This is a genomic window from Nocardioides guangzhouensis, assembly GCF_004519545.1.
Taxonomy (GTDB): domain Bacteria; phylum Actinomycetota; class Actinomycetes; order Propionibacteriales; family Nocardioidaceae; genus Nocardioides; species Nocardioides guangzhouensis.
Window position 1 is genome coordinate 1 of the sequence record NZ_SDKM01000022.1, and the last position, 55,983, is coordinate 55,983.

A 55,983-nucleotide genomic window follows, 5' to 3' on the forward strand; every position below is an offset into this window, starting at 1 on the left:
CGCCGAGCGGCTCGTCGAGCAGCAGCACCTGGGGCCGGTTGATGAGGGCCCGGGCCAGCGCGACCCGCTGCTGCTGGCCACCCGAGAGCTGGGCCGGCTTGCGCCCGGCGTACTGGGTGAGCTCGACCAGCTCGAGCATCTCGTCGACCTTCGACTTCACGTCCTTGGCGCCGGTGCGCTTGAGGCCGAACGCGACGTTGTCGCGGATCGTCATGTGCGGGAAGAGCGCGTAGGACTGGAAGACCGTGTTGACCGGACGGCGGTACGGCTTGAGGCCGGTGATCTCCTGCTCACCGAGTCGGATCGCGCCGACGGTCGGCGTCTCGAGGCCAGCGATCATCCGCAGCGTCGTGGTCTTCCCGCATCCGGACGGACCGAGCAGGGCGAAGAACGAACCGGCCGGCACCGTCAGGTGGAGGTCGTCGACGGCCACGAAGGACCCGAACTTCTTGGTGATCCCGGTGAGGACGAGGTCCTGCGCGGTCGAGGGTGCGGTGGTCGGCTCCACGCCGGTCTCCGTTGCGGCCACGGGTCACGCTCCGATGACTTGGTTGAATTCCTTGTCGTACCTCTCCCGAGTCTTCGTGTCGACGTTCATGAACATCCAGGTGCCCTCGAGGTCCGTGGCGCTCGGGAAGATCAGCGGGTTGTCGACCAGGCTCTTGTCGACCTTCGCCATGGCCTCCTGCGCGCCCTGGACGGGGCAGATGTAGTTGACCCACGCCGCGAGTCGGGCCGCCACCTCCGGGTCGTAGTACCAGTTCATGAGCTCTTCGGCGTTGGTCTTGTGGTCGGCCTTGTTCGGCACCAGCATGTTGTCGCTCCAGAGGCTGAGGCCCTCGGTCGGCGCGACGAACTTGATGTCCGGGTTGTCGTACTGCATCGCGATGACGTCCCCCGACCAGGCCTCGCAGGCGAAGATGTCGCCGTTGTTGAGGGGCCGGGTGTAGTCGTTGCCCGTGAACTGGCGGACCTGGCCGGAGGCCACGATCTCCTCCATCTTGTCCAGCGCGGACTTCCACTCGTCGTCGGAGAAGTCGTCCGGGTCCGCACCGACCAGCCGGAGCACGAACCCCATCGTGTCGCCCATCTCGCTGAGCAGCGAGATCTTGCCCTTGAGGTCGGCGCGGGTGACCAGCTCCTCGAAGCTGCTCACCTCGCCGGTGTACTTGGCGTTGTAGGCGATGCCGGTGAGGCCGCTCTGCCACGGGACGGAGTACTTGCGGCCCTTGTCCCACTCGGGGTCGCGGAGGTTGTCGACGAGGTTCGCCTCGACGTTCGGCATCTTGCTGGCGTCGAGCTCCTGGATCCAGCCGAGGCCGACCATCCGGGCCGCCATCCAGTCGGTGAGCACGAAGATGTCGCGGCCGACCGGCTCGCAGGCACCGAGCTGGTTGCGCACCTTGGCGAAGAACTCGTTGTTGCCGTTGACGTCGGTGTTGTAGGTGACCTTGATGCCGCTCTGCTTCTGGAAGTCCTCGAGCGTGGGGTACTTCTTGCCGTCCTCGTCCATGTAGAGGGGCCAGTTGGAGAACACCAGCTCCTTCTGGTCCGCGCTCAGGTCCGTGCTCTTGCAGGTGCTGGCACTCTGCTTGGTCCCCTCCGTGCCGCAGGCGGCCAGCAGCGAGGTCGACGACAGCGCCAGGGCACCCACCCCGGTCGCTCGGAGGAAGCCGCGGCGGGAGAACCCTGCGCCCCGTCCTCCCCGGTTCAGCTCCGCGGCGAGCTGGCGGGCGAGCTTGTCCGCGGCGGAGTCTCCGCCGCCGTTCCACGGGCGCTGGGCCATCGGGGTACCTCCTTGGGTGCAGGTGCTGTGCGCTACGGATCGTGTCATGCAGATCGGCCCCTTACAAGGGATTCCGCATCTTCTTAACATCGATGCAACGAATTCCCTTGTTGGGCGTTTCACTTGTGAGTGGCCCACTCCCCTGTCACGATGCCGGGGTGACCCATACGCCGCGTGACCGGGAACGCCCTCACCTCGACGACGTGTCGAAGGCGATCATCGAGCAGCTCCAGCAGGACGGACGCCGCTCGTACGCCGCCATCGGCAAGGTCGTCGGCCTGTCGGAGGCCGCCGTGCGCCAACGCGTGCAGCGGCTGCTCGACGCCGGCGTCATGCAGGTCGTCGCGGTCACCGACCCCCTCGAGCTCGGCTTCGCCCGGCAGGCGATGATCGGCATCCGCGTGCAGGGGCCGCTCGAGCCCGTCGCCGACAAGCTCGCCGACCTCCCGGAGGTCGACTACGTCGTGGTCACCGCCGGCGCCTACGACCTCCTCGTCGAGGCGGTCTGCGAGAGCGACGACCACCTGCTCGAGCTGATCTCCGAGAAGATCCGCAGCATCGACTCCGTCGCGTCGACCGAGACCTTCATGTACCTCAAGCTGCACAAGCAGACCTACTCCTGGGGCGTGCGCTGAGCACCTCGCCCGCCCTCACGCCGTACGCCGGGATCTCGCTGTGGCACGAGACCGCCGGCGACGCCTGGTCGCCGCGCCCGCCGCTCCCCGGTGACACCCAGGTCGACGTCGCGGTCGTCGGCGGCGGCTACACCGGGCTCTGGACCGCCTACTACCTGGCCGCGGCCGACCCGACGCTGCGGGTGGCGGTGCTCGAGGCGGACGTGACCGGGTTCGGCGCCTCCGGGCGCAACGGCGGCTGGTGCTCCGCGCTCTTCCCCGCCTCCCTCGGCACGCTCGCGAGGCTGCCCGGGTCCAGCCGGTCGGCCGCCCTCGCCCAGCACGCCGCGATGCGCGGCACCGTCGACGAGGTGCTGCGGGTCGCGGACGCCGAGGGCATCGACGCCCAGGCGGCGAAGGGCGGCACCGTCGTTCCCGCCCGCACCGGCCCCCAGTGGCGGCGCGCCCGCGCCGACGTCGAGGGCGCCCGGGCCTGGGGCCGCGGCGAGGACGACGTCCGGCTCCTCTCGGCCTCGGAGGCCACCGAGGTGCTCGCGGCCACCCGCATCCTCGGCGCGACGTACACCCCCGACTGTGCGGCCATCCACCCCGCCCGCCTGGTCCGCGGCCTCGCCGACGCGGTCGAGCGGCACGGCGTCGCCGTGCACGAGCGGACCCGGGTCACCGCGATCGAGCCCGGCCGAGCGGTGACCGAGCACGGCACCGTGCGTGCCGACGTGGTGGTGCGGGCGACCGAGGGATACACCGCGTCGCTCACCGGGCACCGGCGCACGATGGCGCCGGTCCACTCGCTGATCATCGCCACCGAGCCGCTCCCGGCCGCCACCTGGGAGCAGATCGGGCTGCGCCGGCGCGAGACCTTCAGCGACCACCGCCACCTGGTCATCTACGGACAGCGCACCGCCGACGACCGGTTGGTCTTCGGCGGCCGCGGCGCGCCGTACTCCTTCGCCTCGCGGACGCACTCGACCTTCGACCCGTCGTATAGCGTGTTCCGGTCGCTGCACGCCACCCTGGTCGATCTGTTCCCGGTCCTCGCGGACGCCCGGATCACCCACACGTGGGGCGGTGCGCTCGGCGTCCCCCGCGACTGGATCGCCTCCGTCGGCATCGACCGCGGCACCGGGCTCGCGTGGGGCGGCGGGTACGTCGGGGACGGCGTCGGCACCACCAACCTCGCCGGCCGCACCCTCGCCGACCTGGTGCTCGGCCGCGACACCGACCTGGTCCACCTGCCCTGGGTGGGCCACCGCTCCCGCCGCTGGGAGCCCGAGCCGCTGCGCTGGCTGGGCATCAACGTCGGCCTCCGCGCGATGACCCTCGCCGACCACGAGGAGCGGCTCACCCGCCGCCCCAGCCTGATCGCCCGCGCCGTCGCCCCCCTCATCGGCGGCCACTGACCGTTGGTTTCGAGACGCTCGCTGGCGCTCGCTCCTCAACCACCGGAGGTTGCTGCTCGACCACCGGTGGTTGAGGAGGGCCGAGGAACCGAGGCCCGTCTCGAAACCACGCCGCGGGCCCGGAGGCTAGGTTGAGCGCGTGCGGAACAGGCGGGGGCGGGTGGTCGAGGTCGACTCGACCGAGGAGCTCGAGCAGCGGCTGGCCGCCGGCGCGACCACGCTGACCGGGTGGCACCTCCAGGCGCTGGACCTGACCCACCACAGCGCCGACCTGCGCCGGGTGCACGTGGCCGGGGCGCTGTTCCTCGGCTGCACGTTCGCCGACGGCGACGAGAAGTCGGTGCGTGACCGCGGCGGGATCGTCTTCCCGGCCGTCCCGGACGTGCCGGTCGAGACGTACCGGACCGCGCTCTACTCCCCCGCCGAGCTGTACGGCGACCTGCACGGCAACGGCCGGTACGGCGCCTCGCTCGACGCCCGGGTCTACGCCTGGTCGCGCCAGCCCGCCGACGCGCAGCACACCCTGGCCCGGGCGCTGCACGACCACGCGATCGACGAGGCGCTCGCGGACTGGATCCACGGCCGGCGGCTGGTGGGCGTGATGGGCGCGCACGCCGTCGAGCGCGACCACCCGGCGTACGCCGACGCCGCACGGCTGGGCCAGCTGCTCGCGGAGCGGCACACGGTCGCCACCGGCGGGGGTCCCGGCGCGATGGAGGCCGCCAACCTCGGCGCCTGGCTGGCCGACCGCCCGGTCGAGGCGGTGGCCGAGGCGGTCGCGCTGCTCGCTGCCGTGCCGTCGTACCGGCCGTCCGTCGGCGCCTGGGCGGCGCGCGCCTTCGAGGTCCGGGAGCGCTGGCCCGACGGCGGCGACAGCCTCGGCATCCCGACCTGGCACTACGGCCACGAGCCCCCGAACGCGTTCGCCTCCGCGGTCGCGAAGTACTTCCAGAACGCCACTCGCGAGGCGATCCTGCTCCAGGTCTGCGACGCGGGCATCGTGTTCCTGCCCGGCGCCGGCGGCACCGTGCAGGAGATCTTCCAGGACGGCTGCGAGAACTACTACGCCGACGCGTCCGCGGTGGCGCCGATGGTCCTGGTCGGGCGGCGGCACTGGACCGAGGAGGTGCCGGCATGGCCGCTGCTCGAGCGGCTGGCCCGGGGCCGGGTGATGGAGGGCCAGGTGCACCTCGTCGACACCGCCGAGGAGGCCGCGGAGATCGTCGGCGGATGAGGCTACGCCAGGGGCCACTTCACGAAGCAGAACCGGTTGCCGAACGGGTCCTGCATGACGGCCCACTCCAGGTACGCCGCGTCGTCGGACGGGTAGAGCGCGGGTGGCTTGACGGTCACGCCGCCGATCGCCTCGGTCCGCCGGACGGCCAGGGCGACGTCGTCCACGCGGAGGTCCAGGTGGGTGCCGCCGATCCAGGTGGACTGGTCGCCGGGCACGAGCTGGAGCAGGAGCCACGGCGCGTCCCCGTCGGCATCCGGATCGTCGAGGACGGCGTAGACCTCGCCGCTGTCGTCGCCGTGCCTCGAGGTCGGCGTCAGGCCGGTCAGGGCGGACCAGAAGCGTTCCCCCTCCGCGAGGTCGCAGACGTTGACGACGGGCTTCCAGAGCGTGGCGATTCCGTTCGTCATGGGGATGCTCGCTCTCTGCTCGCAGCCGGGGTCGGCCTGTCCTCGTAGCCAAGCGCCACAGCCACGCGGCGTCCAGTGCTCGGCTGACGAGCTCGGCGCACGCTCAGACCGCCAGCGGCCGCTCCAGCGGTACGCCTACCAGGGTGCCGAGGGTGCGCACGTCCCAGCCCGCGGCCAGCCACGGCGCCGGGTCGAGCGTGTTGCGGGCGTCCACCAGCACCCGGCCGCGGGCCGCCTCGAGCAGCCGGGCGGGGTCGAGGTCGGCGAACTCGGGCCACTCGGTGAGGTGCAGGACCACGTCGGCCTTGCGGCACGCGGCGACCGCGTTGGCGGCGTACCGCAGCTCCGGCGCGACCGTCCGCGCGGTCACCGACGCCTGCGGGTCGAAGACCGTCACCCACGCGCCCTCCCGGGACAGGCGCCGGGCGACGTCGAGCGCGGGCGAGTCCCGTACGTCGTCGGAGTGCGGCTTGAAGGCGGCACCGAGGACACCGACCCGGCCGTGCAGCCACGGGCCGGTACGACGCAGCGCACCGAGCGCCTCGTCGACCACCCGCTGCCGGCGCCGGGCGTTGACCGCCTCGACGCCGTGCAGGAAGTCGACCGACTCCGGGGTGCCGAGCTCGGTGGCGCGGGCGATCAGGGCACGGACGTCCTTGGGCAGGCAGCCCCCGCCGTACCCGAGCCCGGCGCCGAGGAACTTCCGCCCGATCCGGTCGTCGTGGCCGAGCGCGTCGGCCAGCGCGGCGACGTCCCCGCCGGTCACCTCGCACAGCTCGGCCATCGCGTTGACGAACGAGATCTTGGTGGCCAGGAAGGCGTTCGCGGAGACCTTGACCAGCTCGGCGGTCGGCAGGTTGGTCACCACGACCGGCGTGCCGTCGGCGAGCGGCCGCGCGTAGACCTGCCGCAGCGCCCACTCCGCGGCCGGGCTGGGGACGCCGAGGACCAGCCGGTTCGGGCGCAGCGTGTCCTCGACGGCGTGCCCCTCGCGCAGGAACTCCGGGTTCCAGGCGAGGTCGACCTCGACCGACGGCCGCAGCCGCGCGATCCGCTCGACCAGGGCCTCGGCGGTGCCGACGGGGACCGTGGACTTGCCGACCACCAGGGCGGTACGCCGCAGCGCCGGCACCAGGTCGTCGACGACGCGGTGCAGCGCGGTCAGGTCGGCGGCGCCACCGGGTCCCTGCGGGGTGCCGACGCAGACGAAGTGCACGTCGGCGAAGGCGGCCGCCTCGGCCAGGTCGGTGGTGAACCGCAGCCGTCCCGACTCCACGTGCCGCCGCAGCAGCTCGGGCAGGCCGGGCTCGTAGAACGGGACCCGTCCCTCGGCCAGGGCCCGGATGCGCGACGCGTCGGTGTCGACGCCGACCACCTCGTGGCCGAGCTCGGCCATGCCGGCGGCGTGCGTGGCGCCGAGGTAGCCGGTGCCGATGACGCTGATCCGGGGCGCCACGTCACCCACCTCAGCCCGCCGCCGCGAGCATCCGCCGGGTCCGGTCGTCGCGTCGTCGCCGGCGCTGCTTCCCGATCACCTCGCGGTAGTGCCCGACCAGCAGCGCGTTGACCTCGTCCCAGGAGCGACCCGCGACCCCGGCCCGGGCGGCGCGCCCGAGGCGCTCCCGCAGGGCGGCGTCGTCGACCAGCCGCGCGACGTACGACGCCAGCTGGTCGCCGTTGCCGGGCTGGTAGAGGAAGCCGGTCCGCTCGTCGACCAGGTCGAGCAGCCCGCCGGCCCGCGGTGCCACGACCGGGACGCCGGAGGCAAGCGCCTCCTGCGCGGACTGGCAGTAGGTCTCGTGCCGGCCGGTGTGCACGAACACGTCCAGCGAGGCGTACGCCGCCGCCAGGTCCTCGCCGTGCAGCACCCCGGTGAACGCGGCGTTCGGCAGCAGCCGCTCCAGCCGCTCGCGCTCGGGGCCGCCGCCGACGACCGCCAGGCGCAGCCCCGGGAGGCCGTCGAGGTGGGCCAGCAGCTCGAGCTCCTTCTCGGGAGCCAGCCGGCCGACGTACCCGACCAGCACCTCGCCGCCGGGCGCCAGCCGGCGCCGGAGCCGGTCGTCGCGGCGAGCCGGGTCGAACAGCCCGAGGTCCACGCCGCGCGGCCACCAGCCCACGTCCGGCACGCCGAGCGCCTCGAGCTGGACGATGCTGGCCGAGGACGGCGCGAGGGTGCGGTCGACGGCGGTGTGGATGCGCCGGGTCAGTGACTCCATGGCGCGCGCGCCGCCGGGAACGTCGTACCGCGTCGCGAAGCCGACCAGGTCGGTCTGGTAGACCGCGACCGTCGGGATGCCGAGCTCACCGGCGACCCGGGCCGCCTGGTAGCCGAGCGTCGCCGGCGAGGCGATGTGCACGACGTCGGGCCGGACCCGCAGCAGGATCGCGCGCAGCCGGCGCCGGGTCTCCAGCCCGATCCGGAACTCCTTGTAGAAGGGCAGCCGGGTGCCGCGGGCGTGGGTCACCCGGAACCCGGCGTACGTCGGCGGGCCGCTCGGGGCGACCAGCTCGGCGTCGTGCCCCTCGGCCGCGAGGTGCTCGAGCACGCGGCGCACGGAGTTGGTGACGCCGTTGACCTGCGGGAGGAACGACTCGGAGACGACCAGGACCCGGAGCCGGTCCACCCGGGAGGTCGCCGTGATCGTGGTCGGGATCGGGAGGCGGTGCCGGGTCCTGCGCAGGATCCCCATCGTGGGCCCTTTCGGTCAGCGGTGCTCCATCCACCGGGGACCGTAGGGACCGCTGCGCAACGGACACCGAGGTGTGCGTGGACGACACGTGAACCCCGGCTGACCGATCAGGGCCGGGCGCTCCCGGGACTCAGGAGTCGCTGGCGGCGAGCTGCCCGCAGGCGCCGTCGATCTCGCGGCCGCGGGTGTCGCGGACCGTGGTCGGGATGCCCTTCGCCTCCAGCCTGCGCACGAACTCGCGCTCGTCCGCCGGGTCGGAGGCGGTCCACTTCGAGCCGGGCGTCGGGTTGAGCGGGATCAGGTTGACGTGCACCCAGCCCCAGTCGCCGTACTCGTTGAGCAGGTCGCCGAGCAGGTCGGCCCGCCAGGCCTGGTCGTTGATGCCGCGCATCATGGCGTACTCGATGGAGACCCGGCGCTTGGTCGTCGCCGCGTAGTTCCAGGCCGACTCGACCGCCTCGCGCACCGAGAACCGGGTGTTGATCGGCACCAGCTCGTTGCGGAGCTCGTCGTCGGGGGCGTGCAGGGACAGCGCCAGCGTGACCGGGATGCCCTCCTCGGCGAGCTGGTTGATCCGCGGGACCAGCCCGACGGTGGAGACCGTGATGCCGCGGGCGGACATGCCGAGTCCGGCCGGCGACGGGTCGGTCATCCGGCGGACCGCACCGATCACGGCCTTGTAGTTGGCCATCGGCTCGCCCATGCCCATGAACACGACGTTGGAGACCCGCCCCGGACCGCCGGGCACGTCGCCGCGGGCCAGCGCCCGGGCACCGGCCACCACCTGCTCGACGATCTCGGCGGTCGACATGTTGCGCTGCAGGCCGCCCTGGCCGGTGGCGCAGAACGGACAGGCCATGCCGCAGCCGGCCTGCGACGAGACGCACATGGTGGCCCGGTCGGGGTAGCGCATGAGCACGGACTCGACGAGCGCACCGTCGAAGAGCCGCCACAGGGTCTTGCGGGTGGTGCCCTTGTCCGCCTCGAGGGTGCGGATCGGGGTCATCAGGGTCGGCAGCAGCGCGCTGACCAGCTCGTTGCGCTGCGCGGCCGGCAGGTCGGTCATCTCGGCCGGGTCGTCGACCAGCCGGGAGAAGTAGTGGGTCGAGAGCTGCCGGGCCCGGAAGCCCTGCAGACCGAGGGAGGTCAGCAGCTCCTTGCGGCCCGCCTCGTCGAGGTCGGCGAGGTGCCGCGGGGGCTTCTTGCGGCCGCGCGGCTCGTCGAAGACCAGGGGCAGGGACCGGCTCGGTGACTCGCTCATGACCGGCCCAGTCTCCCACCCCCGGGTCGACCCTCCCAATCCCGCGTGCTGCCCGGGTTCCCGCCGTACCGCCGCGGTGCTTGCCGCGCCCCGTCCACCGCGTCACGCTGGGCACATGGTGGGGCACCTGGTGGACACGGCGGGGCACACCGTCGGCCTGCGCGTCTGGTACGTCGACGCGCAGGGCGTCCACCCGCGCGAGGCTGACGACGTGGTCGAGCTCTACGCGCACGAGGACGGCTTCTTCTGGATCGACGTACCCCTGTGGGACGACGACGCCGCGGCCCTGCTCCAGGGGCTGGGCTGCCACCCGATGGTGATCAGCGCCTGCCAGAGCCGCAACTACGTCCCGACCGTGCACGGCTACGAGGACCACGCGTTCGTGACCACGCAGTCGCCGCTGCTCGGCGAGCGCGGGCACGTGCACCTGCTCGAGCTCGACCAGATCATCGGTCACCACTACCTGGTCACCGTGCACGGCCCGATCAACCCGAAGCTCGACGTCGCCGAGGCGCTGGTCGAGACCGAGGGCGCGATGTCGCGCCTGGAGCGCGGGCGGTTCCGGCCCGCCTCGCCGGTGGAGCTGAGCTACGCCATCACCTCCAGCGTGGCCCGGCGGCAGAGCGGCGTCATCCGCGAGGTCGCCGCCAAGCTCCCCGGTCTCGAGCGGGAGGTGATGGACTCGCAGCTGCGCAACCCCGAGGAGCTGCTCGAGACGATGTTCCTGATCCGGCACGAGCTTCAGACCACCCGCACCATGGCCGCGCAGTGCCAGGACATCTGGATCCGGATGGCGGAGATCGGCAAGCTCAGCGACGACGCGGACGCCGCGCTGGCGCGCGACCTCGCCGCGCAGTTCGACCGGGTGCGGTCGCTGGCCGACGGGGAGGCGCAGTTCCTCTTCGGGGTCATCGACCTCTACCAGACCAAGGTGCACACGAAGATGACGGTCGCGATGGAGCGGCTGGCCGTGATCGCCGCGGTCACGCTGCCGATCACCGCGATCGCGTCGATCTACGGCATGAACGTGATCGTCAACGAGTCGACGCACTGGACCCAGCTCGGCCTGGTGCTGGTGGCCATGCTGACGATCAGCCTGCTGCTGCTGCGCTGGGCGCATCGCCAGGGCTGGTGGTGAGCGGGTGGACCGCCTGAACCGCCTCAAGGAGTACGGCGTCTCCGACCGCGCCGTCCTCGACGACCTGCTCGACTCGCAGTGGTTCGGGGTGCTGTCCACCGTGGCCGACGGCCAGCCGTGGGCGGTGCCGATGCTCTACGCCCGCGACGGCGACCGGGTGCTGCTGCACGGCTCCACCGGGGCCGGTGCCCTGCGCGCGGTGGCGGCCGGCTCCCCCGCCGTGCTCACCGTGACCGCGCTCGACGCGCTGGCGGTCGCCCCGACCACGTTCGAGTCCTCGGTGAACTACCGCTCGGCCACCGTCCGCGGCCGGCTCGAGGAGCTCTCCGCCGCCGAGCGGGCCGCCGCGCTCGACCTGTTCAGCGAGGTCATCCTCCCCGGCCGCACCGCCGAGGTCCGGGCCAGCACCCGCAAGGAGCTGGCCGCCTCGCTGGCCGTGGCGCTGCCGATCGTCGACGGCTCCTGGCTGCTCAAGGCCTCCGCGGGCTGGCCGGCCACGCCCGAGGAGGCCGAGTCCGACGACGACGTGTGGAGCGGGCTGGTCCCGGTGCGGACCGTCCTCGACCCGCCGCTCGCCGCGCCGTGGTCCGAGCACCTGCCGGTGCCGCCGTCCGTACGTCGGCTCACCGGCGACGCGTGACGCCGTACGTCGGCTCGCGCCTCCCTGACCGTTGAGTCCCCCCTTTCTGACCCTTGAGTCGCGCGTCCCTGACCGTCGTGTCGCGCCTCGCTGGGCGTTGAGTCGCGCTTCGCTGACCCTTGAGTCGCGCCGACGTCGTGGGAGGTGGTCGGCCCGGTGATCCGGACGCAGGACGTCACGCGGTCAGAAGACGGCGTAGTGGAGCAGCAGCCAGATCGGCGCGATCGTGGCCAGCAGCGAGTCGAGCCGATCCATCAGGCCGCCGTGGCCGGGGATGACCTGGGACATGTCCTTGATGCCGAGGTCGCGCTTCATGACGGACTCGCAGAGGTCGCCGAGGGTGGCCATCACGACCGCGATCAGGCCGAGCGCGACGCCGACCCACCAGGCGCCGTCGAGCATGTAGACGACCAGCGCCCAGCCGACGACCACGCAGAAGACCAGGGAGCCGGCGAAACCCTCCCACGACTTCTTCGGGGAGATGACCGGGGCCATGGGGTGCTTGCCGAACAGCACGCCCGCGACGTACCCGCCGATGTCGGAGGCGATGGTGACCAGCACGAAGGTGACCACGCCCTTCACGCCGTCGTCCCAGCGGTCGAAGTCGGTGGCGCCGCCCTCGGCCAGCATCAGCGCGACGAACGAGCCGAGGAACGGGACGTAGATCAGCGTGAACACCGACGCCGTGGAGTTCATGACGTAGCCGTTCACGCCGCGACGCAGCAGCCACAGCATGATCACCAGCGCGCTGACCGCGGTGGCGGTGACCAGGGCGGGCGCGCCGTAGAAGTACGCCACGACCACCATCACCACGCCGCCGAGCATGAGCGGCTGCTCGGGCAGGTCGATGCCCTTCGCGAGGAAGCCGCGGTGCAGCTCCCAGATCGCCACCACGACCGCCGCCGCCACCACGAACATGAAGGCGGTCTTCCAGAAGTAGAGGGTTCCGCCGATCAGGGCGAGCAGCACCACCGCCGAGGTGATCGCAGCGGGCAGGTTGCGACCGGCGCGACCGTGGTCCTTGACCGGAGGCGCCGGCGGGCTGGCGGAGGTCATGGCGAGGTGGCTGCTCAGACCTCGAGCAGCTCTGCTTCCTTGTGCTTGAGCATCTCGTCGATGGCGTCGGTGTGCTTCTTGGTCTGGCCGTCCAGCCGCTTCTCCGCACCGGTGATGTCGTCCTTGCCGACCTCACCGTCCTTCTCCATCTTCTCCAGGCTCTGCTTGGCGTGGCGACGGATGTTGCGCACCGACACGCGGCCGTCCTCGGCCTTGGCGCGGGCGACCTTGATGTACTCCTTGCGGCGCTCCTCGGTGAGCTCGGGGAACACGCAGCGCAGGACCTTGCCGTCGTTGGCGGGGTTCACACCGAGGTCGGAGTCGCGGATCGCCTTCTCGATGGCGGCCATCGCCCCCATGTCGTAGGGCTGCACGAGGATGATGCGGGCCTCGGGGGCGGTGAACGACGCGAGCTGCTGCAGCGGCGTCGGCGTCCCGTAGTAGTCCGCCGTGATCTTGTTGAACATGCTCGGAGTCGCCCGGCCGGCACGGATCGCCGCGAACTCCTCGCGCGTGGCCTCGACCGACTTGTCCATCTTGTGGTCGGCCTCGCTCAGGACGTCATTGATCACGGTGTCTCCTCGTTCGTCGTTCGTCGGTGCGGGTTCGCGGGGCGGCGGTCAGCCGTCGGCGCTCACCAGCGTGCCAATCTTCTCACCCTGGACGACGCGCAGGATGTTGCCCTCGGGCTCCATCCCGAACACGACCATCGGCAGCTTGTTCTCCCCGCACAGCGCGAACGCCGTCTGGTCCATGATCCGCAGGCCGCGCGCCATCGCGTCGGCGTACGTCACCTGGTCGAGCTTCTGCGCGGTCGGGTCCTGGTGCGGGTCGGCGGTGTAGACGCCGTCGACGCCGTTCTTCGCGACCAGGACGACGTCGCACTTGCTCTCCAGTGCCCGCTGCACGGCGACCGTGTCGGTGGAGAAGAACGGCATGCCCATGCCGGCGCCGAAGATCACGACGCGGCCCTTCTCCATGTGCCGGATCGCGCGGCGAGGGACGTACGGCTCGGCGACCTGGCCCATCGCGATCGCGGTCTGCACCCGGGTCTCGACGCCGAGCTTCTCGAGGAAGTCCTGGAGCGCGAGGCAGTTCATGACGATGCCGAGCATGCCCATGTAGTCCGCCCGCACCCGGTCCATGCCGCGCTGCTGCAGCTCGGCGCCTCGGAAGAAGTTGCCGCCACCGGTCACCACAGCGATCTGCACGCCCGCGTCCACGACCGCCGCGATCTCCCGCGCGATCTTCTGCACGACGTCCGGGTCCACGCCCACCTTGCCGCCTCCGAACACCTCGCCGGAGAGCTTGAGCAGGACTCGCTTGTACGCCGTCACCAGGCATCCCTTCGTGGGTCGGGTTCGTCGGGATGCAACCTACTTCCTCCCGGACCCGCTGCGCGAACGTGGGTCACTCCAGCCACACGATTCCCCGGTCCACCGGGGAGTCTGGCGGTTGTCAGGGGTTGAAACACCTGAAAAACGTCGGTTCCCCCGGTCGACCGGGGAACCCTGATGCGCCCCCCGAACGGCGCGAGGCCGGTACGACGCGACGTCGTACCGGCCCCGTGGCCTGGCTGGTGGAGCCGGTCAGGCGCCGACCTCGAAGCGGGCGAACCGCGTGAGGGTCACCCCTGCTTCGTCGAGGACCGCCTTGACGGTCTTCTTGTTCTCGGTGACCGACGGCTGCTCGAGCAGGACGGTGTCCTTGAAGTAGGAGTTCACGCGGCCCTCGACGATCTTGGAGATCGCCTGCTCCGGCTTGCCCTCCTCGCGGGCGGTCGCCTCGGCGATCTCGCGCTCCTTGGCGACGATGTCCGCGGGGACCTCGTCGCGGGTGAGGTACTGCGGGCGCATCGCGGCGATCTGCATCGCCGCGGCCCGCGCGGCGTCGGCGTTCGCGCCCTCGAACTCGACGAGGACACCCACCGCCGGCGGCAGGTCCGCGGCACGCTTGTGCATGTAGGACACGGTCTCGCCGTCGAAGTAGGCCACCCGGCCGAGCTCGATCTTCTCGCCGATGGTGATGGCGAGGTTCTGGACGACGTCACCGACGGTCGAGCCGTCGAGCTCGACGGCCTTGAGGGCGTCGGCGTCGGCGGCCTTGTTCTCGGCGGCCTTGTCGGCGATCTTCTGCGCGGCGGCGACGAACTCGTCGTTCTTGGCCACGAAGTCGGTCTCGGAGTTGAGCTCGACCAACGCACCACCGGAGGTGGCAACCAGGCCGGCCGTCGCGTTGCGCTCCTCGCCACGCTTGGCGGCCTTGGCAGCGCCCTTGACGCGGAGCAGCTCGACGGCCTTGTCGAAGTCGCCCTCGGCCTCGTCGAGCGCCTTCTTGCAGTCCATCATGCCGGCGCCGGTGAGCTCGCGGAGCTTCTTGACGTCAGCGGCGGTGAAGTTCGCCATGTCCTTCTTCCCTCGAAGTTGTCCGGCCGTGGCCGGCAGGTGTGGATCTCTCGAAAAGGGTGGTGGCCCCGCCCCATCGGGCGGGGCCACCGGTGCTGCTTGGGGCGGGAGGCCTCAGGCCTTCTCGTCGGCCTTGGCCTCGGCGTTGACGAAGCCGGCCTTCTCGGCGGCCTCGGCGGTGCGGAACCAGACCTCGGCCTTGGTGCGGTCGTACCACGGGCTGCTCGGCGAGTGGAACTTCCTGGAGGTCTTGTTGCCCTTGACCTCGAAGCCCTCGGGAGCCGAGCCGTCCTCGAGCGGGGCGGCGGAGTCGGCGCCGAACTCGCCCTCGGTGGCGGCAGCAGCCGGAGCCTCGGTCTCGGCCTCGGCGGGCGCCTCGGTCGCGGCAGCAGCCGGAGCCTCGGTCGCAGCCTCGGCAGCGGGAGCCTCGGTCACAGCCTCGGCGGCAGCCGCGGCAGCGGGGGCCTCGGCGGCGGCGCCGGTCGCCTCCGCGGCCGGGGTCGCGGTGGCCTCGCCACCGGTCGCGGCGACCGCGGCCTGCTCGGCGTCACCGGAGAGCAGCTCGCGCTCCCACTCGGCCAGCGGCTCCTCGGCGCCGGCCTCGGCACCCTCGGTCTTCGCGCCGGAGCGGGCGATCAGGCCCTCGGCGACGGCGTCGGCGACCACGCGGGTCAGCAGGCCGACCGCACGGATGGCGTCGTCGTTGCCCGGGATCGGGAAGTCGACCTCGTCGGGGTCGCAGTTGGTGTCCAGGATGCCGATGATCGGGATCCGGAGCTTGCGCGCCTCCTCGACGGCGAGGTGCTCCTTCTTGGTGTCGACGACCCACACCGCGGCGGGGGTGCGCGACATCTCGCGGATACCGCCCAGGGTCCTCTCCAGCTTGTCGCGCTCGCGCTTCATCTGGAGGAGTTCCTTCTTGGTGCGGCCGGAACCCGCGACGTTCTCGAAGTCGATCTCGTCGAGCTCCTTGAGGCGGTTGATCCGCTGGTGCACGGTCTGGAAGTTGGTGAGCATGCCGCCCAGCCAGCGCTGGTTGACGTAGGGCATGCCGACGCGGGTCGCCTGCTCGGCGATCGCCTCCTGGGCCTGCTTCTTGGTGCCCACGAACATCACGGTGCCGCCCTTGGCGACGGTCTCCTTGATGAAGGCATAGGAGCGGTCGATGTAGGCCAGCGACTGCTGCAGGTCGATGATGTAGATGCCGTTGCGCTCGGTCATGATGAAGCGCTTCATCTTCGGGTTCCAGCGACGGGTCTGGTGTCCGAAGTGGACGCCGCTCTCGAGGAGCTGGCGCATGGTCACGACTGCCATGTGTTCTTCTTCCTGGTTCCGGACGGCACACCGTTCGGCGCCCGCCTTGGCTCGCACCGCGAGAGGCGGGCCGGTGGACCGGCCATGTTGTTTTCAGTTGCCGCATCCGGCGGGTGCCGGCTGCCCTGACGCCGCGCGCGACCCCACCCGTCGTGGCCGTGAGCCAGTCGGGGACCGAGGGCCGTCGCCCACGAGTGACCGGCCCGCCCAGGAGGCGGACCGTCGCGGTCTGCGACGTGCGAAGTCAATCCCTGAGGATTGCGTCCGTCAGCCTAGTTCATGGGAGGTCGCCGGAGCGAATCCGTGCGTACGTCGGCCGCTCGCCCCGTTCGTGCTCCCCACGACCCGGTTTCCGTGCACAGTCCGACCCGGCCGAGGCCCTGTCCACAGACCGTACGCCGCCCGCCCCGAGCCGTCGTGACCCCGCGGCAGTCTCGGGCCATGCACCCCGCGACCGCCCCACCGCTCCCCCGACGTCCCGCCCGCCCCCGTTCCGGACCACCCGCCCGGTCCCAGCGGGTGCGGGCGGGCGCCCCTGCGCGGCTGCCGACACCGCTCGCGGTGCTGCTCACGGCGGCGCTTCTGGCGCTTCCGCCCCTGCTGCTCGGGGTGACCGCACCGTCGGCCGCCGCCGACGAGCGGCCACGCGGCGTCTGGCCGCTGCAACCCCGCCCCGTCGTCGCCGCCCGCTTCGACCCGCCGACCTCGACCTGGGGTGCCGGCCACCGCGGGGTGGACCTGGTCGGCCACCCGGTCGCGGTCGTGCGCACCGCGCTCCCGGGCACGGTGCGGTTCACCGGCACGATCGCCGGCCGGGGGGTCGTGGTCGTCGGGCACGGCGACACCCGCACGACGTACGAGCCGGTGCGGGCCACGGTCTCGGTCGGCGACGCGGTCACGGCCGGGCAGCCGATCGGCCTGCTCGAGGTGGGCGGCTCCCACTGCTTCCCGACCGCGTGCCTGCACTGGGGCTGGCTGCGCGGCGAGACGTACCTCGACCCGCTCCTCCTCGTCGGCGCCGTCCCGGTCCGCCTGCTCCCGCCCGGCGGCCTCGCACCCGCCGGCCCAGTGCCCAGCAGCCTGACGTCCCGTGGCCTGCCAGCCAGCCCCACCCTGCTTGCGACCGGCGCCGCAACCGGCGCCCACCTCGCCAGCCGCAACCGGCGCCCACCTCGCCACTCGTCGTTGAGTCGCGCCCCCCTGCCCGTCGAGACGCGCCTCCCTGCCCGCCGACTCGCGCCTCCCTGCCCGCCGAGTCGCGCCTCCCTGCCCGCCGAGTCGCGCCCCCTGCCCGCCGAGTCGCGCCCCCCTGCCCGCCAAGTACCGCCCCCCTGCCCGTCGATTGGCGCCCCCCTGCCGGGGTCAGGGACTCCAGAGTCGCCAGTCGCCCGTCGGCGGGCGCAACTCGACGCCTCGGCGGGCGCAACTCAACGGGGGGTCAGGCGCGGGGGTGGGCCTGGAGGTAGGCCTTGCGGAGCCGCTCGCTGCTGACGTGCGTGTAGATCTGCGTGGTCGACATGGAGGCGTGGCCGAGCAGCTCCTGCACGGTGCGGAGGTCGGCGCCGCCCTCGAGGAGGTGGGTGGCCGCGGTGTGCCGCAGGCCGTGCGGCCCGATGTCGGGGGCGCCCGGCACGTCGGCGATGCGGGCGTGCACCAGCGAGCGCACGACGCGCTGGTCGAGGCGCTTGCCACGAGCCCCGAGGAACAGCGCGCCGCCGGCTCCCTCAGCCGCCAGCCGCGGACGGCCAGCCTGCAGCCACCGGGTCAGGGCGGCCGCGGCGGGGTGCCCGAACGGCACCGTGCGCTCCTTGCGGCCCTTGCCGAGCACACGCACCACGTGGCGGTCGAAGTCCAGGTCGTCGACGTCGAGGCCGCAGAGCTCGCCGACCCGGATGCCGGTCGCGTACAGCAGCTCCAGCACCGCCACGTCACGCAGACCGACGGGGCTGCCGTCGTCAGCCAGCGCGGCCGCGGCCTCGACCAGGGCACGCGCCTCGTCCTCGCGGAGCACCTCGGGCAGGTGGCGCCCGGCCTTCGGGGAGCCGAGCAACGCCCCGGCGTCGGTGCCGGCCCGCCCGGTGCGCACCAGCCAGCCGGTGAACACACGTGCCGCGGTGGCGCGCCGGGCCAGGGTGGTGCGCGAACGGCCGGTCGTCTGCTGCTTGGCCAGCCAGCTGCGCAACGTGCGCAGGTCCAGCTCGGCCACGTCCGTGATCCCGAGCCGGGCCGCGTGGTCGAGCAGCCCGGCGATGTCGCCGACGTATGCCCGGACCGAGTGCCCGGTCAGGTCCCGCTCCGACGTCAGGTGCCGCTCGTAGTCGCCGAGCACCCGCGCCAGTGGCTCGGGGAGCATGTCTTGGCCCGCCTCGTTGGCGCCGCCGTCCGTCATGCCTGCAGGGTAGGTCGCCGGCGCGTCGGCTCCGGTGCAGCGCGCCGCGCGCCGGCTCCGGTGCAGTGTGCTGCGCGGCGCCACCCGGGTGCGGGGCGCGGCGCGCCCTGCGGTCCGTCCGGCACGGCGCGCCCTGCGGTCCGTCCGGCACGGCCCGCCCTGCGGTCCGTCCGGCACGGCGCGCCCTGCGGCCCGTCGGGTGCAGCGAGCCGCACGTCCGTCGGATGAACTGGCGCCCACCGACGCTCCCCCGGGGTGGCTCAGCGCGCGGCGTCGGTGAGCCTCCAGCCGGCGTCGTCCCGGGCGACCAGGCCGCGCTCCACGAGGCGGCCGAGCACGCGGCGTACCTCCACCAGCCCGATCCCGGCGGTCCGGGCGATGCTGTCGGCGCCGGCGCCGCGGTGCACGGGGACCGCGTCGAGCACTTGCTTCTCGCGAGGTCGCAGCGTGTCGCGCGGTCGGGTCGGCACCCGGTCATCGGTGACGAGGTGCTGACCGGAGAGCCCGACCAGCTCGGCCACGTCTGCGCCGCGGGTCACCACTGCTGCTCCGCCGGAGCGGAGCAGCTGGTGCACCCCCTGGGACTGGGCGCTGGTGACCGGCCCGGGCACGCCCATGAGGCGCCGGCTGAGCCGGTCGGCCCAGTGCGCGGTGTTGAGGGCGCCACTGCGGACCGCAGCCTCGACCACGACGGTGCCGACGGTCAGCGCCGCGATCACCCGGTTTCGGCTGAGGAAGCGGATCCGGGTCGGCGAGCAGCCCGGGGCCAGCTCGGAGACGACAGCGCCGTGCTGGGCGAGGTGGTCGAGGAGCTGCTTGTGGGCGCTGGGGTACGCGCGGTCGACGCCGCAGGCGAGCACCGCGACGGTCGGCCCGCCGCCGGCGAGGGCGCCACGGTGCGCGGCCTGGTCGATCCCGAACGCCGCGCCCGAGACCACGCAGACGCCGGCGCTGCCGAGGTGGGCGGCGATCTCCCGCGCCACCTCGCCGCCGTAGGACGTGGCGGAGCGAGAGCCGACGATCGCGACCGGCGTCGCCAGGGCGTCGAGGCGGAGCGGGCCGCGCACCCACAGCCCCAGCGGGCTGCCTCCACGGTCGTGGACCAGCCCGCAGTGGTCGAGGTCGCCGAGCGCAGCCGGCCACTCCGCATCGCCCGGCACCACGAACCGGATACCGAGCCGCTCGGCTCGCTCGAGGTCGCGGCCCGGGTCGATCGCCCGCAGCCGGGTCGCGACATCGGTGAGCACGCCACCCACGTCGCGCTCCTCGGCGAGGTGCCGGTGCACGGTCTCGGGACCGAGCTCGGCGACCAGCGAGGACATCCGCGGATCGCCCGGCTCGGCGAGCCGGCTCAGCGCGGCGCGGGCCAGCCGTTCCGAGTCGGGAGCACGCACGTGGTCGGACGAGCTCGCGGGTCGCGCGGAGTCGGCTGCACCCGGTGCTCGCGCAGGACTCGCCGGACCGGCACCAATCCGACCGGCACCGATCGGGCCGGCACCGGAGGCGCTGACGCTCACGAGACGCACCTCGGCTCGACGACGGACAGGTCGAGCGGGTCGCCGCGGCGCAGGCGCAGAGCGATCGCCAGCTCGTCGGCACCGGGCTCGACGAGACCGCGCAGGTCGGCCACCGACCAGGCGACCCGGTGCACGCGGGTGGCGCCGCGGCGGCTCAGCCGGCCGGAGTACATCTCGGCGTCGAGGAGCTGGTCGGCCTCGGGACTGAGCGGCCACTCCTCGCGCAGGACCGCGGTCGGCACGTGGGCGTTGAGGCGCCACGGGAGGCCGGCGTACCGGTCGGCCTGGCGCTCGCGCGCCAGGGTGACCCGCCGCCGCACGTCTGCGGACGACTCGCGCCGGTCGAACGGGTCGGATGCCTCCACCTGGCCGACCGGGCGCACGTGCCGGGTGATGTCGAGCCGGTCGGTGATCGGGCCGGAGAGCCGCAGCTGGTAGTCGCGGCGGGAGACCTCCTTGCAGACGCAGGTGTTGTCGAGGAGGACCGAGGAGTACCCCCCGCAGGGGCAGGGGTTGCAGGCCATCACGAACATCCCGCGGGCGGGGTAGGTCGCCGTCTCCTCGCCGCGGGCGATGGTGACCTCGCCGGCCTCGAGCGGCTGGCGCAGCGCCTCGAGGATGTCGGAGGCGAACAGCGGGAACTCGTCGAGCAGCAGCACGCCGCAGTGGGCCCGACTCAGCTCTCCGGGCCGGACCTTGCCGGTGCCGCCGCCGAGCAGGCTGGTCCGTGACGAGGTGTGGTGCGGGGCGAAGAACGGTGGCCGGCTGATCAGCCCGTCGCTGGTGTCGAGCACGCCCGCCAGCGAGTGGATCGCGGTCAGCTCCAGCGACTCCTCCACGGTCAGGTCGGGCAGGATCCCGGGAAGCCGCTCGGCGAGGGAGGTCTTGCCGGAGCCGGGCGGCCCGGTGAGCAGCAGGTGGTGCCCGCCGGCGGCCGCGACCTCGGCGGCGTACTTCGCGTCCGCGAGGCCCACCAGGTCGGCGAGGTCGAGGTCGGAGAGCCGGTCCTCGCCGCGCCAGGACAACAGCGAGCCGCTGGACAGCGGTGGCACCGGCGGCGCCTCGGGGACCTCGACTCCGCGCAGCTCGGCGGCCACCTGGGCCAGCGACCGGACCCCGAACACGGACATCCCCGGCACCATGGCGGCCTCGCGGACCTGGGACTCGGGGACGAACACCCGGTCGATGCCGCGGGCGGACGCGGCCAGGGTCATCGGCAGCAGGCCGGGGACCGGCCGCAGCCGCCCGTCGAGGGTGAGTTCGCCGATCATGACGGTGCGCTCCAGCGCGTCGCCGGGCACCTGCCCGGAGGCCGCCAGCACGCCGATGGCGATGGCCAGGTCGAAGTGGGGGCCGCGCTTGGGCAGGTCGGACGGCGAGAGCAGGACGGTCACCCGCCGGGTCGCGGGCCACTCGTAGCCGGCGTTGCTGACCGCGTTGCGGCACCGGTCGCGGGCCTCGGTGACCGAGGCGTCCGGCCGGCCGACCAGCGCGGTGGCGACCATGCCCTGCGCGACGTCGACCTGGACGTCGATCAGGTGACCGGCGGCGCCGATGAGCGTGATCGTGCGGGCGGTGGCGACCGGCATCAGCCGATCCCGGGCACGTGGTCGACGGTGGGCGGCCGCCCGTCGGGGGCGAGCACCCCGACCAGGTCGATCCGCACGTGCTCCGCGCGGACATCATGCGCCGCGAGCCAGGCCGCACCCAGCCGGCGCAGCCGTGCGGCCTTGGCCGGCGTGACCGCCTCCAGCGGGCTGCCGTGGGAGAGCGAGCGCCGGGTCTTCACCTCGCAGATCACGACGACCGGCCCGTCCCGGAGCACGAGGTCGATCTCGCCCTCGGGGCACCGCCAGTTGCGGTCGAGCACGACCATGCCCCGTTCGCGCAGGTGGCGCGCGGCGAGCGCCTCCCCGTGGGCGCCCAGCGCCTGCTTGTGTCTCATCTCCTGACCTCCTGCGCCCAGCCTTCCGACGGGCAGGGACCTGCGGCCGGAGCGGCACCCTCGCCTGTGGACAGAGGTCGCCGAGCGACCGGCTGTGCACGGAAACCGGGCCGACAGGAGCCGGAGCGGCCCGGATCAGGCCCGCGTCGGCACGGAGACGGGCGTCAGGACTTCAGCGGGTCGATGTCCGCCGGCGCCAGCTCCTCGACGTTCACGTCCTTGAAGGTGAGCACCTTGACGTTCTTGGCGAACCGGGCGGGGCGGTACATGTCCCAGACCCAGGCATCGGACATCGACACCTCGAAGAACACGTCACCGGACTCGGTACGGGCCTTCACGTCCACCTGGTTGCAGAGGTAGAAGCGGCGGTCGGTCTCGACGACGTACTTGAAGATGGAGACCACGTCGCGGTACTCGCGGTAGAGGTTGAGCTCCATCTCGGTCTCGTACTTCTCGAGATCCTCGGCACTCATCGCGACTCCTCCAGGACGACCTCGTCCACCACAGCAGGGACGGCCTCATTCTGCACCGGCACGTCCGGGCCATTCTGCACCGGAAGGTCGGGCTCCAGCCCGGCGGCCCGCCGTACGTTCACGAACCGCATGCGGTGCTGCGGGCACGGACCCAGCTCGGCCAGCCGGGCGCTGTGGAGGTCGGTGATGTAGCCCTTGTGCACCTTGAACTCGTACGCCGGGTACTCCGCGTCCAGCCCGGTCATGATCCGGTCCCGGGTCACCTTCGCCAGCACCGACGCGGCCGCGATGCAGGCCGCCACCCGGTCGCCCTTCCACACCGCAAGGCCGGGCACCTCGAGGCCGTCGACGGGGAACCCGTCGGTGAGCACGTACGACGGGCGCACGTCGAGGCGGGCCAGGGCACGGCGGAGCGCCTCGACGTTGGCGACGTGCATGCCGAGCCGGTCGCACTCGTCGGACTCGATCACGACGACCGACCAGGCCAGGGCCCGCTTCACGACCTGGTCGTAGCAGCGCTCGCGGGCCTTCTCGGTGAGCAGCTTGGAGTCGGCCAGCCCGGGGACGATCCCGGCCTTGCCGTCGGGCAGGATCGCGGCCGCCGCCACGAGCGGTCCGGCGCAGGCACCGCGGCCGGCCTCGTCGACGCCGGCGATCGGGGCCAGGCCGACCCGGCGCAGCGCGCGCTCGTAGCCGTAGAGGCCGGCGTCGCGGCGTACGGTCGATCCTCGGGGCAGGGTGCTCATCGGCTCGTCACGACCGGGTCACTTCGGGTCGGGGATGTCCTCGAAGACCGAGGGCCGGGTGATCCGGTGCATGTGGTCGCGTGGCCAGACCAGCGCGAAGACCTTGCCCACCACGAGGTCGGTGGGCACCAGTCCTCTCGTGGGCGGACACTGCTCGGCCTCCGGGTCCTGGCACATGTGCGCGGTCGAGTCCGCACTGTTGCCGCGGTTGTCGCCCATCACCAGCAGGTAGCCGTCGGGGATCGGGCCGACGTCGAGCTTGCAGTCGATCATCGGTGCGGCGCAGCGGGTGCCGTCCTGCTTGACGTAGTCGGACTCGTCGAGGGCGTAGCCGTTGACGGACAGCCGGCCCTTCTTGTCGCAGCACTTCACCCGGTCGCCGGCGACCCCGATCACCCGCTTCACGAGGTGGCCGCCGGTCGGGTAGAGACCGATCTTGGCCAGCCCCTTGGCGAGCACCGACGTGGGACCCTGGGTGTCCTCCGGGCCGAGCCAGTTGCCGGGGTCCTTGAAGACGATGACGTCGCCGCGCTCCGGGCCCTTGTCGCCCCAGTAGGACACCTTCTGCACCAGGATCCGGTCGTTCTTGACCAGCCCGGGCTCCATCGACTGGGACGGGATGTAAAAGGCCTGCACGAAGAAGGCCTTGATGACGATCGCGAGCACCAGGGCGATGCCGAGCAGCAGGATCGTCTCCTGCCACACGGGGAGCTGCTTGCGCTTCTTCGCCTTCTCCTCGCGGCGCTCGCGACGGCGGGCCGCGGAGCCCGAGAGGCGGGTGGACAGGGACGACCGGGACGTTTCCCCGGTGGTGGAGGGATCCGTGGGTGCGGAGTCCCCCTCGGGGCGCGCGTCGCGGTCGTCTGAAGTCATGCGGGGTCCCCGGGGAATCGCAGGTTGGAGGAGCGAAGCGGGGGAAGCCCGCGATTTCCTGGGGTGCTCACGCGGGAAGCCTAACCAGAACCTGGGTGGTTCCGGATCAGGCCTCGCGCCGCTCCTTGATCTTGGCGGCCTTGCCGCGGAGGTTGCGCAGGTAGTAGAGCTTCGCCCGGCGCACGTCACCGCGGGTCACGACCTCGATCTTCTCGAAGATCGGGGAGTTGATCGGGAAGGTGCGCTCGACGCCGACGCCGAACGAGACCTTGCGGACGGTGAAGGTGCGGCCGATGCCGGAGCCCTGCACGCGGATCACCACGCCCTGGAACACCTGGACGCGGGAGCGGTTGCCCTCGACGACCTTGACGTGGACCTTGATGGTGTCGCCGGCGCGGAAGTCCGGGACGTCGTCGCGCCTTGTGGCAGCGGACAGCTCGTGGATGACGTTGGTCATGACGTACTCCTCGCGAGTGCCACAGGTCAGCCGCGGAATCGTGAGTTGATCCGGTGTCCAACCGTGGTGCCGGCGGCACCCTGATCCCCCTGTGGCAGGAGCAGGATGCGGACCCCCCGTGCGTTCCTCGGAGCGGTCTTTCGGCCGGCTGGACCGAGGAGAAAGTCTGCCACAGCGGCCCGGTCCGCCGGAAATCCGGATCTCACCGCCGGCCCCGACCGGGATACTCCCGAACGAAACGGTTGCGGATCCGGGAGATTCGCAGCCATGTCGTTGGGGACTACCGGGGGCGGGGCTTGGTGAGGATCAGCACGCCGGGGCGGTCGGGGAGCTTGCCCTGGCTGGCGTAGCCGGCGTCCTCGTAGAACGCGACGTTGTCCTGCCTGGTCGCCCCGACCAGGACGGAGTACGTCGTGACCGACGGCGGAGCGGCGGCCTCGGCGTGGTCGAGCAGGAACTTCCCGATCCCCCGGCCGCGCAGGTCCGGCACCATCAGCAGCCGGAAGCGCCACTCGGCGCCGTCCGCGAGCAGCTGGCAGCCGATCATCGCGACCAGTCGGCCGGCCGAGCGCAGCACGAACGAGGTGTCGCCGAGGACGTCCCGCTCCAGGACGTCGTACGGCTCGCGCAGCGGCGGGTCGAAGCTCGCCCACTGCAGGGTCTGCACCTCCCCGATGTCGCCGCGCGCGGCCCGTCGGAGCTCCGGCCGGTCGAGGCCGAGGGCGGCGAGCGGGTCGGGGGATGCGGGCTCCGGCGCCGCGCGCCCCGACGTACGACGACGCCGGGTCAGGCGCACCGCCCCGGGCACCTCCGGGTCGGGACCAGCCAGCCGGTAGCCGGCCTTCTTGTACAGCCGCTGGTTGCGGGCGCTGCCGGCCCCCGTGAACAGCGCGTACGTCGTGACCCCGGCCGGGGCCGTCGCCTCGATCGCCGTCAGCAGCCGCCGCCCCAGCCCCTGCCCCTGCAGGTCGGGCGCGACCATCAGCCGGCCGATCTCCCACGTGTCGTCGTGGCGGGACCCGCGCACCGCTCCGACCATCCGGCCACCGGCGCGGGCGACCAGCACCGTGTCGCGGCCCAGCCATGCCTGCACGTCCGCCAACGACTCCCCCAGCGCCGGGATGTCGACGCCGGGGTTGTCCCAGTGCTCCTGCAGCCAGCAGGCGCGCTGGAGGGTGAGCAGCTCACCGGCATCGGACGGCTCGGCCCCGCGCACCTCGACCCCGTGGACCAGCGACGAGGTGAGGAGCAGGTCCGGCCGGCGCTCGGCGGTGCGCCGCTCGGCCTGCTCGCGGCGCCAGTCCGCGATCGCCGCGTGGTTGCCGGACAGCAGCACGTCGGGCACGGCGCGGCCGCGCCAGGAGGGCGGCTTGGTGTACACGGGGTACTCCAGCAGGCCGTCCTCGTGCGACTCCTCGGCCAGCGACTCGGGGTTGCCCATGAAGCCCGGGATCAGCCGCACCACGGCCTCGGTGATCGCGAGCGCGGCCACCTCGCCGCCGTTGAGGACGTAGTCGCCGAGCGAGACCTCCCGCACCCCGCCCCGGGTGCCGGCCTCCTCGATCACCCGCTGGTCGATGCCCTCGTAGCGCCCGCACGCGAACACCAGGTGCTCGTGGGTGGCGAGCTCGGCGGCCACGGCCTGCGTGAACGGGGTGCCGCTGGGGGTCGTGAACACGACGGTCGCCGACCCGTCCGCGGGCAGCAGAGCGTCGAACGCCTCTCCCCACGGCTCGGGCTTCATCACCATGCCGGCCCCGCCGCCGTACGGCGTGTCGTCGGTGGTGCGGTGCCTGTCGTGGGTCCAGTCCCGGAGGTCGTGGACGGCGATGTCCACCAGGCCCTTGGCGCGGGCCTTGCCGGGGAGGGAGAGGTCGAGCGGCGCGAGGTACTCGGGGAAGATCGAGACGATGTCGATCCTCACGACTCGTCCTCGAACGGCGTGACCAGGCCCGGCCGGTCGGCGATGACGACCCGGCCGCCGGCGAGGTCGACCTCGGGCACCAGGGCGGCCACGAACGGGACCAGGGTGTCGCGGCGGTCGGGGGTGCGGATCTCGAGCAGGTCCTGGGCGCCGCCGTGGACCACGCGGCGTACTTCTCCGAGGGCGTTGCCGTCGGTGTCGACCGCGGCCAGCCCGACCAGCTGGTGGTCGTAGTACTCGTCGGGGTCGTCGGGAGTGGCGTCGGCGGGGACGGTCGCGTGCAGGACGATGCCGCGCGCCGCCTCGGCGGCGTTGCGGTCGGGCAGCTCGCCGAACCTCGCGAGCAGCACGCCCTGGTGCCAACGGGTGCGGGCCACGGTGAGAGCGGTGAGCGGGCTCGCCGATCCCTGCGGCGGCTGCGCCCGGAGCACGGCGCCGTCCGCGAAGCGACGCTCCGGCTCGTCGGTGCGTACGTCGACGGTGACCTCGCCGCGGATGCCGTGCGGCTTGCCGATGCGGCCGACCACGACCTCGATCTCGCTCACGCGGTCAGGGTAGTGGGCTGCAGGATTCCCCGGTGGACCGGGGAATCCTGCACATGACGGGCAGAACTTCCCCCGACAACTGCAGGATTCGCCCGACAAGATCGCGAAATGGAGGACGGGTGCCGCCCCTACGAAGGGAGCGACACCCGTCCAGGTGCTGGTCGTGCTCAGCGGCGACGGTCGACGTCCACGAAGTCGATCCGCGCGCCACCCCGGCCCGCGAGGGCGGAGATGACGGTGCGGAACGCCGACGCGGTGCGGCCGCCGCGTCCGATCACCTTGCCGAGGTCGTCGGGGTGCACGCGCACCTCGAGGACGGACCCCCGGCGCAGCTGCTTGTCGCGCACGGTGACGTCGTCCGGGTGGTCGACGATCCCGCGGACCAGGTGCTCCAGAGCGTCGGCGAGCACGGCGATCAGGCCTCGGGCTTCTCGGTGCCCTCGGCGGCCTCGGCCTCGGCGGCGGCGCCCTCCGGGGTCTCGGACGCCGGGACCTCGGCCGGGGTCTCCTCGGCCTTCGGCTCCTCGGCCTTCGGCTCCTCGGCCTTCGGCTCCTCGGTCTTGGGCTCCTCGGCCTTCTTCTTGTCGGCCTTCTTGGTCACGGCACCGCCCTTGGGCTCGTTGCCGGCCTCCTTGAGGGCCTCGTTGAAGATCTCGGCCTTGTCGCGCTTGGGCTCGGCGGTCTTGAGGGTGCCCTCGGTGCCCGGCAGGCCCTTGAACGTCTGCCAGTCGCCGGTGACCTTGAGCAGCGCCTCGACGGCCTCGCTCGGCTGCGCACCCACGCCCAGCCAGTACTGCGCGCGCTCGGAGGTGACGTCGATGAGCGACGGCTCCTCCTTGGGGTGGTACTTGCCGATCTCCTCGATCACCTTGCCGTCGCGCTTCTTGCGCGAGTCGACGACGACGATGCGGTACTGCGGCACACGGATCTTGCCCATGCGCTTCAAACGGATCTTGACGGCCACGTCTGTGGTGTCTCCTCGGAAGTTGTGTGTGGGTGAGGAAGCCTCAACCGGGTGGGGACCAGGTCGGCGTCCTCGGCGGACCCCGCGGCACCCGGGTGAGAGGGACCGGGCGCGCAGGACTCAGCGCGACATTCTGCCAGAGGAACCTCGACCCCAGAAAATCGCGTACGCCGGTCGCGGCAGGCGCCGCCCGCTCACCCGGTCGCAGCGGCGCGGACGGTGTCTCCGGAGCCGTTCGCGCTCTCCACCGGTCGCTCCTCCGCGGGCTCCTCCAGCCGCGGCAGCGGCACCTGTCCCCGCCGCCGCTCCATCTCGTCGGCGGCGACCTCGAGGTACTTGAGAAGCTCGACCGGGAACGGCAGCACCAGCGTCGAGTTCTTCTCGGCGGCCACCTCGACCATCGTCTGCATCAGGCGCAGCTGCAGCGACGAGGGCGACGCCGACATCAACCGCGCCGCCTCGGACAGCTTGGCGGCGGCCGCGAGCTCCCCCTCGGCGGTGATGATCCGCGCCCGGCGCTCGCGCTCGGCCTCGGCCTGCCGCGACATCGACCGTTTCAGCGACTCGGGGAGCGCCACGTCCTTGATCTCCACCCGGTCGATGTCGATCCCCCAGCCGGCGGCCGGGCTGTCGAGCATCAGCTCGAGGCCGCTGTTGAGCGCCTCCCGGTTGGACAGCAGGTCGTCGAGCTCGCTCTTGCCGATCATCGAGCGGAGCGACGTCTGCGCCACCTGCGACACCGCGAACTCGTGGTCCTGCACCACCACCGCGGCCCGCACCGGGTCGACCACCCGGAAGTAGACCACCGCGTCCACCTTCACGGTCACGTTGTCGCGGGTGATGCCCTCCTGCGCCGGGACCGGCATCGTCACCACCTGCACGTTGACCTTCCGCATCCGGTCCACGAACGGCACCAGCCAGATCAACCCTGGCGCGCGGGGCGACTCGTCGACCCGGCCGAGGCGGAACACCACGCCCCGCTCGATCTGCCGCACCACGCGGGCGCTGGCCGCTGCGCCGATCGCCAGGGCGATCAGCAGCCCTCCGATGATCCCCAGCACGAACTCCATGGCCGACTCCTCACAAACGTCACCGACCGAGGGACTCTTCGAGCCTACGTCGGGCACGGGCGACACCGCGGGTCGTGACCGGGAGGAGCAGGCATAAGCGTTATTCTCGACTGACTTACTATGATTAAGCCTCTCGGACCTGGAGCCAGCCACATGCCCACCCTCGCGCCCGCCGCCACTCGCCGTACCGTCCTCCAGGGGCTGGCCGCCTCGGGCCTCGCCGTCACCATCGCCCCGACCCTCGCGCGCCGCGCGGCCGCAGCGGGCACCCGACCGCCGAACATCGTGTTCGTCTCGATCGACGACCTCGGCTGGGACGAGCTGGGCTGCTACGGCAACACGTTCAACGAGACCCCGACGATCGACCGGCTGGCACGGGCGGGCACCCGCTTCACCAACGCGTACGCCGCCGCGCCGCTGTGCTCCCCCACCCGGGCCGCCCTGGTCACCGGGCAGTACCCCGCCCGCACCGGCATCACCGACTTCCTGCGCGCCGAGGCGGCCCCGAGCAACACGTTCCTCTCCCCCGACATCCCGACCGTGCCCGACGTGCTCGGCCCCCTCGGCTACACCACGGGCCTGATCGGCAAGTGGCACCTGACCGAGACCTACAGTGGCGCCTACCGCAGCCGGCCGGGCAACCCCTGGGCCCACGGGTTCGACGAGGTGGTGGCCTCCGAGCAGCAGTACATCGGCGACGGCGACTACTTCCATCCCTACTTCTTCATGCCCGCCCTCCCGGCCCGCGAGCCCGACGAGTACCTCACCGACCGGCTGGCCCAGGAGGCGGTCGACTTCCTCACCCGGCACCGTGACGAGCCGTTCTTCCTGCACCTGTCCAACTACGCGGTGCACACCAAGCTCGACGCGAAGGCCGACCTGGTCGCCAAGTACACCGCCAAGCCGGGCGCCGACCGGTCGCCGAACCGGCCGGTGCTCGCCGCGATGCTCGAGAGCATCGACCGGCAGGTGGCCCGGATCGTGGAGACGCTCGACGAGCTCGGGCTCACGGAGAACACCCTGCTCGTCGTCACCTCCGACAACGGTGGTCCCTACCGCGATGCGAACGCCCCGCTCCGCGGCGGCAAGGGCGAGCTCTACGAGGGCGGGATCCGGGTGCCGCTGGTGGCGTACTGGCCGGGCACCGTCCCCGCCGGCCGCAGCGACGCCACGCTGACCAGCACCATCGACGTGCTCCCGACGGCGCTCGACCTGGCCGGCGGTTCCCCCGGCGCGGAGTTCGACGGCGTCAGCATCGTGCCGGCGCTGACCGGCCGTGGCGAGGTCGACCGGGACACGATGTTCTGGGTCTACCCACACTTCATCGGCACCACCCACCCGCACGCGGCGGTCCGGCAGGGGCAGTTCAAGCTCGTGCAGCACCTCCGCGACGGCCACACCGAGCTCTTCCACGTGGTCCGCGACCCGGCCGAGACCACCGACGTCTCCAGCCGTTACGTCGCCAAGACGGAGGCGCTGACCGCCCTGCTCGACGCGCACCTCGCCGACGTCGGCACCTTCCCGCCCCGGCCGTCGGAGTCGGCGTACCCGCACCCGGAGCTGGTGGAGGCCTTCGACACCGACCTGGCGCACTGGGACGTGCTCCCGGTCGGGTCGTACGTCGGGCAGCACGCCGTCGCGGACGGCCGGCTGTCGGTGACCTCGGACAAGCTGACCCACCTGGTGTTCCGGTCCGACGTCTCTCCTGGCTCCGACGAGGTCGCGATCGTGCTCGACACCGGCACCTTCGCCGAGGCCGGGTCGCAGGACACCGTGTTCGTCGGGCTGGCCAGGGACGCCGCGAACTACCTGCTGTTCCGCTACCACAACGGACTGCACCGGGTCGGCTGGGACCTGCGGCTGGACAACCGGCTGATCACGGCGGGCGGCGAGCCGCTGGACAACCTCGACGGCACCGTCGACCTGACCGGTCCGGCCGCCCGCTACGCGTTCGTGCTCCGGGGCACCAGCGCCACCGCGTACGCCGACCAGGGCGCGGGCTGGGAGTTCCTCTACACCGTGGACGTGGGCGGCGCGCTCGACCTGTCCGACCCGGCGGTCCGCTCGGCGTACCGCTATGCCACGAGCGTCCGGCTCGACGACGGCACGATCACCCTGGACGGGCTCACCGCCCACCGGGCCTGAACCCGGCCGTTTCCGGGGACCCCCGGACGGGCAAGGATGACCGGATGACCGCCTGGCACCCGAACCCGTACCAGCCACCCTCCCCGCCGCCGCCGAAGAAGAAGCCGCGCCCCAGCGGCTGGTGGTTCGTGCTCGGCGGCGGCTTGATGGTCGCGGCCTTGGCGGTCGCGGTCTTGTTGTTCGCGCTCCTCTTCAAGGGCCTGTTCACCACCGACGCGTCCCTGCGCGCAGACGGGCAGGCGCACGAGGTGACCGTCCCCACCGACGGCGACCGGATGCTGTGGGCCGACACCCTCGACGGCGAGCCCGACTGCCGGGTCACCGACACCGAGACCGGCGACGAGATCCCGCTGTCGTCCCCGAGCGGCGAGTTCCAGCGCAACGAGCAGACCGGCTTCGCGCGGTTACACCCGGGCAGCGGCCGGCTCAGCGTGACCTGCGCCGGCTCCGGCGAGCAGGTCGAGATCGGCCCGGCCCCGAGCCTCGGCGGCCTGGTCGGCGGCGTGCTCGCGGCGATCCTGGTCCCGATGCTGCTCGGGTCGGCCGGGTTCGTGGTGGTGCTGGTGACCGGCATCCTGTGGGCCACCCGGCCGGCCCGGCCGAAGGCGTGACCCCTCAGGCGACCACGTTGCCGCGCAGCACCACCCGGGCCGGGTCGCGCAGGACCGACAGGTCCTCGAGCGGGTTGCGGTCGTAGACCACGAAGTCCGCCGTCGCGCCCTCCTCGAGCGTGGCGTTCCAGCCCAGCCACTCCCGGGCCCGCCAGGAGGCGGCGCCGAGGGCGTCCTCGGGGGCGAGGCCGTACGCCGCCAGCTCGAGAACCTCCCCGGCGATGCCGCCGTGCGGGAGCACCCCGCCGGCATCGGTGCCGGCGTAGATCGCGACGCCCGCCTCGTACGCCGACATGATCACCTCGCGCCGGGTCGCGTGGAGCCTCCGCATGTGGTCGGCGTACGCCGGGAACCTGGCCTCGCCGGCCTCGGCGTACTGGGGGAAGTTGTCGAGCTGCACGACCGTCGGCACCAGCGCGACGTTCTTCGCGACCATGGTGTCGATCAGGTCCGTGGACAGGCCGGTGCCGTGCTCGATGCAGTCGATGCCGGCCTCGATCAGCATCGGCAGCACGGTCTCGCCGAAGCAGTGCGCGGTCACCCGGGCGCCGTGCTCGTGGGCGGCCGCGATGCCGGCGGCGAACGCCTCGGCCGGGAACGACGGCGCGAGGTCGCCCTCCTCGCGGGAGATCCAGTCGCCGACCAGCTTCACCCAGCCGTCGCCGCGCTGCGCCTCCTGGGCGACGTACGCCGGGAGGTCGACCGGCTCCACCTCGTGCGCGTAGTTGCGGATGTAGCGCTTGGTCCGCGCGATGTGCCGGCCGGCACGGATCAGCCGCGGCAGGTCGTCGCGGTCGTGGATCCAGGCGGTGTCCGCGGCCGAGCCGCAGTCGCGCAGCAGCAGCGCCCCGGCGTCCCGGTCGGTGATCGCCTGCTGCTCCTGCGTGGCCTCGTCGACTGCGCCGTGCTGGTCGAGCCCGACGTGGCAGTGGGCGTCGACCAGGCCGGGGACGATCCAGCCGGCGCCGCCGTCCTCGGCCGTGCCCGGCACGTCGTACGTGATCCTCCCGTCGACCACGCAGAACGTGCGCACCTCACCGTCGGGCAGCACCGGACCGGAGTACCTCGTCACCATGCCTGCGCACGATAGTCCCCAACGTTCGAGGGGCCGGGCGGGCCTCGGAACCCCTCGAACGTTGGGGACTGTCCGGAGATCGGGTCAGCGGGTGCGGAGCCCGTGGCCGAAGCGGAACAGCGGGTCGTAGTCCCGGTCGCCGATGTTGATCGGCTCCTGGGCGACCGTCCGCGGCCAGGTGAGCGGGAGCTTGCCGGTGTACGGGCGCCTGCCGAACAGGGTGTCGGCGACGCCAAGGCCCTCGCTGCCGGGCAGCCAGGCCGCGACCAGCGCGTCGATCTGCCCCTGCAGGTCCGGCGGGATGATCATCGGCCGGCCGGAGACCACGACCACCGTGCAGTTCTTCGCCTGCGCGCAGACCGTGCGGATCGCCTGCTGGTCGGCGTCGGAGAGCAGCATGGTCTTCGGCGGGCGCGGCACCCCGTGGTCGCCCGGGTCGTAGGCCCACTGCGGGCCGCCCACGTCGCCGAACCCCTCGGCGTACGGCGTCTCCCCGACCACCACGACACCCGCTGCGTTCGCGGGCACCGGCGCCGAGGCGTCCTCGCTCCACGTGACGTCCTTGGTGGCGGTCGCCTCGATCCCGTCGAGGATCGTCTCGCCCGGGATGTCGTTGGTCGAGCCACCCTGCCAGGTGATCGTCCAGCCGCCGGCCTGGTTCCCGATGTTGTCGGCGTTGCTGCCGGCGACGTACACCGGCGACTTCTTCGCGCTCAGCGGCAACGTGCCGCGCTTGTTCGTCAGCAGCACCTGCGACTCCGCGACCGCCTGCCGGGCGACCGCCCGGTGCGCCGGGCTGCCGATCTCGTCGATGTGCCGGCGGTCGGTCATCGGCTTCTCGAACAGGCCGAGCTCGAACTTCGCGGCCAGGATCCTCGACACCGCGTCGTCGATGCGGGCCATCGGCACCGCGCCGGAGTCGACCAGCCCGGTGAGCGTGGTGATGAAGTCACGCCAGCCGGTGCCGTCGGCGGTCGGCTCCATGAACAGGTCGATGCCGGCGTTGACCGAGATCCGGACCTGGTCCTCGTACGTGCCGGGGATCTGGTGGATCGCCCGCCAGTCGGAGACCACGAGACCGTCGAAGCCCATCCGGTCCTTCAGCACGTCGGTGATCAGCTCCTTGCTGGCGTGCATCTTCACCGGGTTGCCGAGGCCGTCCTCGGTCCAGTCGACGCTGGAGAACGACGGCATGACCGAGCCGACCTTGTGCCGGTGGATGGCGGTCGGGTACGGCGAGAGCGCGAGCTTCGCGAACTCGCGGCTGGAGACCTCGTCGACGCCCTGGTCGATCGGGTACTGCCCGGTGCCGGCCTTCGACTCGTCGTACGACGTGAGGCCGTCGCCGGCGTAGTGCTTAGCCGTCGCGAGCACCCGGTCGGGGTCGTCGAGCTGCCCGCGCCTGCCCTGCAGGCCGTCGATCACGGTCTCCAGCCGGCGCGCCAGGTTCGGGTCCTCGCCGAAGCTCTCGTAGGTGCGGCCCCAGCGGTCGTCGCGGGCCACACATACGCACGGGGCGAACGACCACTGCGGGCCGGACGCCCGGGTCTCCTCGGCGGTGATGTGGCCGATCTTCTCGAGCAGCTTCGGGTCACGCGTCGCGCCGAGCCCGATGTTGTGCGGGAAGACCGTCGCGCCCTTCAGGTTGCCGTGGCCGTGCACCGAGTCCACGCCGTACAGCAGGGGGATGCCGAGCCGGCTGTCGAGCGCCGCCTCCTGGAACCCGTCGACCATGTCCGCCCACGCCTCGGCGGTGTTCCGGGCGGGCGTCGAGCCGCCGCCGGACAGGACGGAGCCCAAGCCGTACTCGGTGATCAGCGACGGGTCGTCGGCGACGTCGTACCGCTCGGCCTGGGTCATCTGGCCGATCTTCTCCGCCGGCGTCATGCGGGCCAGCAGGTCGGCGACGCGGTCCTTCGTGGGAAGCTTCGCGTCCCGGTAGGGCAGCTGCTTCTGCGGCGACGCGGCGGTGGTGTCGGCGCCGGCGGTGCCCTGGGGCTGCAGCAGGCCGATGGCGAAGACCGCGGCGGCCGCGGCACCGAGGACGGCGCTGCGCCGTCCGCGCGACCGGCGCGGTAGGGGGACGTGGACTGACATGAGGTTCTCCTTGCCCGATCAAGAAGGTCCGGCCGTCCCTCGGCGGCCGTGACCGCGCGGGTGCGCGCACTCGTCAACCTAGGGAGCCGTTTTTCCACCGGTCAATGCGTAAAGATCGGACATCCGTCTCTTGTTTGTTCACTTCCCGGCGTAATCGGTCTAGGGTCACGCGGGTGAGCATCTCGGGCTCCCTGGAACGTCTCCGCGCGGCCAACACCCGCGCCGTCCTCACGCTGCTGGCGGGGGAAGGACCGATGAGCCGGGCCGACCTGGCCCGCGGCACCGGCCTCTCCCGCACCACCGTCTCGAGCCTGGTCACCGCGCTCATGGCCACCGGCCAGGTCAGCGAGACGACCGCCCGCGGCAAGCCGCACAAGGGCGGCAGCGGCCGCCCGCCGGTGCTGGTCACGCTGAGCGCGCCGAGCGGCTGCGTCGCCGGCGTCGACATCGGGCACCGGCACATCCGGGTCGCCGCCGCCGACCGCACCGGGCGGATCCTGGCCGAGGAGGCCACCGACCTCGACGTCGACGCCCACGGCCCCGGCGCGCTGGACCGGGCCGCCCACATGGTCCGCTCCGCCCTGCGTACGGCGGGGCTCCCCCGCGGCGACCTCCGGGCGGTCGGCATGTGCGTGCCCGCGCCGCTGGACCGGCGATCCTCCCGGATCAGCACCGGCATCCTGCCCGGTTGGCGCGACCTGCCGCCGGGCGACGAGCTCGAGCGACGCCTCGGCGTACCCGTCTTCGCCGACAACGACGCCAACGTCGGCGCGCTCGCGGAGCTCAACCACGGCGCCGCGCGCGGGATGCTCGACGTGGTGTTCGTGAAGCTGTCCAGCGGCCTCGGAGCCGGGATCGTGCTCGGCGGCCGGCTGCACCGCGGCACCTCCGGCATCGCCGGCGAGATCGGGCACGTCCAGGTCGGCGAGGACGGGCAGGTGTGCCGGTGCGGCAACCGCGGCTGCCTCGAGACGGTGGTGGCCGCGCCCCGCCTGATCGGCCTGCTCCAGCCGGCGTACGACGAGGAGCTGTCCACCGAGCTGGTCCGCGCGCTCGACTCGGCCGGGGACGCCGGCGTACGCCGCGTGCTCAGCGACGCCGGCCGCGCGGTCGGCCGGGCGCTGGCCGACCTCTGCAACAGCCTGAACCCCGAGGGCGTCGTGGTCGGCGGCTCGCTCGGTCCGTCACCGTCCCTGCTGGAGGGGATCCGGGCCTCGATCGACCGCTACGCCCAGCCCGACGTGGCCGCCTCGGTCACCGTGGCCGCCGGCCAGCTCGGCGACCGCGCCGAGATCACCGGCACCGTGGCCCTTGCCGTGGCCGGCGTCGCCGCCCGCGTCCCCGCCTGACCACGTCCTCGGTCACCTCCGGATAGTCCCCAACGAAACGGCTCCGCTCGAGCGGTTTTCGCAGCCATCTCGTTTGGGACTACCCCTCCCGCGCGGTAGTCCCAAACATTCGAGGGGTCTAACGGGTTCGGCATCCCCTCGAACGTTGGGGAGTATCCGGCCGGTGTGATGGCCGATTCCGGCCAGTGCGGTTGGCCGGTTCCGGCGATGTGGCCGACGCGCCTCCGACGGTCCACTGGTGGGCATGAACACGACCACCAGCACCAGCACCAGCACCAGCACCAGCACCGACTCCACCCGACTGGTCGGGCACATCGCCCGGGTCGGAGCCGTCCCCACCAGCACCCCGGCGATCGAGCCGCGGATGAACGGACCGCGCCGCCGCGCCAACGGCGGGTTCGCGACTGGCACCTTCGCCGACCTGGTCGGCGGCACCGCCACCGTCGCCTTGCATCGGACGGTGCCGCTCGGCCGCTCGTTCGCCGTCCTGGAGACCCCCGAGGGCCTGGCCGTACTCGACGGGGACGACGTGGTCGCCACCGTGCGGGCCGCGACGCCGTTCGTGGTCGAGCCGCCGGTCCGCCCGTCGTACGCCCGGGCCGAGGAGGCCCGCCGTGCCTACCCGTACGCCGGCACCCGGCACGCGCTCTCGGACTGCGTGGTGTGCGGCACGGACCGCACCGACGGGCTGCACGTCACCCCGGGCCCCCTCCCGGGGCACACCGGCATCCTCGCGGCGCCGTACGACCCGCCCGCCTGGTTCGCCGCCGACGGTCTCGCGCTGCCCGCGTCGGTGTGGGGCGCGATGGACTGCGTGAGCTACCCGGCCTCGCTGCTCGCGTCCGGCCGGATCGCGTTCCTGGGGTCGCTGACCGCGCACCGCACCCGCGACATCGCCGTCGGCGAGCCGCTGGTCGCGGTCGGCTGGACCATCGGCTCCGGCACCCGTTCGCACCGCACCGCCAGCGTCCTCCTCGACGAGGACGGCCGCGTCATCGCCTCCGCGCACGCGGTCTGGGTCGAGGCCCGCCGCCAGCGCCTCACCCGGCTGGCCGGCCGCTGGCTGTGACCCCACGGATCTCCCACCCCACCCGAGAAGAGAGAGAAGAAGGATGACCACCGAGATCACCACCCACGACGGCGCCGCGGCCGCGGCCGCCGCCCACACCGAGGAGGAGCGGGCCGGCGCCCTGGCCGAGCGCTTCCTGGCCCAGTTCGGCGGCGGCGTCGAGCTGCTGACGGTCGAGCTGGGCCGCCGGCTCGGGCTGTACGCCGCCATCGCCGAGGCCGGCACCGTGACCGTCGCCGAGCTGGCCGAGCGGGCGTCCATCGCCCCGCGCTACGCGCTCGAATGGCTCGACCAGCAGGCTGCGGCCGGCATCGTCGACGTCGTCGGCACCGACCCGGACGACGCCCGTCGCTTCGCCCTCCCGGCCGGCCACCAGGCCGTGCTGCTGGCGCGCGAGAGCCCGGCGTACCTCCTCGGCGCCGCTCCCCTGCTGCTCGGCGTGGCCACCACGCTGCCCGCGGTGGCGGACGCGTTCGCCACCGCTCGCGGCGTGGAGTACGCCGACTTCGGCGACGAGCTGCGCCTCGGCATCGCCGAGCTCAACCGACCGGGGTTCCTGACCGCCATGCGTGCCTGGGTCGAGGAGCTGCCCGACGTCGCGGCGCGCCTCGACCGGGGCGGCGTGGTCCTCGACGCCGGCTGCGGCGAGGGCTGGTCGTCGATCGGTCTGGCCCGCGCCTTCCCGGCCGCACGGGTCGTGGGCGTCGACCTCGACCAGGCGTCCGTCGACGAGGCCCGGCGCCACGTCGCGGAAGCCGGCCTGTCCGACCGGGTCAGCATCGTCCGGGCGAACGCCGCGGACGCGCCCGCCCTCGCCGCCGCGGCCCGGCGACCGGTGGCCCTCGTGACGGCGTTCCAGGCGCTGCACGACATGGGTCGGCCGGTGGAGGCGCTGGCGGCGTTCCGCACGGTGCTCGCCGAGGGCGGCGCGGTGCTGATCGGTGACGAGCACGGCGCCGAGACCAAGGCAGCGCCTGCCGACGAGGTGGAGCGGCTCAAGCTCGCGATGAGCGTCCTGCACTGCGCCCCGGCCACGTGGGCGGAGTCCGACGCGGTCGTGAACGGCACGGTCCTGCGTGACCACACGCTGGCCGCCTGGGTACGGGACGCGGGTTTCACCTCCACCGAGGTGCTCGCGATCGAGCACCCGTTCTGGAAGTTCCACCGGCTCGGCTGACTGTGCCCGCCGGCGGCCAGACCGCCCGGAAACGGGGAGGCCGGGAGACCCCCGGCCTCCCTAGACTCTCCGCCATGCTCGAGGAGGACCAGGTCGTCCACCACGCCGCCGTCGGCGGCCGGTCGGTGGCCTGGTCCTCCGCCGGCTCCGGGCCGGTGCTGCTGATCGGCGGCTGGTGGTCGAGCCACCTCGAGCTGGACTGGGAGGACGCCGGGTTCCGGTCGTTCGTCGGCCGGCTCGCCGAGCGGCACACCGTGGTCCGCTACGACCGGCCCGGCTCCGGGCTCTCCGACCGCGGCCCGACACCGGCCGGGCGCGACGAGGAGGTCGCCGTGCTCGCCGGCGTGGTCGACGCGGTCGGAGCCGACCGGCTCAGCCTGCTCGGTGCGTCGTCCGGCTGCCCGGTCGCCGCGACGTACGCCGCGACGCAGCCGGACCGGGTCGACCGGCTCGTGCTGTATGGCGGGTACGCCCGCGGCGCCGACATCGCCTCCCCCGCCGCCCGCGACTCGATGGTCGCCCTCGTCGAAGCGCACTGGGGGCTCGGCTCCCGAGTGCTCTCCGACGTGTTCCTGCCCGGGGGCAACGCCCGGGAGCGTGAGGCGTTCGCCCGGTTCCAGCGCCGGTCCGCGTCGCGGGAGACCGCCGCCACCGCGCTGCGGACGGTCTACGAGCTCGACGCCACCGACGCGCTGGCCGCGGTGTCGGCGCCGACGCTGGTGCTGCACCGACGCGGGGACCGGGCGATCCCGTTCCCGCTCGGCCGCGACCTGGCCGACCGGATCCGGCGAGCGACGTTCGTCGAGCTCGCCGGCGACGAGCACTTCCCCTGGCGCGGAGACTCCGCCTCCGTGGCCGAGGCGGTGAGGCTGTTCCTCTCCGGCCGCGACCCGGCGGACGCCGTACGTCGTCCGGCGCCGGCCGCCGAGGACGCCGCGCTGTCCCCGCGCGAGGTCCAGGTGCTGCGCCTGGTGGCCGCCGGTCGCACCGACGCCGAGATCGCCGCCGAGCTGGTGCTCAGCGCGCACACCGTGCACCGCCACGTCGCCAACATCCGCACCCGGCTCGGTGTCTCCTCCCGCGCCGCGGCCGCCGCCTGGGCCGTCGACCACGGCCTCCTCTGAGTCCCCGCCCGCCGGGATACTCCCCAACGAAACGGCTCCGATCTCGCACGCAACGCGACCACTTCGTCGGGGACTATCCGGACGACGCGTTGGGATACTCCCCAACGTTCGAGGGGACGAACGGGACGAATCGCCCCTCGAAGGGTTGGGACTACCGGGAAGTCAGTCGAGGCGGTCCCAGAGCCAGGTGGGGCCGACCGCCGTGGCGCCGACGCCCTGCACCCGGGCCTGGAGGAAGCGGTCGGCGGTCACGACAGTCACCCGGGCGCCGCGGTCGGCCGCGGACCGGGCCTCGGCGACGATCGCCTCGTCTCCGTTGCCCGGCGCGTGCACGACGCGGACGTGGCCGTCGCGACCTGCGGGTACCCCGCCCTTGCCGGCGCCCTCGAGCACCAGCACCACGAGGTCCTGCGGCAGGTCGCCGACGAGGAGCCGCTCGTGCAGCCGCCTGGCCGCCCCGGCCCGGTCGCGCCACCACCCGTCGGGGCGGGAGCCGACCACGTTGGCCCCGTCCACGACCAGCGCGGTCGTCACTTCAGGAACTTGGAGAATAGGAACGAGCGAACGCTGTGCGGCCACGCTTGGACTGTGGCCCGATCGTGAGCGGTATGGGGCCGAATACCCTTGAGTGACACCCGGGCGAACATGCGAGCGTGGATCACTGACTCAAGCTATCCCACCACCCGCGGACGTTCATGGAGCGAGCAGCGCGCCCAGCCATTGCAGGACCAGGCCCAAGCCGATCAGCCCGAGCCCGATGGCCTCGTGGCGCTGACCGTCCAGGATCAGTTCCCGCTTGGTGTCTTCCAGCCTGTCCGCCAGCGAGGTCAGACGCTTGTCGTGCGTACCGACCGTGCGGGTCAGCGAGTCGACACGGGCTTGGTCCTTACCCCGTTGCCGGGTGGCGCGGCGATGTAGGGCGGTCATGCGCTGGTCGAGTCGTTCCAGGTTGTCCCACACCGGCAGGTCGGGGTCCAGGGTCGGCTGCGGCTGATATGAGTGCGTGGCGTAGCCGCCGCGTCGCCGCCCACCGGTGGTGAGGTCAGTGCCGATCACGGGCCGTCTTGCGGGCCGCCGGTTGAAGCGTCGCCACGCGTCGACTGCCCATGAGCGCAGGTGACAGGCTGCGGCTCGCAGCCCCCAGAATGTCTCGCCCGGGCGGTGCCACGCCAATCAGGTCTTGCGGATTCCGTAGGCGGTCCATATGACGCCCATGGCCTCTAGGCCGCCCCCGGTGGCGGTCAAGATTGTGTGGAACATGCGCGGATCGTCTCTCGGCCTTGGACGTCGTGGCCGGTCGCCACTCAACGGACTTGGATCATCAGGCGCTACGAGTCGCAGCCGATTCCATCACCGTCGGCGTCGAGTCGATACGGGTCGTCGCCCGTGACCCGGACTGGTCCGTTGATATCTGCGCAGTCGAGGTCGCCAGCGATGGGTAGGCACGGTGAGTACCCCGTCATGCAGTTGTTGCCGCCACCACCGCCGACCAGCGGTTGTGGCTTGGGCTTGGGGCAGGTGATCTGTTTGGACCCGCCGTCGGCCTTGATGTAGATCGGCTCGCGAGGGTGGAAGCCGTAGCCGTCGCGGGAGTCGTAGCGGGCGATCGCGTACCCCTGTTTGATCTGCGCCAGGCCCGCGTCCACCGAGCCGATGTCCACGTAGCGCAGCAGGCGCCCGTACCGGTCGGTGTCCTCGTCCGATTCGGCGAGGCGCACGCGCTTGCCGAGGACGAGACGCGCCATGTTGTCGCTTGCCTTTTCATAGCCGCACTGACCGCGCTCGGGGGTGTCGATGCCGACGATGCGCACCGTGTCGCCGTTGCCCAGCTCGATGGTGTCTCCGTCGACCACGTCCACTACCAGGTACGTCGGCGGAGGCTTGGGCTTGGGCTTGGGTTTCGGCTCAGGCTTGGGCGCAGGAGGGGGGTCGGTGGTGGCGGTCGCGTCGTCTTCCGCTGCGTCGTCCGAGTCGTCCCCAGACGCCTGCGTGCTGTGGCGTGACCCATCGTCTGCTGTGTCCGAGGCCTGCCCGGCGTCCGGGCTGCCGGAACCCTCTAACGCATTGCCTATCCCGCCGAGCAAGAACAGGCTGCCGACGACGATCCCGATGAGCCCCCATGGGCGTTTGTACCAAGGGAGCGACCTGCCCGGTGTGCGGCCCTGAGGTCCGGGCTCTTCGCGGACCAACGGCCTGGCCGGTGTACGGACAGGCTGGACCGATCGCCACACATAGTCATCCCCGAGGACGTGACCATTGGCGATGTCGCCGGGGCGCCAGGGCTGGTTCCTTGCATTGAGCGGTCGCCAAACATGGTCAGGCCCGAGGACATGGCCGTTGGCCACGTCCCCGGGCTTCCACCGGCCTTGCTGGCTGGTCATCTCTTCCGGGCCTTAACGGCTGACCTCGCAGGCGGTGCCGTCCTTGTCGCGGTCGCTCTCATCGTTGACCCGGTAGACCCTGGGCCGCACCGCGGGCCGGTAGTGGCCGGTGCGCTGCTGCCGGTCGGCCGCGGCGTCAGACCGTGCGACGCCGTACTTGAACGTCCGGTGCATGTGGTCGCAGTTGCGGTAGTCGGTGACGGCCTCGGCAGGCCCGGCGGTGAACGTGAGCGCGGTGGCAGTCAACGCCACAGCGACAAAGCCGGTCTTGGCGGCACGGAACATGGGAAACCCCCCGATAGGTGTGGTTGGGACAGCGGAACTGTAGGCGCGACACGGGTCGGTGCGCAGCGAAACGGCGCTTCCGCCACATGTGGCGTGACCAACGCGAAACCGCCGCGCAAGCCTGACCCTGTTTGTAGCCTTCCGCTGTGATCGCTCTCGTCTTTCTTGCTGCACTGTTCCTGCTTGTGGCCTACATCGTGATCCGCAAGGCGGTCTTCCACGCCATCCTCGACGCTGACGTGGCACGCGCTCAAGATGCGCGGGATGCGCGCCGTGCCAACGAGCCCTTGCCGGACGCGCCAAAGTCCTGACCTGCCACCCCCGATCGTCGAATGCATCCCCGGGAGCGGCGTCCACGTTCCAGGCGCGACGTCGGAGCGCAGTGCCTAGAACGGGGGATCTTCCCGGAATGTGCGAGCGCCGTTCGGGTCGGCGCCGTACATTCCGTCAATGAATCGTTGGGGGCTAGCAGCGGGAGCGTTGGTCCTGTCGCTCATCGCAGGGGGCGTCGGAGCAGTGACTTCGGCAATACTGCTCCGGGAGCAATTCGTCGGCCCGCAGGGGCCTGCGGGCGCGGCCGGACAGGATGGCAATCCGGGCCAGGTGGGCCCACAAGGGGTGCGCGGCCCGCAGGGTCCCACCGGTGAGATGTCGTGGCAGGATCGCCATGACTTGGACAACCTTGATGTCCGATTGAGCAAGGTTGAGGGGCGAGTACCCACCATGGCCTCGTGCGTGCCTGCCAAGGTCGTCACCGGCGTGAGTTGGATCGAGTACTCAGCCTTCCCGCTGAGCGTCAGCACGGACTTCTTCTGCCTGTCCCGTTAGCGGAGCCTCGTCGGATTCGTCATCCCAACAGTTGCTCACCACGTCCACGACACGGGTCGGTGTACGGGGGTTGCACCTCTCGCCGTCAAGAATCTTGACCGTGGGGGTTCAGCCGCGGGCGTGGCCGTCCTAAACACGATCCCGCGGGCCGCAAGAACACGCCCCGAATGCAAGAGAACCATCTTCACGCACCCGCACCTGCCGCCCTGACCTGCCGTCGCCGCAGCTACGCTGTTCGGTCACGGACGGCCAGCCGCAGGGGGATGATGCAGGAGTGGCAAATGAGGACTCGAACGAGAATCCAGGGAGCCGTGCGCGACTGATCGAAGAACTGATGGTGGCGTTCAGCCAAGACCAGAGCGACAACTATTCAAACTGGCTTTCGCGGCAGGCGCAGGTCCCGAAACGGCTTTATCACTACACGACAATCGATGGACTAATGGGGATCGTGGGCGCGAACGCCCTCTGGGCTTCTGATGTTCGATTCATGAACGACTCCTCAGAGTTGTCATATGCCGTCGACCTGGTTGACGACGTAGTGGAGGAGCGGATTGCGAATGTCTCCGACGAAACGCTCAAAAATGCACTTCCAACACGTCGGGGCTTCACCGACACGTTTGAGTATGGGCGCCGACCGTTTGTTGCATGCTTCTGCGAAGAGGAAGATCTGCTTTCCCAGTGGAGGGGGTATGGAACGGGGCAGGCCGGGGTCTCCCTGGGATTCGATCTTCGCGTGATGTCGATGGCGGATCGACTGCCGCCGCGAACCTTTCTGAGGAAGGTTGTCTACGGGCGGGAGGAGCAACGCTCCGCTGTTGCGGCCGCCGTCGACGCGTGGCTGGCGACCGCGCAGACGCTGCTGGACAAAGGCGCCGTCGACATCAACGAGCTGTTTCCTTACCCAGCCATCTGGGCGCTTCAAGAGGCACTTGCTGAGCAGCAATTGTGCTTCAAGCACCCCACGTTTCGTGAGGAACAGGAGTGGCGGCTCATCAAGATGGTCAACGTGCGGGAGGAACTCAGCCTTCTCTCACACCTCAGGACTGAGGCAACGCTTAGGGACGCAGATGAGCAGATGCAAAGGCTAGGGATGAACATGCCGCCAAGGCCACCGGCAAGCTTCTTCCCCCAATCGGATGCTGAGGGGTTGAACCTCTTGTTCCGGAAATCCGCTCTTGGCCTGGTGCCATATGTCGAACTGCCCCTCCAAGACCAGGCTGGGGTCTTCCACGGGCGCCTGCCGCTGTGGGAGGTGAGACAAGGTCCAACCCTGAACCCGGGCTTGGCGATGGAGTCACTGTCCATGTTCCTCGAATCACACGGGTACGGGATGCACACGGACCTCAGCGTGTCGGAGATACCACTCAGGCCTTAGGAAAGACCTGCCAGACCGCTTTGGGCCTGGCAGAAGTGGGGTCGGCCAATTATTGGCGGGGGTACACACGTGCCCACGGACTCCGGCCAGTCGTAGATACCCCCAGCGGGTACATGCGCAAGCGGGGCCCCGGTCTGGCCGTCTGCCACTACCAAAATCGGCATCACGGGCGCGAGTTCGCACGCCACAAGGGGCGATCCTTCTAGCGTCGGGGGCGTGACCACCCAACCCGACACCATTTACGAGTCGCGCCGCATCCGGTGGGAGAGCCGAACCAGCCTGCCGCTCACGGTCGCGTCGCTGATCTACCTCGTGGCCTATGCCTGGCCGATCCTTGACCCGTCCGTCCGTGACCGACCCGTGTTCGACATCGTGATCGGCGCCGCGTGGGCGCTGTTCCTGGTCGACTACGTCGCCCGGCTCTACCTGAGTCGCCGCCGGGCTGCGTTCATGCGGGGCAACATCGTGGACCTGGGCGCGGTTGTGCTACCAATGCTGCGACCCCTGCGGTTGCTCAGGCTGGTCACGGTCCTAGCTGTGCTCAATCGCCACGCCGGGTCGTCGCTGCGCGGGCGCGTAGCGGTCTACGTCGTGGGGTCCTCGATTTTGGTCCTATTCGTCGCTTCGTTGGCGATGCTGGACGCCGAGCGCGGCGCCGATGGCGCGACCATCACGTCTTTCGGCGACGCGTTGTGGTGGGCGCTTACGACGGTGACCACGGTCGGCTACGGCGACCACTTCCCGGTGACCCCGCAAGGGCGGCTGATTGCCGCCGGGCTGATGGTGGCCGGAATCGCGTTGATCGGGGTCGTCACGGCTTCATTCGCTTCCTGGCTGATCGAACGAGTTGCCGAGGTTGAAGAAGAAGCCTCGGCAGCGACGCAACGGGACATGCAGGCGCTGACCGCCGAGGTTGCCGAACTGCGGGCCCTGTTGATCGCACGAGAGAGCCAGGGCCCGCCCTCGTGATGCGGGCGATCTCGTGTGGCCCGGCTCGGCTCAGTCGGTCCAGTCATGGGCGCGCCACCGGCCGATGATGGCGGCCACGTCGTCGGCGTCGAGACCGTCGGCGGTGTCGTACTTCATCTGTAGCCGGGGTGCGCCGCTGGGCTTGGGGTCGCCGGTGATCCGTGCCGGGTCGGGGCGGCGGCGGGGGTGTCGTCGTCGTGGTGGGCGCCAGGGCTCGGGCTGGTGGGGTTGGGCGGTCATGCTTGCCACCCGTTCCCTCGCCAGCCATCCAGCACCCACGCCACGTCGTCCCCGGTCAGCGGCGGACGTTGACTCTTGGCGGGCCGTAGCCGGGACCCGGGTTCGGACTCGGGCTCGGGGGCGGGCGGGGGCTCCAGGTGGTCGACGCGGCCAGTCAGTTCCCGCACTTGGGTTTCCAGCTCGGCCACGCGGCGGCTGGCTTCGGCGTGCCGGGATTGGGCCATGGCGGCCTTCACCTTCAGATCTTGCACGGCGACAGGCGACATGGCGGAACGGGGCGGGGTGCCGTCAATCGTCACGTGGTCACGCAACGGTGGATCGTAGCCGTAGCGGTACGTCATGACGCACCGTCCTTGGTAAGTAACCCGGCCACCACGTCGGCGGCCACGTCCCCCACCCGGTGCCCGTCGTGAAGTCGGTGATCGGCGGCCCGTTCGGTAAGCGCGGCGCGGGCGTTGTCCTCCAGTACGGGCAGGCAGTCGGGGCACCCGGTGACGTTGAGTCGTGGAATGTTGGCGGCGACTCGGACACTGGCGGTGCGAACGGACGGGGACCGGGTGCCGCATACCGAGCACCGGCGCCAACGCGCTTCGCTGGCGGCCAGGATGTCTGCACGGCGCTTCGCGTGTTGGGCGATGGTGAGCCGGGTTCGGTGCAGCCACGGCCGGTACCCGCTGGCCCCGGCGATGTCGACGAGTGTCGGCACCACGCGGGTTTCGGCGACGGTGACGGGTTCCCCGTCGTCCCGGCCGGACGCCACCAGCCGCTGGACTTGGTGTTCGACGTTCTCCACGACGGACGCGCCGTAGGTCATGTATCCGGCCTTCTGAACGTCGGACGGCTCGGCCGTGGCGTAGTAGGGCCACAGGTCTTCGGGGACGCCCCAAGGGCCGTCTGTGGCCCACTCATCGCCGTTCCCGTAGTCACGTGGCGGCGCCGGGGCGTCAGTCTTCGGTGTGGTCATGGCGGTTCTCCTTCCGGTGGGTTTCTGATTGCGGGGCCAGTAACAGCCGCCACAAGTCGGTGCAGTGCCCGTCCACGCCGATGCGCTCGACCAGCCCAACGGTCTCGACCCATGCCAGCGACCTCCGAACCTCGGCTGGTGACAGGCCGGTGAACTCGCACACGCGGTCAACAGCGGGGACGCTGGTCAGGTCCGGACGGGCGCCGGAGATCAGCGCGGCCACGGCCGCCAGGCCGGCATAGGTGAACCCGGGCAGCCGGCGAATCGGCGGATCGTCCGCTAGGCCTAGGATTCGGGCGCGGAAACGCCAGCGCAGGTCCGGGGTGGTCATAGCGTGTCTCCTTCGTCGTGGTGGTGGGCGTGGCCCAGGACCGTGGCCCCGAGCCGGTCCCGCGCCAGCGCGCCGGGCGGGCGTCCGCGGTGTCGCAGGTGCGCAGCGGCTCGCGGTCCGGCACCGGTCGGGTGGCCTTGCCGATGGCCGCCCATTGGGCGCGGGCGCGTTGGTGGGCACCCTGCGCCGCCTCAGCGCGGCGCTTGCGGGCGAGAGGACGACCACGCTGCCGGTCTCGGCGCATGGTGGCACTGCAGTCCCGGCAGCTAGCGGTGCACGGCCCGGTCGGGGTGGCGCGGATGGTCTGGCCGACGTGGCTGGCGGTGAGGCTCACGGCTTGTCACCCCCGCAGTCGAAGCACTCGCCTTCGGGGTCGTAGCCGCGGCTGGACTCGCAGTCACAGGTGCCGCCGCGGTTGCGCTTGCGGTACCAGTCAGCGTCGCTGACGCCGGGGGGTTTGTCCTTCTGCGGGGGCGGGTCGGGCGGAGCCCCAGCGGAGCCCGGCACCGGACCCCCCGCCCCCTGTCCCTGTCCCTGTCCCTGTCCCTGTCCCTTCGGGACGGGACGGGACGGGTCGGGTCGGGTCGGGAGGGGACGGGGCGGCGTTGCGTTACGCGTTACGTCGAGCGTCTCGTCATCCGTCACGTCACGCGTGACAGGCGGGGAACCTGTTCCCTCACGCGTTTCGTCACGCGTCTCGTTGTCCGTTACGTCACGCGATACATAACGCGTGAGATATGGACAGCGAGTCGGGTCACACTTGGAGTGGTCGCCCGCCTTGTGCAAGTCGCGACGCTCCCGCCATGCGGCCTGCCGCTCGGCGTTCTGCTTCTTGCGACGGCGCACGGCGACGGCACGCTCTTGGTCCGACCAGTCCAACTGCCAGCCCTCGTCGCCCACCGGCTGCCACAAGCCCTCAACGACGAGAGCCGCCACCGACGACTCGGGGTCAGGGTCGTCGGTGACCCGGCCCAGCGCGTTGCGTGGCAGGTAGCCGTCGGTCAGTTGCTCGTTGCAATACTCCAGCCCCTCGATGTGCAGGTATCGCGCCGAACGGGATAGGCGCAGCATGGACGGTTGGCGCGTAAAGCCGTCCGAGAGTTTCAGCCAGGTCATGCCGTCGCCTCCAGTCGGGACGGGTGCACGCCGCGCAGCGGAACCCGACCACCCCACGGCTGGCGCCGACAGCACCGGGCCCATGGGCCAGCTCCACACCACGGGCAGGCGGCACGCAGGGCCCCGGTCTGTCGGGGCGGCCAACCGAACGCCTCGCGGATGCGGGAGGCCGCGGCGTCATAGTCGCCGGGCGGCGGGTGCGGCCGTGAGCAGTCACAGCCGCAGGGGTGCTCAGGTGCGCGTATCGTCATGGAAAGCAACCCCCTTCCTCTCGTGTCGGGGATCGCAGCAGTGGGCAGTGGCCGGGTTCCGTGACCCGGCCACCGCCGCGTTCCGGGTCGCAGCGTGTCCGGTCATCCCTCGACTCCCCCGTCGGACGGGACCGGCTCGGACTGGCTCTTGCGGCGGGCCTTGGCGGAGGCCAGGGCGAGGCGGGCGTAGTGCGCCATCCGGAGGTGTTCGGCCCGGACAGGGTCGCCGCCTGCCTCATCGAGGAACTTCTGGAAGAACGCGGCGCGTGCCTTGGCGGTTCGGGCGGCGCGGTCGGGGGTGCGGGCCCACGACTCGTGGGCGGCAATCTGCCCGGCGAGGCGACGCTCAGCCGGGCTCGGGGATGACGTGGTGGGCATGGCCAGCGGACTCCCGTTTCGTGGGAACGTCCTCAGTCGGCTTGCCCGGGGCCGGTCGAGGCGGGAGACGGCGTGGTCCACGCCAGGCGGTGCGTTGTGCGTTCGACCTTAGTCGCCGTTGTGCTGCCGGGGGAAGGGGTTGCCCTTGCTGACGGCCAGTTCGTCGGTGCATCGGTAGGCAATCCGCTGGTCTGCGTTGCAGCACCGGCAGGTCACCCACTGTTCCCCGGCCGACTCGCACCGGCAGTCGGGCGGGTGTGGGGTGGACACGCTACGCAGCCACACCACGCGTCTGGGCAGGCCGTCACGCGGGACTCGGTCGGGCAGTAACGCGGCAGGCACGTGCGACAGCGAGAGTCGCAGGCGTTCCAGCCACAGCCATACGTCGTTGTCGACGACGTACACCCCGGCCACCTGCCGGTTCCCGACTGCGCACCACGCGGCCGCGAGTTGCCGCACGCATTCGCCGCCGTCGGCGTTGCTCCGGTGGGCGGTGATCCCGTCCAGTGCCTCCAGCGCGACCATGGAGGGCGGGGCAGGGCTCACAGGTCGCCCAGGTTGAGGCGGCGGGCTTCCTCGATGGCCCGGCGCTCCCGGTTGGCCCGGCCGTAGCGCTGCACCATGTCGAGGGAGGACCAGCCGTGCGAGGCCATCAGTCCGGTCTCGGAGCCGCCCCGGGCCATCCACCGGTCGGCGGAGGTGTGCCGCAGCATGTGTGGGTGCAGCCCGGCGATGCCCGCGGCGGCGGCTCGCTGCTCGAGGGCGTAGTAGAGCCCGGCGTAGGCCAGGCCCCGGCCGCGGTCGCCCAGCCACAGCGGCGGGGTGTCCGCGAGCCGGTGCTGGCGCCGCACCCGCAGGTACCGGTCCAGCGCTCGGGCCGCCTCCGGGCCAAACGCCACGGTCCGGCCGCGTCCGCCCTTGCCGCGGCGGACCACGATGGTTCGCTCGGACAGGTTCACGTCGCCGGTCTCGATGTTCACGCACTCGCTGGCCCGCATCCCGGTCTCCACCATCACCCGCACGATGGCTTCGTCGCGGCGGTGCCGCAGCGACTTGAGTCCGGCGCGTTCCTCGGCACTCGTGGCCTGGCAGGCCTTGACCAGGGCGCGGAGCTGGTCGTCGGTGAGGACCGGGACCACCGGCTGGTCGACCTTGGGCGGCTGCATCCGCAGGAACGGGTCGGCGTCAATCTCGCCTTCCTCGGCCAGCCAGCGGGAGAAGTGCCGCACGCCCATCATCCGGGTCTTGGCGGTGGAGGCGGAGCGCCCGGAGTCCAGCAGTTCGGTGGTCCACTTCTCCAGGCTGACCCGGTGCAGCGGGTCGACGTTGCCGGACTCGCACCAGGCCAGGAACGGGCGCACCCCGTCGGTGTAGGTCTTGATCGTGCCCGGGGTCTTGCGCTCGGCGCCCAAGTGAATCTCCCAGGACGGGAGCAGCGCGGTCAGGTCGGCGGGGGTGAGGGGTGTCGCGGTCACACCGGATATCTTAAGTAGAAGCGTTGTGCGAGGCAACTGGGCCGCTATACCTCAGTGTTTCCGCAGGTCAGAGCCTTTTTTCGAGTTCGGGCTACTTAAGGAACTTGGAGAAGTCCTTGGGCAGGTCGAGGTTCGAGGCCGCGGTCTCGTAGTCGATGCCGTCCGGGTTGCCGAACGGGTTGCCCGTCGACGTGGCCTTCTCCTTCTGTGCGGCCCGCTGCTGGGCCGCCTTCGCGGGGTTGCCGGAGACGCGCTTCTTCTTGCCCTTCTGCGCCTTCTGCTTCACCTTGCCGCGACCGGCCCCGGGCAGCCCCGGCATGCCGGGCATCCCGGGTACGCCGCCGCCCTTGGCCATCTGCTGCATCATCTTGCGGGCCTCGAAGAACCGGTCGACGAGCTGGTTGACGTCGGAGACCTGGGTGCCGGAGCCCTTGGAGATGCGCAGCCGCCGCGACCCGTCGATGAGCTTCGGGTTCTCACGCTCGGCCGGCGTCATCGACTGGATGATCGCCTGGATCCGGTCGATCTCGCGCTCGTCGAAGTTGTCGAGCTGCTCACGGAACTGGCCCATCCCGGGCAGCATCCCCATGATCTTCGACATCGAGCCGAGCTTGCGGATCTGCTGCATCTGCTGCAGGAAGTCGTCGAGGGTGAAGTCGCCGGTGCTGGTGAGCTTCTCGGCGGCCTTGAGCGCCTGCTCCTGGTCGAAGGCCTTCTCGGCCTGCTCGATCAGGGTGAGCATGTCGCCCATGTCGAGGATGCGCGAGGCCATCCGGTCGGGGTGGAACAGGTCGAAGTCGGTCATCTTCTCGCCGGCCGAGGCGAACATGACCGGCTTGCCGGTGATCGAGGCGACCGACAGCGCGGCACCACCGCGGGCGTCGCCGTCGAGCTTGGTGAGGACGACGCCGTCGTACCCCACGCCCTCCTGGAAGGCGAGCGCGGTGTTGACCGCGTCCTGGCCGATCATCGCGTCGACCACGAACAGCACCTCGTCGGGCTGGGTGGCGTCGCGGATGTCGGCGGCCTGCTTCATCATCTCGGCGTCGATGCCGAGGCGGCCGGCGGTGTCGATGATGACGACGTCGTGGAGGGTGCGCTTGGCCTCCTCGACCGACGCCTTGGCCACCGCGACCGGGTCACCGACGCCGTTGCCCGGCTCCGGCGCGAAGACGGGTACGCCGACCCGCTCGCCGTTGACCTGGAGCTGGTTGACGGCGTTGGGCCGCTGGAGGTCGGCCGCCACCAGCAACGGTGACTTGTCCTGCTCCTTGAGCCAGAAGGCCAGCTTCGCGGCCAGCGTCGTCTTGCCGGAGCCCTGGAGGCCGGCGAGCATGATCACGGTCGGGCCGGACTTGGCGTAGCGCAGCCGCCGGGTCTCGCCCCCGAGGATCTCGACGAGCTCCTCGTTGACGATCTTGACGATCTGCTGGGCGGGGTTCAGCGCCTGGCTGACCTCCTCGCCGCGGGCCCGCTCCTTGACCGCGCCCACGAACTCCTTGACCACGGGCAGCGCGACGTCGGCCTCGAGCAGGGCGATGCGGATCTCGCGGGCGGTGGCGTCGATGTCCGCCTCGGAGAGCCGGCCCTTGCCTCGGAGGTTCTTGAAGGTGTCCGCGAGGCGGTCGGAGAGTGTTGCAAACAAGAGTGCGTCCTGGGTTCGGTCGACGGGGACGGTCGAGGGTCAAGGGTAACCGGGCGACCCGCCCGGTGCGGACTCGACGGCCCATCCGACCCACCGTACGGCGGTCGCCGGAGGCCCCGGTACGGCGGGAGGCCGCGCCACCGGGGCTGGCGGCGCGGCCTCCGTGCGTGCTGCGGGTGGGTCAGCTCACGGCGTCGAGCGCGTCGACGACGCCTTCGCCGTAGTAGCTGTTGTCCGCCGCGGACCCGACGCAGGCCGGGCCGTTGCTGCCCCCGGTCGGGTGCGGCTCGGCCGGCGAGCAGGCCCGGTCGTCGGCCTGGCCACGCAGCTTCTCCAGCATCTGCGCCGGCGTCCAGGTCGGGTGCACCGACTTCATCAGCGCGAGCACACCGGCGACGTGCGGCGAGGCCATCGACGTGCCGCTCTTCAGCCCGTAGCCGTTGCCGGCCACGATCGTGGACAGGATCGACCGGCCCGGGGCCGCGACGTCGATGATCCCGAGACCTCGGTTGGAGAAGTAGGCCAGCGAACCGGTCTTCGTCACCGCGGACACGGTCACGACGCCGGGAAGCTCGGTCGGGATGTCGTGGCACCCGCTGTTGATGGTGCGGGTGACGGCCTTGCTGTCGTCCGGGCTCGAGGTGTCGGTCGTGTTGTTGCTCAGGTCGGTGGTGGCGTTGCCGGCCGCCGCGGCGTGCACGACACCCCGGTCGGTCGACCACGCGACCGCGCGGCGCACGGCCTCCTTGGCGGCGTACTGGTCGGACTGGTCCTCGCAGTAGTACATGAAGGGGTCGACGTAGTAGCTGTTGTTCGTCACGTCCATGTGGTGCAGGCCGGCCCAGATGAAGCCGCAGACGGCGTACTCCGGGTAGATGAAGCCGCCGTCGTTGACGACCTTCACCGAAGCCATCCGCACGTTCGGCGCGACGCCGACGATGCCGGTGCCGTTGCGGGCCGCGGCAATGGTGCCGGCGACGTGCGTGCCGTGGTCACTCGTGGTGGGGTACCAGCCGGTGGCCGAGGTGTCCGGACGCCCGGCGTCGGTGCAGTTCACCGAGTCCGCGACGTCGATGTTCGGCGCCAGGTCCGGGTGGTCGGGGTCGATGCCCGAGTCGAGCACGCCGACGAGCACGTTGCGGCTGCCGTCGGTGATCTGGTGCGCCCGGTCCGCCTTGATCATCTGCATGTCCCACTGCTCCGCCTCGCGCGGGTCCGTGGTGGTCGCGGTGGTCTGCTCGCCGCCGACGTCGCCGTTGAAGTCCTTCCTGGCGTCCTTCTGGTAGTCCGACGAGCCCGGGCCCCACGGCGACTGGACACCCTCGGGGGTGCCCTCGACCACGGGGACGGTGCGGGTGGCGCCGACGGACTCGAGCGCGTTGCCGGCGGCGGCGCGCACGTCGTCGCGGAACGTCGAGACCTGGGCATGGGCGACGACCACGCCGATCTGCGGCCAGGACTGGACGACGACGCCGCCCGCGTCCGTGACGGCCCGCTCGAGCAGCCGGGTCTGGCCGGGGGTGGCCTGGTGGGCGTTGAGCAGGTAGCTCGAGACGACACCGTCGGGCGTGGCGATCGGGACGGGCGTGGAGGTGGGCTCGTCGGCCGGGGCCGCGGTGGCGTTCCCGAGGCCGGTGAGCAGGGCGGTCGCGACGGCGACGCCAGTGGCGACGGACGCGACGGTACGACGCCGGGTGAGGCGTGGGGACATGGGTGGTCCTTTCCGAGAGTGACTCCGAGAAAACGCGCCCCCGTCAGAGGGGGCGCCTCGGTCATCCTGTCTGCTACTCGCCGGTAAGGGACCACCCCGAGGCAGGTATTTCTCCGTCAGCCCGACGATCGGCCCGACGATCAGCCGGACGACTCGACGGTCGCCAGCAATGCATCCCGGACGGCGTGGGCCGCCTCGGCCGCCCGCCGCTCCCCCAACGCCCCGGCGTCTGCCTCCTGGACGTAGAACACGTCGACGGCCTGCGGTCCGAGCGTGGACACGTGGGCGGAACGGACCGAGATCTCGAGGTCGGCCAGCGCGGCGCAGACCAGGTGGACGACGCCGGGGCGGTCGTCCATGCGCACCTCCAGGACCGTCGCGGACCGCGAGGCCTCCGGGCGGACCGCGACGGTCGGCTCCAGCCGGGCCGCGGACGGGCGCGACAGACGTCCGCGGGCATCCACGCGTCCCTCGACGATCGCCTGGAGCCGTTGCCGCAGCACCGCCTCGTCGAGGTGCTGGTCACCGACCTCCCACACGGAGACGCCGATCCCGTCCTGGGTCCAGGCCCGGGCCGCGCGCACCGGCACCCGCTGCAGCGCCAGCATCGCCGCAGCGTCGGCGAGCAGGCCGACCCGGTCACCGGAGATCACGGTCACCCGGGCACCGTCGGGCGCCTCGTCGACGGACACCGCCACCGCCTTCGGGTCCTCGAGGACGGACACCGGCACCGGCACCTCCTGCTCGGTCTCCGTGCCGTCCGGCCCGGCGTCGGTGCCGAGCGCGACCCGACACCGAGCCGCCAGCTGGCGGACCAGCCCGGCCCGCCAGGAGGACCAGGCCTTCGTCGAAGCGGCCTTGGCGTCCGCCTCCGTGAGCGCGAGCAGCAGGTCGAGCACCTCGACCGAACCGAGCCGCGAGGCCACCGACTCCACGGTCGCCGGGTCCTCGGGGTCCCGGGTGGCCGCGACCTCCGACAGCAGCAGGTGGCGACGTACGAGCGTGCCGATGAGGTCGGTCTCGTGCGGCCCGAAGCCCATCCGGATGGCGATGTCGCGGGCGATCGGCTCCCCCGCCACGCTGTGCTCGGTGAGCTCGCCCTTGCCCACGTCGTGCAGCAGCGCCGCCACCATGAGTACGTCGGCGCGCGCGACGTGGCGGATCAGCGCGGACGCCTCGATGCAGGTCTCGACGACGTGCCGGTCCACGGTGAACCGGTGGATGGCCGAGGCGTGCGGCAGCATCCGGATGCGGTCCCACTCGGGCAGCAGCCGCTCCAGGCCGCCGGTCTCCTCCAGCGTCTCCCAGACCTCGAGCAGCCCGCGGCCGGCGGCCAGCAGGCGCACGAACAGCTGCCGGGCCTCGTCCGGCCACGGCTCCGGCAGCGGCGGGCACTCCCGTACCAGCCGGGCGCTGGTGGCCGGGGCCAGCACCGCGTCACGCTCGGCGGCCTCGGCCGCGGCACGGAGCAGCATCAGCGGGTCGGACTCCGGGCGGGCACTGCGTGTGAGCACGACCTCGCCGGAGGACAGCGCGATCCCGGGTGCAACCGGCGCGAGGTCGGGCCGACGGGGCCGGACCCCGGTCGGTCGGGCCAGCACCGCGTCGACGCGGCGCCAGGTGAGCCGGGAGATGTGCGTGATCCGTCGACCGAGCTCGCGCACGTGGACCTGGGCGGCCACGTCGTCGGCCAGGCCGAGTCCGTCGGCGAGCGGCGCCCAGGCCTCCGGCCCGATCCGGTCACTGGACCGCCCCGCGATCCCCTGCACCAGGTCGCGGACGTCGAGCAACGACCGCCGGGCCCGCTCGAGCTCGGTGTGCGGGGCGTCGACCAGCCAGGTCGCCACCAACGCCTTGAGCACGGTCGCGTCGCGCAGCCCACCCTGCGCCTCCTTGACGTCGGGCACCGAGGCGTGGGCGAGCTCACCCATCAGGTCGTGCCGCTGCCGCACCAGCGCCTTCAGCTCCGGCAGCCGGTGCCGGGCGTCGCGGCGCCACTCGGCGAGCATCGTGGTCCGCAGCCGGAGGGTCAGGCTGGGGTCGCCGGCGAGGTGGCGGGTGTCGAGCAGGCCGAGCGCGACCCGCAGGTCCTCGCGCGCGGCGGCCACGGTCTCGGTGAACGACCGGACCGCGTGGTCGAGGTTGGCGCCGGAGTCCCACAGCGGGTACCACACCTTCTCCGCCAGCGGACCGGGGTCGACCGCGTCGTCGTGGACCAGCACCACGTCGAGGTCGGAGTACGGCGCGAGCTCAGAGCGGCCGTACCCCCCGACGGCCACCAGCGCGGTGCCGGTGTCGGTGCCGCCGTGGTCGTCGTACGCGCCCGCGCACAGCGCGTCCGCCGCGGTGGCCCGAGCCTGGCGTTCGTGCGCCGTCACGACGAACCCCTCAGATCGCCGACTCGTCGCGCTCGCCGGTGCGCACCCGGACCACGGACTCCACGGGAGTCACCCAGACCTTGCCGTCGCCGATCCGCCCGGTCTGGGCGGAGCTGACGATCGTCGAGACTACGGTG

Annotated in this window: 58 protein-coding genes (1 of these 58 only partly in view); 15 read left to right on the forward strand and 43 right to left on the reverse strand. The window is 71.8% G+C overall.

Annotated features, from left to right (window positions below; genetic code table 11):
• Both EKO23_RS15015 and EKO23_RS15020 read right to left on the reverse strand, forming a co-directional pair.
• A partial coding sequence (locus tag EKO23_RS15015) for an ABC transporter ATP-binding protein (RefSeq protein ID WP_134718699.1) occupies positions 1–529 on the reverse strand: 529 nt, incomplete at its 3' end.
• A gap of 3 nt (positions 530–532) precedes the next feature.
• A complete protein-coding gene (locus EKO23_RS15020) occupies positions 533–1,786 on the reverse strand; it encodes an ABC transporter substrate-binding protein (RefSeq protein ID WP_134718701.1) in 1,254 nt (417 codons plus the stop codon).
• A 158-nt stretch (positions 1,787–1,944) separates the two neighbouring features.
• Between EKO23_RS15020 and EKO23_RS15025 the strand changes: the two genes are divergently transcribed.
• The 3 genes from EKO23_RS15025 to EKO23_RS15035 all read left to right on the forward strand — a co-directional run bounded on the left by EKO23_RS15025 (position 1,945) and on the right by EKO23_RS15035 (position 5,055).
• Positions 1,945–2,421: an Lrp/AsnC family transcriptional regulator gene (locus EKO23_RS15025; protein ID WP_246051104.1), complete on the forward strand. Its 477-nt coding sequence runs from the start codon at positions 1,945–1,947 to the stop codon at positions 2,419–2,421.
• A 38-nt stretch (positions 2,422–2,459) separates the two neighbouring features.
• Positions 2,460–3,821, forward strand: a complete 1,362-nt coding sequence (locus EKO23_RS15030; RefSeq protein WP_246051108.1) for an NAD(P)/FAD-dependent oxidoreductase — start codon at positions 2,460–2,462, stop codon at positions 3,819–3,821.
• A gap of 139 nt (positions 3,822–3,960) precedes the next feature.
• The gene (locus tag EKO23_RS15035) at positions 3,961–5,055 is read left to right on the forward strand and encodes an LOG family protein (protein ID WP_134718707.1); all 1,095 of its coding nucleotides are present in this window, start codon (positions 3,961–3,963) and stop codon (positions 5,053–5,055) included.
• A 2-nt stretch (positions 5,056–5,057) separates the two neighbouring features.
• Here EKO23_RS15035 and EKO23_RS15040 read toward each other — a convergent pair whose 3' ends face one another.
• From EKO23_RS15040 to rlmN, 4 genes are all read right to left on the reverse strand, one after another.
• Positions 5,058–5,465 carry a VOC family protein gene (locus EKO23_RS15040; protein ID WP_134718709.1) on the reverse strand — a complete coding sequence of 136 codons (408 nt, stop codon included), beginning with the start codon at positions 5,463–5,465 and terminating at the stop codon, positions 5,058–5,060.
• Between the two features lie 103 nt (positions 5,466–5,568).
• Positions 5,569–6,921, reverse strand: a complete 1,353-nt coding sequence (locus tag EKO23_RS15045; protein ID WP_134718711.1) for a UDP-glucose dehydrogenase family protein — start codon at positions 6,919–6,921, stop codon at positions 5,569–5,571.
• 10 nt (positions 6,922–6,931) lie between these two features.
• Positions 6,932–8,155 carry a glycosyltransferase family 4 protein gene (locus tag EKO23_RS15050; RefSeq protein WP_134718713.1) on the reverse strand — a complete coding sequence of 408 codons (1,224 nt, stop codon included), beginning with the start codon at positions 8,153–8,155 and terminating at the stop codon, positions 6,932–6,934.
• A gap of 130 nt (positions 8,156–8,285) precedes the next feature.
• Positions 8,286–9,416 (reverse strand): dual-specificity RNA methyltransferase RlmN, encoded by a 1,131-nt coding sequence (gene rlmN, locus EKO23_RS15055; RefSeq protein ID WP_134718715.1) that lies wholly within the window; start codon positions 9,414–9,416, stop codon positions 8,286–8,288.
• A gap of 115 nt (positions 9,417–9,531) precedes the next feature.
• On the opposite strand from rlmN, the gene EKO23_RS15060 reads away from it, so the two are divergent.
• Together EKO23_RS15060 and EKO23_RS15065 are read left to right on the forward strand one after the other, a co-directional pair.
• Positions 9,532–10,554: a CorA family divalent cation transporter gene (locus tag EKO23_RS15060; protein WP_167880494.1), complete on the forward strand. Its 1,023-nt coding sequence runs from the start codon at positions 9,532–9,534 to the stop codon at positions 10,552–10,554.
• A gap of 4 nt (positions 10,555–10,558) precedes the next feature.
• A complete protein-coding gene (locus tag EKO23_RS15065; RefSeq protein ID WP_134718719.1) occupies positions 10,559–11,194 on the forward strand; it encodes a pyridoxamine 5'-phosphate oxidase family protein in 636 nt (211 codons plus the stop codon).
• 183 nt (positions 11,195–11,377) lie between these two features.
• Here the strand turns inward: EKO23_RS15065 and EKO23_RS15070 are convergent, their stop codons facing one another.
• The 5 genes from EKO23_RS15070 to rpsB all read right to left on the reverse strand — a co-directional run bounded on the left by EKO23_RS15070 (position 11,378) and on the right by rpsB (position 15,969).
• The gene (locus EKO23_RS15070) at positions 11,378–12,250 is read right to left on the reverse strand and encodes a phosphatidate cytidylyltransferase (RefSeq protein ID WP_134718721.1); all 873 of its coding nucleotides are present in this window, start codon (positions 12,248–12,250) and stop codon (positions 11,378–11,380) included.
• 14 nt (positions 12,251–12,264) lie between these two features.
• Positions 12,265–12,819 (reverse strand): ribosome recycling factor, encoded by a 555-nt coding sequence (frr, locus tag EKO23_RS15075; protein WP_217702643.1) that lies wholly within the window; start codon positions 12,817–12,819, stop codon positions 12,265–12,267.
• A gap of 51 nt (positions 12,820–12,870) precedes the next feature.
• Positions 12,871–13,587: a UMP kinase gene (pyrH, locus tag EKO23_RS15080; RefSeq protein ID WP_134718725.1), complete on the reverse strand. Its 717-nt coding sequence runs from the start codon at positions 13,585–13,587 to the stop codon at positions 12,871–12,873.
• 252 nt (positions 13,588–13,839) lie between these two features.
• Entirely contained in the window at positions 13,840–14,655 is an 816-nt protein-coding gene (gene tsf / locus EKO23_RS15085; RefSeq protein ID WP_134718727.1) for a translation elongation factor Ts, read from the reverse strand.
• 114 nt (positions 14,656–14,769) lie between these two features.
• Positions 14,770–15,969, reverse strand: coding sequence for a 30S ribosomal protein S2, sunset domain variant (gene rpsB, locus EKO23_RS15090; RefSeq protein WP_167880495.1), 1,200 nt, complete (start codon positions 15,967–15,969; stop codon positions 14,770–14,772).
• Positions 15,970–16,410: 441 nt separating this feature from the next.
• On the opposite strand from rpsB, the gene EKO23_RS25330 reads away from it, so the two are divergent.
• Positions 16,411–17,460 (forward strand): M23 family metallopeptidase, encoded by a 1,050-nt coding sequence (locus tag EKO23_RS25330; RefSeq protein WP_167880496.1) that lies wholly within the window; start codon positions 16,411–16,413, stop codon positions 17,458–17,460.
• On the opposite strand, the gene EKO23_RS15100 is transcribed toward EKO23_RS25330, so the two are convergent.
• The 13 genes from EKO23_RS15100 to EKO23_RS15160 form a co-directional block, all read right to left on the reverse strand.
• Entirely contained in the window at positions 17,408–18,358 is a 951-nt protein-coding gene (locus tag EKO23_RS15100) for a tyrosine recombinase XerC (protein ID WP_175582700.1), read from the reverse strand. The genes EKO23_RS25330 and EKO23_RS15100 overlap by 53 nt on opposite strands.
• A 260-nt stretch (positions 18,359–18,618) precedes the next feature.
• Positions 18,619–19,752 (reverse strand): DNA-processing protein DprA, encoded by a 1,134-nt coding sequence (dprA, locus tag EKO23_RS15105; RefSeq protein ID WP_134718729.1) that lies wholly within the window; start codon positions 19,750–19,752, stop codon positions 18,619–18,621.
• Positions 19,753–19,871: 119 nt separating this feature from the next.
• Positions 19,872–21,464 (reverse strand): YifB family Mg chelatase-like AAA ATPase, encoded by a 1,593-nt coding sequence (locus EKO23_RS15110; protein ID WP_134718731.1) that lies wholly within the window; start codon positions 21,462–21,464, stop codon positions 19,872–19,874.
• Positions 21,464–21,820, reverse strand: coding sequence for a YraN family protein (locus EKO23_RS15115; RefSeq protein ID WP_134718733.1), 357 nt, complete (start codon positions 21,818–21,820; stop codon positions 21,464–21,466). Before EKO23_RS15115 ends, EKO23_RS15110 begins: the two co-directional genes overlap by 1 nt.
• 164 nt (positions 21,821–21,984) lie before the next feature.
• The gene (locus tag EKO23_RS15120; protein WP_134718735.1) at positions 21,985–22,293 is read right to left on the reverse strand and encodes a DUF2469 domain-containing protein; all 309 of its coding nucleotides are present in this window, start codon (positions 22,291–22,293) and stop codon (positions 21,985–21,987) included.
• Positions 22,290–23,039 (reverse strand): ribonuclease HII, encoded by a 750-nt coding sequence (locus EKO23_RS15125; RefSeq protein ID WP_134718737.1) that lies wholly within the window; start codon positions 23,037–23,039, stop codon positions 22,290–22,292. The genes EKO23_RS15120 and EKO23_RS15125 overlap by 4 nt, the downstream gene beginning before the upstream one ends.
• A gap of 18 nt (positions 23,040–23,057) precedes the next feature.
• On the reverse strand, positions 23,058–23,912 hold the full coding sequence (lepB, locus tag EKO23_RS15130) for a signal peptidase I (RefSeq protein WP_134718739.1): 855 nt from the start codon (positions 23,910–23,912) through the stop codon (positions 23,058–23,060).
• Between the two features lie 106 nt (positions 23,913–24,018).
• Entirely contained in the window at positions 24,019–24,369 is a 351-nt protein-coding gene (gene rplS / locus EKO23_RS15135; protein WP_134718741.1) for a 50S ribosomal protein L19, read from the reverse strand.
• Between the two features lie 280 nt (positions 24,370–24,649).
• Positions 24,650–26,293 carry a tRNA (guanosine(37)-N1)-methyltransferase TrmD gene (gene trmD / locus EKO23_RS15140; protein ID WP_134718743.1) on the reverse strand — a complete coding sequence of 548 codons (1,644 nt, stop codon included), beginning with the start codon at positions 26,291–26,293 and terminating at the stop codon, positions 24,650–24,652.
• Positions 26,290–26,829, reverse strand: a complete 540-nt coding sequence (gene rimM, locus EKO23_RS15145) for a ribosome maturation factor RimM (RefSeq protein ID WP_425464401.1) — start codon at positions 26,827–26,829, stop codon at positions 26,290–26,292. Before rimM ends, trmD begins: the two co-directional genes overlap by 4 nt.
• Positions 26,830–27,005: 176 nt before the next feature.
• Positions 27,006–27,248, reverse strand: a complete 243-nt coding sequence (locus EKO23_RS15150; protein ID WP_134718747.1) for an RNA-binding protein — start codon at positions 27,246–27,248, stop codon at positions 27,006–27,008.
• Positions 27,249–27,253: 5 nt separating this feature from the next.
• Positions 27,254–27,802 carry a 30S ribosomal protein S16 gene (rpsP, locus tag EKO23_RS15155; RefSeq protein WP_134718749.1) on the reverse strand — a complete coding sequence of 183 codons (549 nt, stop codon included), beginning with the start codon at positions 27,800–27,802 and terminating at the stop codon, positions 27,254–27,256.
• A 194-nt stretch (positions 27,803–27,996) separates the two neighbouring features.
• Positions 27,997–28,872 carry an SPFH domain-containing protein gene (locus tag EKO23_RS15160; RefSeq protein WP_134718751.1) on the reverse strand — a complete coding sequence of 292 codons (876 nt, stop codon included), beginning with the start codon at positions 28,870–28,872 and terminating at the stop codon, positions 27,997–27,999.
• A gap of 153 nt (positions 28,873–29,025) precedes the next feature.
• Here EKO23_RS15160 and EKO23_RS15165 point away from each other — a divergent pair, with 153 nt between their 5' ends.
• Together EKO23_RS15165 and EKO23_RS15170 are read left to right on the forward strand one after the other, a co-directional pair.
• A complete protein-coding gene (locus EKO23_RS15165) occupies positions 29,026–31,017 on the forward strand; it encodes a sulfatase (protein ID WP_134718753.1) in 1,992 nt (663 codons plus the stop codon).
• A gap of 44 nt (positions 31,018–31,061) precedes the next feature.
• Positions 31,062–31,628: a hypothetical protein gene (locus EKO23_RS15170; RefSeq protein WP_134718755.1), complete on the forward strand. Its 567-nt coding sequence runs from the start codon at positions 31,062–31,064 to the stop codon at positions 31,626–31,628.
• Between the two features lie 4 nt (positions 31,629–31,632).
• On the opposite strand, the gene EKO23_RS15175 is transcribed toward EKO23_RS15170, so the two are convergent.
• Positions 31,633–32,703: an amidohydrolase family protein gene (locus EKO23_RS15175; RefSeq protein WP_134718757.1), complete on the reverse strand. Its 1,071-nt coding sequence runs from the start codon at positions 32,701–32,703 to the stop codon at positions 31,633–31,635.
• An 84-nt stretch (positions 32,704–32,787) separates the two neighbouring features.
• Positions 32,788–34,800 carry a glycoside hydrolase family 3 protein gene (locus EKO23_RS15180; protein ID WP_134718759.1) on the reverse strand — a complete coding sequence of 671 codons (2,013 nt, stop codon included), beginning with the start codon at positions 34,798–34,800 and terminating at the stop codon, positions 32,788–32,790.
• A 173-nt stretch (positions 34,801–34,973) separates the two neighbouring features.
• On the opposite strand from EKO23_RS15180, the gene EKO23_RS15185 reads away from it, so the two are divergent.
• The 4 genes from EKO23_RS15185 (at position 34,974) to EKO23_RS26215 (ending at position 39,519) form a co-directional block, all read left to right on the forward strand.
• Positions 34,974–36,149 carry an ROK family transcriptional regulator gene (locus tag EKO23_RS15185; RefSeq protein ID WP_134718765.1) on the forward strand — a complete coding sequence of 392 codons (1,176 nt, stop codon included), beginning with the start codon at positions 34,974–34,976 and terminating at the stop codon, positions 36,147–36,149.
• 244 nt (positions 36,150–36,393) lie between these two features.
• The gene (locus EKO23_RS25335; RefSeq protein ID WP_167880497.1) at positions 36,394–37,218 is read left to right on the forward strand and encodes a hypothetical protein; all 825 of its coding nucleotides are present in this window, start codon (positions 36,394–36,396) and stop codon (positions 37,216–37,218) included.
• Positions 37,219–37,261: 43 nt separating this feature from the next.
• A complete protein-coding gene (locus EKO23_RS15195; RefSeq protein WP_134718767.1) occupies positions 37,262–38,395 on the forward strand; it encodes a class I SAM-dependent methyltransferase in 1,134 nt (377 codons plus the stop codon).
• Positions 38,396–38,469: 74 nt separating this feature from the next.
• On the forward strand, positions 38,470–39,519 hold the full coding sequence (locus EKO23_RS26215; protein ID WP_134718769.1) for an alpha/beta fold hydrolase: 1,050 nt from the start codon (positions 38,470–38,472) through the stop codon (positions 39,517–39,519).
• A 162-nt stretch (positions 39,520–39,681) separates the two neighbouring features.
• Here EKO23_RS26215 and EKO23_RS15205 read toward each other — a convergent pair whose 3' ends face one another.
• From EKO23_RS15205 to EKO23_RS15220, 4 genes are all read right to left on the reverse strand, one after another.
• A complete protein-coding gene (locus EKO23_RS15205) occupies positions 39,682–40,053 on the reverse strand; it encodes an NYN domain-containing protein (protein WP_134718771.1) in 372 nt (123 codons plus the stop codon).
• Between the two features lie 159 nt (positions 40,054–40,212).
• On the reverse strand, positions 40,213–40,575 hold the full coding sequence (locus EKO23_RS15210) for a hypothetical protein (RefSeq protein WP_134718773.1): 363 nt from the start codon (positions 40,573–40,575) through the stop codon (positions 40,213–40,215).
• A gap of 272 nt (positions 40,576–40,847) precedes the next feature.
• Positions 40,848–41,378: a thermonuclease family protein gene (locus EKO23_RS25340; RefSeq protein ID WP_167880498.1), complete on the reverse strand. Its 531-nt coding sequence runs from the start codon at positions 41,376–41,378 to the stop codon at positions 40,848–40,850.
• 534 nt (positions 41,379–41,912) lie between these two features.
• Entirely contained in the window at positions 41,913–42,185 is a 273-nt protein-coding gene (locus tag EKO23_RS15220; RefSeq protein ID WP_134718777.1) for an excalibur calcium-binding domain-containing protein, read from the reverse strand.
• 146 nt (positions 42,186–42,331) lie between these two features.
• Here EKO23_RS15220 and EKO23_RS25345 point away from each other — a divergent pair, with 146 nt between their 5' ends.
• The 3 genes from EKO23_RS25345 (at position 42,332) to EKO23_RS15230 (ending at position 45,357) form a co-directional block, all read left to right on the forward strand.
• The gene (locus EKO23_RS25345; protein WP_167880499.1) at positions 42,332–42,496 is read left to right on the forward strand and encodes a hypothetical protein; all 165 of its coding nucleotides are present in this window, start codon (positions 42,332–42,334) and stop codon (positions 42,494–42,496) included.
• Between the two features lie 791 nt (positions 42,497–43,287).
• Complete coding sequence (locus EKO23_RS15225; RefSeq protein WP_134718779.1) at positions 43,288–44,388, forward strand: DUF2971 domain-containing protein; 1,101 nt, start codon at positions 43,288–43,290, stop codon at positions 44,386–44,388.
• 216 nt (positions 44,389–44,604) lie between these two features.
• Positions 44,605–45,357: a potassium channel family protein gene (locus tag EKO23_RS15230; protein ID WP_134718781.1), complete on the forward strand. Its 753-nt coding sequence runs from the start codon at positions 44,605–44,607 to the stop codon at positions 45,355–45,357.
• Positions 45,358–45,387: 30 nt separating this feature from the next.
• Here the strand turns inward: EKO23_RS15230 and EKO23_RS15235 are convergent, their stop codons facing one another.
• From EKO23_RS15235 to EKO23_RS15290, 13 genes are all read right to left on the reverse strand, one after another.
• A complete protein-coding gene (locus EKO23_RS15235) occupies positions 45,388–45,597 on the reverse strand; it encodes a hypothetical protein (protein WP_134718783.1) in 210 nt (69 codons plus the stop codon).
• Positions 45,594–45,938 (reverse strand): hypothetical protein, encoded by a 345-nt coding sequence (locus tag EKO23_RS15240; protein ID WP_134718785.1) that lies wholly within the window; start codon positions 45,936–45,938, stop codon positions 45,594–45,596. The genes EKO23_RS15235 and EKO23_RS15240 overlap by 4 nt, the downstream gene beginning before the upstream one ends.
• Positions 45,935–46,561, reverse strand: coding sequence for a hypothetical protein (locus tag EKO23_RS15245; RefSeq protein ID WP_134718787.1), 627 nt, complete (start codon positions 46,559–46,561; stop codon positions 45,935–45,937). The genes EKO23_RS15240 and EKO23_RS15245 overlap by 4 nt, the downstream gene beginning before the upstream one ends.
• Positions 46,542–46,892 (reverse strand): hypothetical protein, encoded by a 351-nt coding sequence (locus tag EKO23_RS15250; RefSeq protein ID WP_134718789.1) that lies wholly within the window; start codon positions 46,890–46,892, stop codon positions 46,542–46,544. Before EKO23_RS15250 ends, EKO23_RS15245 begins: the two co-directional genes overlap by 20 nt.
• Before the next feature lie 330 nt (positions 46,893–47,222).
• Positions 47,223–48,008 (reverse strand): hypothetical protein, encoded by a 786-nt coding sequence (locus EKO23_RS15255; protein WP_134718791.1) that lies wholly within the window; start codon positions 48,006–48,008, stop codon positions 47,223–47,225.
• Positions 48,005–48,259: a zinc finger domain-containing protein gene (locus EKO23_RS26705; RefSeq protein WP_425464400.1), complete on the reverse strand. Its 255-nt coding sequence runs from the start codon at positions 48,257–48,259 to the stop codon at positions 48,005–48,007. Before EKO23_RS26705 ends, EKO23_RS15255 begins: the two co-directional genes overlap by 4 nt.
• A gap of 102 nt (positions 48,260–48,361) precedes the next feature.
• A complete protein-coding gene (locus EKO23_RS15260) occupies positions 48,362–48,637 on the reverse strand; it encodes a hypothetical protein (RefSeq protein WP_134718793.1) in 276 nt (91 codons plus the stop codon).
• Positions 48,638–48,745: 108 nt separating this feature from the next.
• The gene (locus EKO23_RS15265) at positions 48,746–49,162 is read right to left on the reverse strand and encodes a hypothetical protein (RefSeq protein WP_134718795.1); all 417 of its coding nucleotides are present in this window, start codon (positions 49,160–49,162) and stop codon (positions 48,746–48,748) included.
• Positions 49,163–49,179: 17 nt separating this feature from the next.
• Positions 49,180–50,112 carry a tyrosine-type recombinase/integrase gene (locus EKO23_RS15270; protein ID WP_134718797.1) on the reverse strand — a complete coding sequence of 311 codons (933 nt, stop codon included), beginning with the start codon at positions 50,110–50,112 and terminating at the stop codon, positions 49,180–49,182.
• 91 nt (positions 50,113–50,203) lie between these two features.
• The gene (gene ffh, locus EKO23_RS15275; protein WP_134718799.1) at positions 50,204–51,757 is read right to left on the reverse strand and encodes a signal recognition particle protein; all 1,554 of its coding nucleotides are present in this window, start codon (positions 51,755–51,757) and stop codon (positions 50,204–50,206) included.
• Positions 51,758–51,938: 181 nt separating this feature from the next.
• Complete coding sequence (locus EKO23_RS15280) at positions 51,939–53,468, reverse strand: S8 family serine peptidase (RefSeq protein WP_134718801.1); 1,530 nt, start codon at positions 53,466–53,468, stop codon at positions 51,939–51,941.
• A 140-nt stretch (positions 53,469–53,608) separates the two neighbouring features.
• Complete coding sequence (locus tag EKO23_RS15285; protein ID WP_134718803.1) at positions 53,609–55,846, reverse strand: [protein-PII] uridylyltransferase; 2,238 nt, start codon at positions 55,844–55,846, stop codon at positions 53,609–53,611.
• Between the two features lie 10 nt (positions 55,847–55,856).
• Positions 55,857–55,983, reverse strand: the final stretch of a protein-coding gene (locus EKO23_RS15290; RefSeq protein WP_134718805.1) for a P-II family nitrogen regulator. The gene runs 212 nt beyond the window's last position; the window shows 127 of its 339 coding nt (coding positions 213–339); the start codon falls outside the window, past its right edge — the gene reads right to left on this strand; the stop codon is at positions 55,857–55,859.

Bases quoted from the DNA above. Each gene is read 5' to 3' on its own strand.
- EKO23_RS15020 (WP_134718701.1), bottom strand. From the start codon at position 1,786: ATGGCCCAGCGCCCGTGGAACGGCGGCGGAGACTCCGCCGCGGACAAG.
- EKO23_RS15040 (WP_134718709.1), bottom strand. From the start codon at position 5,465: ATGACGAACGGAATCGCCACGCTCTGGAAGCCCGTCGTCAACGTCTGC.
- EKO23_RS15050 (WP_134718713.1), bottom strand. From the start codon at position 8,155: ATGGGGATCCTGCGCAGGACCCGGCACCGCCTCCCGATCCCGACCACG.
- rlmN (WP_134718715.1), bottom strand. From the start codon at position 9,416: ATGAGCGAGTCACCGAGCCGGTCCCTGCCCCTGGTCTTCGACGAGCCG.
- EKO23_RS15060 (WP_167880494.1), top strand. From the start codon at position 9,532: ATGGTGGGGCACCTGGTGGACACGGCGGGGCACACCGTCGGCCTGCGC.
- EKO23_RS15070 (WP_134718721.1), bottom strand. From the start codon at position 12,250: ATGACCTCCGCCAGCCCGCCGGCGCCTCCGGTCAAGGACCACGGTCGC.
- tsf (WP_134718727.1), bottom strand. From the start codon at position 14,655: ATGGCGAACTTCACCGCCGCTGACGTCAAGAAGCTCCGCGAGCTCACC.
- rpsB (WP_167880495.1), bottom strand. From the start codon at position 15,969: ATGGCAGTCGTGACCATGCGCCAGCTCCTCGAGAGCGGCGTCCACTTC.
- EKO23_RS25330 (WP_167880496.1), top strand. From the start codon at position 16,411: ATGCACCCCGCGACCGCCCCACCGCTCCCCCGACGTCCCGCCCGCCCC.
- EKO23_RS15100 (WP_175582700.1), bottom strand. From the start codon at position 18,358: ATGACGGACGGCGGCGCCAACGAGGCGGGCCAAGACATGCTCCCCGAG.
- EKO23_RS15110 (WP_134718731.1), bottom strand. From the start codon at position 21,464: ATGCCGGTCGCCACCGCCCGCACGATCACGCTCATCGGCGCCGCCGGT.
- EKO23_RS15115 (WP_134718733.1), bottom strand. From the start codon at position 21,820: ATGAGACACAAGCAGGCGCTGGGCGCCCACGGGGAGGCGCTCGCCGCG.
- EKO23_RS15120 (WP_134718735.1), bottom strand. From the start codon at position 22,293: ATGAGTGCCGAGGATCTCGAGAAGTACGAGACCGAGATGGAGCTCAAC.
- EKO23_RS15125 (WP_134718737.1), bottom strand. From the start codon at position 23,039: ATGAGCACCCTGCCCCGAGGATCGACCGTACGCCGCGACGCCGGCCTC.
- lepB (WP_134718739.1), bottom strand. From the start codon at position 23,912: ATGACTTCAGACGACCGCGACGCGCGCCCCGAGGGGGACTCCGCACCC.
- rplS (WP_134718741.1), bottom strand. From the start codon at position 24,369: ATGACCAACGTCATCCACGAGCTGTCCGCTGCCACAAGGCGCGACGAC.
- EKO23_RS15160 (WP_134718751.1), bottom strand. From the start codon at position 28,872: ATGGAGTTCGTGCTGGGGATCATCGGAGGGCTGCTGATCGCCCTGGCG.
- EKO23_RS15165 (WP_134718753.1), top strand. From the start codon at position 29,026: ATGCCCACCCTCGCGCCCGCCGCCACTCGCCGTACCGTCCTCCAGGGG.
- EKO23_RS15170 (WP_134718755.1), top strand. From the start codon at position 31,062: ATGACCGCCTGGCACCCGAACCCGTACCAGCCACCCTCCCCGCCGCCG.
- EKO23_RS15175 (WP_134718757.1), bottom strand. From the start codon at position 32,703: ATGGTGACGAGGTACTCCGGTCCGGTGCTGCCCGACGGTGAGGTGCGC.
- EKO23_RS15180 (WP_134718759.1), bottom strand. From the start codon at position 34,800: ATGTCAGTCCACGTCCCCCTACCGCGCCGGTCGCGCGGACGGCGCAGC.
- EKO23_RS25335 (WP_167880497.1), top strand. From the start codon at position 36,394: ATGAACACGACCACCAGCACCAGCACCAGCACCAGCACCAGCACCGAC.
- EKO23_RS15195 (WP_134718767.1), top strand. From the start codon at position 37,262: ATGACCACCGAGATCACCACCCACGACGGCGCCGCGGCCGCGGCCGCC.
- EKO23_RS26215 (WP_134718769.1), top strand. From the start codon at position 38,470: ATGCTCGAGGAGGACCAGGTCGTCCACCACGCCGCCGTCGGCGGCCGG.
- EKO23_RS15220 (WP_134718777.1), bottom strand. From the start codon at position 42,185: ATGTTCCGTGCCGCCAAGACCGGCTTTGTCGCTGTGGCGTTGACTGCC.
- EKO23_RS15235 (WP_134718783.1), bottom strand. From the start codon at position 45,597: ATGACCGCCCAACCCCACCAGCCCGAGCCCTGGCGCCCACCACGACGA.
- EKO23_RS15240 (WP_134718785.1), bottom strand. From the start codon at position 45,938: ATGACGTACCGCTACGGCTACGATCCACCGTTGCGTGACCACGTGACG.
- EKO23_RS15245 (WP_134718787.1), bottom strand. From the start codon at position 46,561: ATGACCACACCGAAGACTGACGCCCCGGCGCCGCCACGTGACTACGGG.
- EKO23_RS15250 (WP_134718789.1), bottom strand. From the start codon at position 46,892: ATGACCACCCCGGACCTGCGCTGGCGTTTCCGCGCCCGAATCCTAGGC.
- EKO23_RS15255 (WP_134718791.1), bottom strand. From the start codon at position 48,008: ATGACCTGGCTGAAACTCTCGGACGGCTTTACGCGCCAACCGTCCATG.
- EKO23_RS26705 (WP_425464400.1), bottom strand. From the start codon at position 48,259: ATGACGATACGCGCACCTGAGCACCCCTGCGGCTGTGACTGCTCACGG.
- EKO23_RS15260 (WP_134718793.1), bottom strand. From the start codon at position 48,637: ATGCCCACCACGTCATCCCCGAGCCCGGCTGAGCGTCGCCTCGCCGGG.
- EKO23_RS15265 (WP_134718795.1), bottom strand. From the start codon at position 49,162: ATGGTCGCGCTGGAGGCACTGGACGGGATCACCGCCCACCGGAGCAAC.
- EKO23_RS15280 (WP_134718801.1), bottom strand. From the start codon at position 53,468: ATGTCCCCACGCCTCACCCGGCGTCGTACCGTCGCGTCCGTCGCCACT.